The organism is Vibrio sp. G-C-1 (genome assembly GCF_021728015.1).
Classification (GTDB): domain Bacteria; phylum Pseudomonadota; class Gammaproteobacteria; order Enterobacterales; family Vibrionaceae; genus Vibrio; species Vibrio splendidus.
In genome coordinates this window covers 1-46,049 of the sequence record NZ_JAKKCR010000022.1, presented here as the reverse complement: position 1 = coordinate 46,049, position 46,049 = coordinate 1, and the positions used below count along the sequence as shown (strand labels likewise).

Annotated in this window: 47 protein-coding genes, 1 tRNA gene and 1 riboswitch; of the genes, 23 read left to right on the top strand and 25 right to left on the bottom strand. The window is 43.9% G+C overall.

Annotated features, from left to right (window positions below; genetic code table 11):
* Window positions 1-180: 180 nt before the first annotated feature.
* Window positions 181-1,191 (bottom strand): class 1 fructose-bisphosphatase, encoded by a 1,011-nt coding sequence (fbp, locus tag L3V36_RS22695; protein ID WP_004735289.1) that lies wholly within the window; start codon window positions 1,189-1,191, stop codon window positions 181-183.
* Window positions 1,192-1,461: 270 nt separating this feature from the next.
* On the opposite strand from fbp, the gene mpl reads away from it, so the two are divergent.
* The 5 genes from mpl to thiQ all read left to right on the top strand — a co-directional run bounded on the left by mpl (window position 1,462) and on the right by thiQ (window position 7,133).
* On the top strand, window positions 1,462-2,820 hold the full coding sequence (gene mpl, locus L3V36_RS22690; RefSeq protein ID WP_004735290.1) for a UDP-N-acetylmuramate:L-alanyl-gamma-D-glutamyl-meso-diaminopimelate ligase: 1,359 nt from the start codon (window positions 1,462-1,464) through the stop codon (window positions 2,818-2,820).
* A gap of 38 nt (window positions 2,821-2,858) precedes the next feature.
* Window positions 2,859-3,482, top strand: coding sequence for a flavin prenyltransferase UbiX (locus tag L3V36_RS22685; protein WP_004735291.1), 624 nt, complete (start codon window positions 2,859-2,861; stop codon window positions 3,480-3,482).
* Between the two features lie 43 nt (window positions 3,483-3,525).
* Window positions 3,526-3,645, top strand: a riboswitch (TPP riboswitch).
* Between the two features lie 53 nt (window positions 3,646-3,698).
* Window positions 3,699-4,691 (top strand): thiamine ABC transporter substrate binding subunit, encoded by a 993-nt coding sequence (gene thiB / locus L3V36_RS22680; protein ID WP_102447247.1) that lies wholly within the window; start codon window positions 3,699-3,701, stop codon window positions 4,689-4,691.
* 124 nt (window positions 4,692-4,815) lie between these two features.
* Window positions 4,816-6,429 carry a thiamine/thiamine pyrophosphate ABC transporter permease ThiP gene (thiP, locus tag L3V36_RS22675; RefSeq protein ID WP_181360104.1) on the top strand — a complete coding sequence of 538 codons (1,614 nt, stop codon included), beginning with the start codon at window positions 4,816-4,818 and terminating at the stop codon, window positions 6,427-6,429.
* On the top strand, window positions 6,429-7,133 hold the full coding sequence (gene thiQ / locus L3V36_RS22670; protein ID WP_020477151.1) for a thiamine ABC transporter ATP-binding protein: 705 nt from the start codon (window positions 6,429-6,431) through the stop codon (window positions 7,131-7,133). The genes thiP and thiQ overlap by 1 nt, the downstream gene beginning before the upstream one ends.
* A 108-nt stretch (window positions 7,134-7,241) precedes the next feature.
* Here the strand turns inward: thiQ and yjgA are convergent, their stop codons facing one another.
* Window positions 7,242-7,766 (bottom strand): ribosome biogenesis factor YjgA, encoded by a 525-nt coding sequence (gene yjgA, locus L3V36_RS22665; RefSeq protein ID WP_017083748.1) that lies wholly within the window; start codon window positions 7,764-7,766, stop codon window positions 7,242-7,244.
* A gap of 118 nt (window positions 7,767-7,884) precedes the next feature.
* Between yjgA and pmbA the strand changes: the two genes are divergently transcribed.
* On the top strand, window positions 7,885-9,228 hold the full coding sequence (pmbA, locus tag L3V36_RS22660; protein WP_102447246.1) for a metalloprotease PmbA: 1,344 nt from the start codon (window positions 7,885-7,887) through the stop codon (window positions 9,226-9,228).
* A 148-nt stretch (window positions 9,229-9,376) separates the two neighbouring features.
* On the opposite strand, the gene mgtE is transcribed toward pmbA, so the two are convergent.
* The 12 genes from mgtE to L3V36_RS22600 all read right to left on the bottom strand — a co-directional run bounded on the left by mgtE (window position 9,377) and on the right by L3V36_RS22600 (window position 18,660).
* On the bottom strand, window positions 9,377-10,732 hold the full coding sequence (gene mgtE, locus L3V36_RS22655; protein ID WP_004735298.1) for a magnesium transporter: 1,356 nt from the start codon (window positions 10,730-10,732) through the stop codon (window positions 9,377-9,379).
* 149 nt (window positions 10,733-10,881) lie between these two features.
* The gene (locus tag L3V36_RS22650) at window positions 10,882-11,157 is read right to left on the bottom strand and encodes an HPr family phosphocarrier protein (protein WP_004735299.1); all 276 of its coding nucleotides are present in this window, start codon (window positions 11,155-11,157) and stop codon (window positions 10,882-10,884) included.
* 2 nt (window positions 11,158-11,159) lie between these two features.
* Complete coding sequence (gene rapZ / locus L3V36_RS22645; protein ID WP_004735300.1) at window positions 11,160-12,029, bottom strand: RNase adapter RapZ; 870 nt, start codon at window positions 12,027-12,029, stop codon at window positions 11,160-11,162.
* A 1-nt stretch (window position 12,030) separates the two neighbouring features.
* Window positions 12,031-12,492: a PTS IIA-like nitrogen regulatory protein PtsN gene (gene ptsN, locus L3V36_RS22640; RefSeq protein WP_004735301.1), complete on the bottom strand. Its 462-nt coding sequence runs from the start codon at window positions 12,490-12,492 to the stop codon at window positions 12,031-12,033.
* Between the two features lies 1 nt (window position 12,493).
* Window positions 12,494-12,781, bottom strand: a complete 288-nt coding sequence (hpf, locus tag L3V36_RS22635) for a ribosome hibernation promoting factor (RefSeq protein ID WP_004735302.1) — start codon at window positions 12,779-12,781, stop codon at window positions 12,494-12,496.
* Between the two features lie 72 nt (window positions 12,782-12,853).
* Window positions 12,854-14,314, bottom strand: a complete 1,461-nt coding sequence (locus L3V36_RS22630) for an RNA polymerase factor sigma-54 (protein WP_004735303.1) — start codon at window positions 14,312-14,314, stop codon at window positions 12,854-12,856.
* A gap of 54 nt (window positions 14,315-14,368) precedes the next feature.
* Window positions 14,369-15,094, bottom strand: a complete 726-nt coding sequence (lptB, locus tag L3V36_RS22625; RefSeq protein WP_004735304.1) for an LPS export ABC transporter ATP-binding protein — start codon at window positions 15,092-15,094, stop codon at window positions 14,369-14,371.
* Between the two features lie 2 nt (window positions 15,095-15,096).
* The gene (gene lptA / locus L3V36_RS22620) at window positions 15,097-15,591 is read right to left on the bottom strand and encodes a lipopolysaccharide transport periplasmic protein LptA (RefSeq protein WP_076646300.1); all 495 of its coding nucleotides are present in this window, start codon (window positions 15,589-15,591) and stop codon (window positions 15,097-15,099) included.
* Window positions 15,572-16,135 (bottom strand): LPS export ABC transporter periplasmic protein LptC, encoded by a 564-nt coding sequence (gene lptC / locus L3V36_RS22615; protein WP_004735306.1) that lies wholly within the window; start codon window positions 16,133-16,135, stop codon window positions 15,572-15,574. Before lptC ends, lptA begins: the two co-directional genes overlap by 20 nt.
* Complete coding sequence (gene kdsC / locus L3V36_RS22610; protein WP_004735307.1) at window positions 16,132-16,689, bottom strand: 3-deoxy-manno-octulosonate-8-phosphatase KdsC; 558 nt, start codon at window positions 16,687-16,689, stop codon at window positions 16,132-16,134. Before kdsC ends, lptC begins: the two co-directional genes overlap by 4 nt.
* On the bottom strand, window positions 16,689-17,660 hold the full coding sequence (locus L3V36_RS22605) for a KpsF/GutQ family sugar-phosphate isomerase (protein ID WP_102572726.1): 972 nt from the start codon (window positions 17,658-17,660) through the stop codon (window positions 16,689-16,691). Before L3V36_RS22605 ends, kdsC begins: the two co-directional genes overlap by 1 nt.
* A gap of 34 nt (window positions 17,661-17,694) precedes the next feature.
* Window positions 17,695-18,660 carry a calcium/sodium antiporter gene (locus L3V36_RS22600; RefSeq protein ID WP_004735309.1) on the bottom strand — a complete coding sequence of 322 codons (966 nt, stop codon included), beginning with the start codon at window positions 18,658-18,660 and terminating at the stop codon, window positions 17,695-17,697.
* A gap of 264 nt (window positions 18,661-18,924) precedes the next feature.
* Between L3V36_RS22600 and mlaF the strand changes: the two genes are divergently transcribed.
* The 8 genes from mlaF (at window position 18,925) to L3V36_RS22560 (ending at window position 24,420) form a co-directional block, all read left to right on the top strand.
* Entirely contained in the window at window positions 18,925-19,719 is a 795-nt protein-coding gene (gene mlaF / locus L3V36_RS22595; RefSeq protein WP_004735311.1) for a phospholipid ABC transporter ATP-binding protein MlaF, read from the top strand.
* Between the two features lies 1 nt (window position 19,720).
* Window positions 19,721-20,500: a lipid asymmetry maintenance ABC transporter permease subunit MlaE gene (gene mlaE / locus L3V36_RS22590; protein ID WP_017089960.1), complete on the top strand. Its 780-nt coding sequence runs from the start codon at window positions 19,721-19,723 to the stop codon at window positions 20,498-20,500.
* A 2-nt stretch (window positions 20,501-20,502) separates the two neighbouring features.
* Window positions 20,503-20,994 carry an outer membrane lipid asymmetry maintenance protein MlaD gene (gene mlaD / locus L3V36_RS22585; protein ID WP_017078788.1) on the top strand — a complete coding sequence of 164 codons (492 nt, stop codon included), beginning with the start codon at window positions 20,503-20,505 and terminating at the stop codon, window positions 20,992-20,994.
* 70 nt (window positions 20,995-21,064) lie between these two features.
* Window positions 21,065-21,694 (top strand): phospholipid-binding protein MlaC, encoded by a 630-nt coding sequence (locus tag L3V36_RS22580; protein WP_133149479.1) that lies wholly within the window; start codon window positions 21,065-21,067, stop codon window positions 21,692-21,694.
* Window positions 21,694-22,002: a lipid asymmetry maintenance protein MlaB gene (locus tag L3V36_RS22575; protein WP_004735315.1), complete on the top strand. Its 309-nt coding sequence runs from the start codon at window positions 21,694-21,696 to the stop codon at window positions 22,000-22,002. Before L3V36_RS22580 ends, L3V36_RS22575 begins: the two co-directional genes overlap by 1 nt.
* Before the next feature lie 13 nt (window positions 22,003-22,015).
* Entirely contained in the window at window positions 22,016-22,270 is a 255-nt protein-coding gene (ibaG, locus tag L3V36_RS22570; RefSeq protein WP_004735316.1) for a BolA family iron metabolism protein IbaG, read from the top strand.
* 8 nt (window positions 22,271-22,278) lie between these two features.
* Entirely contained in the window at window positions 22,279-23,544 is a 1,266-nt protein-coding gene (murA, locus tag L3V36_RS22565) for a UDP-N-acetylglucosamine 1-carboxyvinyltransferase (RefSeq protein WP_004735317.1), read from the top strand.
* A 150-nt stretch (window positions 23,545-23,694) separates the two neighbouring features.
* Window positions 23,695-24,420, top strand: coding sequence for a 1-acylglycerol-3-phosphate O-acyltransferase (locus L3V36_RS22560; RefSeq protein WP_029222177.1), 726 nt, complete (start codon window positions 23,695-23,697; stop codon window positions 24,418-24,420).
* A 123-nt stretch (window positions 24,421-24,543) separates the two neighbouring features.
* On the opposite strand, the gene L3V36_RS22555 is transcribed toward L3V36_RS22560, so the two are convergent.
* The 5 genes from L3V36_RS22555 to arcA form a co-directional block, all read right to left on the bottom strand.
* Window positions 24,544-24,933 carry a RidA family protein gene (locus tag L3V36_RS22555; RefSeq protein WP_102447245.1) on the bottom strand — a complete coding sequence of 130 codons (390 nt, stop codon included), beginning with the start codon at window positions 24,931-24,933 and terminating at the stop codon, window positions 24,544-24,546.
* A 135-nt stretch (window positions 24,934-25,068) separates the two neighbouring features.
* Window positions 25,069-25,530, bottom strand: coding sequence for an aspartate carbamoyltransferase regulatory subunit (gene pyrI / locus L3V36_RS22550; protein WP_004735320.1), 462 nt, complete (start codon window positions 25,528-25,530; stop codon window positions 25,069-25,071).
* Between the two features lie 12 nt (window positions 25,531-25,542).
* Complete coding sequence (pyrB, locus tag L3V36_RS22545; protein ID WP_004735321.1) at window positions 25,543-26,472, bottom strand: aspartate carbamoyltransferase; 930 nt, start codon at window positions 26,470-26,472, stop codon at window positions 25,543-25,545.
* Window positions 26,473-26,759: 287 nt separating this feature from the next.
* The gene (locus tag L3V36_RS22540; protein WP_102495608.1) at window positions 26,760-27,764 is read right to left on the bottom strand and encodes an ornithine carbamoyltransferase; all 1,005 of its coding nucleotides are present in this window, start codon (window positions 27,762-27,764) and stop codon (window positions 26,760-26,762) included.
* 156 nt (window positions 27,765-27,920) lie between these two features.
* Window positions 27,921-29,141 (bottom strand): arginine deiminase, encoded by a 1,221-nt coding sequence (arcA, locus tag L3V36_RS22535; RefSeq protein ID WP_102512204.1) that lies wholly within the window; start codon window positions 29,139-29,141, stop codon window positions 27,921-27,923.
* A gap of 577 nt (window positions 29,142-29,718) precedes the next feature.
* Here arcA and rraB point away from each other — a divergent pair.
* Window positions 29,719-30,135 (top strand): ribonuclease E inhibitor RraB, encoded by a 417-nt coding sequence (gene rraB, locus L3V36_RS22530; RefSeq protein ID WP_004735324.1) that lies wholly within the window; start codon window positions 29,719-29,721, stop codon window positions 30,133-30,135.
* Between the two features lie 125 nt (window positions 30,136-30,260).
* Window positions 30,261-31,058 carry a hypothetical protein gene (locus L3V36_RS22525; RefSeq protein ID WP_017083744.1) on the top strand — a complete coding sequence of 266 codons (798 nt, stop codon included), beginning with the start codon at window positions 30,261-30,263 and terminating at the stop codon, window positions 31,056-31,058.
* 94 nt (window positions 31,059-31,152) lie between these two features.
* On the opposite strand, the gene L3V36_RS22520 is transcribed toward L3V36_RS22525, so the two are convergent.
* Both L3V36_RS22520 and L3V36_RS22515 read right to left on the bottom strand, forming a co-directional pair.
* Window positions 31,153-32,058, bottom strand: a complete 906-nt coding sequence (locus tag L3V36_RS22520) for a helix-turn-helix domain-containing GNAT family N-acetyltransferase (RefSeq protein ID WP_017078781.1) — start codon at window positions 32,056-32,058, stop codon at window positions 31,153-31,155.
* 79 nt (window positions 32,059-32,137) lie between these two features.
* Window positions 32,138-32,542, bottom strand: coding sequence for a DUF2061 domain-containing protein (locus L3V36_RS22515; RefSeq protein ID WP_102447242.1), 405 nt, complete (start codon window positions 32,540-32,542; stop codon window positions 32,138-32,140).
* A 331-nt stretch (window positions 32,543-32,873) separates the two neighbouring features.
* On the opposite strand from L3V36_RS22515, the gene L3V36_RS22510 reads away from it, so the two are divergent.
* Together L3V36_RS22510 and L3V36_RS22505 are read left to right on the top strand one after the other, a co-directional pair.
* Entirely contained in the window at window positions 32,874-34,046 is a 1,173-nt protein-coding gene (locus L3V36_RS22510; protein WP_017096066.1) for a YjgN family protein, read from the top strand.
* Window positions 34,047-35,048, top strand: coding sequence for a M48 family metallopeptidase (locus L3V36_RS22505; protein ID WP_102447241.1), 1,002 nt, complete (start codon window positions 34,047-34,049; stop codon window positions 35,046-35,048).
* A 147-nt stretch (window positions 35,049-35,195) separates the two neighbouring features.
* Here the strand turns inward: L3V36_RS22505 and L3V36_RS22500 are convergent, their stop codons facing one another.
* From L3V36_RS22500 to pepA, 3 genes are all read right to left on the bottom strand, one after another.
* The gene (locus L3V36_RS22500) at window positions 35,196-38,069 is read right to left on the bottom strand and encodes a valine--tRNA ligase (RefSeq protein WP_102540118.1); all 2,874 of its coding nucleotides are present in this window, start codon (window positions 38,067-38,069) and stop codon (window positions 35,196-35,198) included.
* 103 nt (window positions 38,070-38,172) lie between these two features.
* On the bottom strand, window positions 38,173-38,622 hold the full coding sequence (locus L3V36_RS22495; protein WP_102462662.1) for a DNA polymerase III subunit chi: 450 nt from the start codon (window positions 38,620-38,622) through the stop codon (window positions 38,173-38,175).
* 106 nt (window positions 38,623-38,728) lie between these two features.
* A complete protein-coding gene (gene pepA / locus L3V36_RS22490) occupies window positions 38,729-40,249 on the bottom strand; it encodes a leucyl aminopeptidase (RefSeq protein ID WP_004735335.1) in 1,521 nt (506 codons plus the stop codon).
* A 192-nt stretch (window positions 40,250-40,441) separates the two neighbouring features.
* On the opposite strand from pepA, the gene lptF reads away from it, so the two are divergent.
* On the top strand, window positions 40,442-41,542 hold the full coding sequence (gene lptF / locus L3V36_RS22485) for an LPS export ABC transporter permease LptF (protein WP_102482757.1): 1,101 nt from the start codon (window positions 40,442-40,444) through the stop codon (window positions 41,540-41,542).
* Window positions 41,543-41,545: 3 nt separating this feature from the next.
* Window positions 41,546-42,616: an LPS export ABC transporter permease LptG gene (lptG, locus tag L3V36_RS22480; protein WP_017096070.1), complete on the top strand. Its 1,071-nt coding sequence runs from the start codon at window positions 41,546-41,548 to the stop codon at window positions 42,614-42,616.
* A gap of 63 nt (window positions 42,617-42,679) precedes the next feature.
* On the opposite strand, the gene L3V36_RS22475 is transcribed toward lptG, so the two are convergent.
* Window positions 42,680-43,156, bottom strand: coding sequence for an RDD family protein (locus L3V36_RS22475; protein ID WP_017083738.1), 477 nt, complete (start codon window positions 43,154-43,156; stop codon window positions 42,680-42,682).
* Window positions 43,157-43,351: 195 nt separating this feature from the next.
* Here L3V36_RS22475 and L3V36_RS22470 point away from each other — a divergent pair.
* The 3 genes from L3V36_RS22470 to L3V36_RS22460 all read left to right on the top strand — a co-directional run bounded on the left by L3V36_RS22470 (window position 43,352) and on the right by L3V36_RS22460 (window position 45,426).
* Window positions 43,352-43,436: transfer RNA gene (locus L3V36_RS22470), tRNA-Leu, on the top strand.
* Between the two features lie 245 nt (window positions 43,437-43,681).
* Entirely contained in the window at window positions 43,682-44,089 is a 408-nt protein-coding gene (locus L3V36_RS22465) for a VOC family protein (protein WP_004735357.1), read from the top strand.
* 83 nt (window positions 44,090-44,172) lie between these two features.
* Entirely contained in the window at window positions 44,173-45,426 is a 1,254-nt protein-coding gene (locus L3V36_RS22460; RefSeq protein ID WP_065682696.1) for an HD-GYP domain-containing protein, read from the top strand.
* Window positions 45,427-46,049: the final 623 nt, after the last annotated feature.

The following is a 46,049-nucleotide window of genomic DNA, read 5'->3' as shown; positions in this document are numbered from 1 at the left end:
AGACAGTTTGAGTCACTTCATTCTTCCAGATAAAAGAAAGGACCGAACGTTTCCACGTTCAGTCCTCTTTGTCCCAGCCAAATATCCGTTCAGGTTCAAGCAATAATGCTTATCCGAACGGCATTAGCATATAAATGCTGGCTTTTTTAATGACGTTATTTTGAGAAATAAACGAGAGAATTAGTCTCGGTTAAGCTCAAGAAACTCTTCTACTTTGCGAACCATGTCTGTTGAGCCAACAAAGAAAGGTACACGTTGGTGTAACTCAGTTGGTTTGATGTCCATGATACGTTGAGCACCGTCTGAAGCGATACCACCCGCTTGTTCCATAAGGAAAGCAATTGGGTTGCACTCGTAAAGCAAACGCAGTTTACCTTGAGGGTGGCTTTGTGTGCTTGGGTATAAGTAGATGCCGCCTTTCAGCAGGTTACGGTGGAAATCTGATACTAGAGAACCAATGTAACGAGAAGTGTAAGGGCGGTTATCACTTGGCTCATCTTCTTGGCAGTACTTGATGTACTTTTTAACACCGGTAGGGAAGCGGAAGTAGTTACCTTCGTTGATCGAGTAGATCTTACCTTCATCAGGGATCATCATGTTTTCATGAGATAGACAGAAGGTACCCAGTGATGGGTCGTAGGTGAAACCATTGACGCCAGCGCCTGTTGTGTAAACAAGCATGGTTGAAGAACCGTAAATTACGTAACCAGCTGCGACTTGTTTGTGTCCAGGTTGTAGGAAATCTTCTTGTGTTGGTGGGGTACCAATCGGTGACACTCGGCGGTAGATAGAGAAAATCGTACCAACCGATACATTCACATCGATGTTTGAAGAACCATCAAGTGGATCCATCAGAACAACGTATTTTGCGTTTTTGTTGAGCTCTTTATTGAAGGCAACAGCTTCGTCTTCTTCTTCACTTGCAACGCCACAAACTTGGTCACGAGCTTCTAGAGCCGCTTTAAATTTGTCGTTCGCGTAAAGGTCTAGCTTTTGTTGCTCTTCACCTTGAACGTTGTCTGTACCAACAGCGCCAGTAATGTCGACAAGACCTGCTTTGTTGATTTCACGGTTAACAATTTTCGCAGCAAGACGAATTGATGACAAAAGGGATGATAGATCACCACTTGCATGGGGAAAGTCACTTTGTTTTGCAACAATGAACTCACCAAGGGTGCGCATCTCAGACATGTTATTTCCTTAAACTTCTCTCAATATTAGGGGGGATTTGAGCACTGTAGATTAGGCCTCTTGAGTGGGCTTTATTCATCTAGACGCTTACCTAAATTCTAAAGGTTAGATCTTTTTAATGGTAATGAACTAAGCGACACAGATCTCACTTACTATGTCGACTAAATTTGTTTTGCATTGCTGCTCGCTTTTAATCGCCATTTAATGATAATGAGTGCAAGTAGTTTGATTTAGACATGGCTCATTTAGCCAAGCGTTTGGAAGCAATATATGCATATTCACATCTTAGGAATTTGTGGCACCTTCATGGGTGGTGCCGCGGTATTGGCTCGTCAATTAGGTCACAAGGTTACGGGTAGTGACGCGAATGTTTACCCTCCAATGAGCACTTTGTTGGAATCGCAAGGGATTGAAATTATTGAAGGGTTCGACCCTAGTCAATTAGAGCCAAGGCCTGATCTCGTGGTTATCGGTAATGCGATGAGTCGTGGTAACCCGTGTGTTGAGTATGTATTGGATAATAACCTTAGATACACATCAGGCCCGCAATGGTTGCAAGAATTTCTGCTGCATGACCGTTGGGTTCTAGCGGTCTCGGGAACGCATGGCAAGACCACTACATCAAGCATGTTGGCTTGGATCTTGGAAGACTGTGGCTATGCACCGGGCTTCTTAGTTGGCGGTGTGTTGGGTAACTTTGGTATCTCTGCTCGCCTTGGTGAAAGCATGTTCTTCGTGGTTGAAGCCGACGAATACGATAGTGCCTTTTTCGATAAACGATCTAAGTTCGTTCATTACCACCCAAGAACCTTGGTGATGAATAACCTAGAGTTCGATCATGCGGACATCTTTGACGATCTTGAAGCGATCAAGCGACAGTTCCATCATTTGGTTCGCACTGTGCCAAGTAATGGTCGTATTTTCTCACCGAAGCAAGATACGGCTATTGAAGATGTTCTATCTCGTGGGTGTTGGAGTGAGACTGAATCGAGCGGCGAACTTGGTGATTGGGATGCCAAGAAACTGGTTAAAGATGGCTCCAAATTTGAGGTCTATTTCCAAGACGAATGTGTTGGAACCGTAGACTGGGATTTGGTTGGCGATCATAACGTAAGTAATGCCTTGATGGCGATTGCGGCGGCAAGACATGTCGGTGTGACACCCGACTTAGGATGTGAATCACTGGCGACTTTCATTAATACCAAGCGTCGCTTAGAGTTTAAAGGCGAAGTGGCAGGTGTTTCTGTCTATGACGATTTTGCTCATCATCCTACAGCGATTGAACTTACTCTGGGTGGCTTACGTAATAAGGTCGATACGAAAAAAATCATTGCTGTTTTAGAGCCTCGTTCTGCCACCATGAAGCGTGGTGTGCATAAAGAAACCTTGGCTGATTCGCTCAAACAGGCGGATTCTACCTACTTATTCCAACCGGATAATATTGATTGGTCTGTACAAGATGTTGCCGATGCGTGCCATCAACCCGCACATGTAAGTGATGACATGGATGCATTCGTTGCTAGAATTGTCTCAGAGGCACAAGCGGGCGACCAAATCTTAGTAATGAGTAATGGTGGCTTTGGTGGTATTCACCAGAAATTGTTGGATGCGTTGGCACTCAAAGGCTAACGGCATCCACGACCTTATATTTTGAAGTAATTGAGAACATGACAAAACACGATAAAGCTATAACCCTCGCTTTCACTGGCGCATCAGGTGCGCCTTATGGCCTGCGTTTACTTGAATGCCTTTTGGCGGCGGATTATCAGGTCTATTTACTGATATCGTCGGCTGCGCGAGTGGTGTTGGCGACCGAGCATGAACTTAAGTTACCTGCAGGGCCCGATGCCGCGAAACAAGCTTTGGTTAAGCATTTAGGCTGCGACCCAGAAAAGCTAGTGGTGTGTGGCAAAGATGATTGGTTCTCACCGGTTGCCTCTGGTTCTGCAGCGCCGAAGCAGATGGTCGTTTGCCCATGTTCAGCGGGAAGCTTGGCTTCAATTGCTCATGGCCTGTCAGATAATCTGATTGAGCGTGCTGCAGATGTGGTCATGAAAGAACGAGGCCAACTGTTGTTGGTGGTTCGTGAGACGCCATTCTCGACGCTGCACTTAGAGAACATGCATAAGCTATCGACTATGGGCGTGACGATCATGCCTGCCGCTCCGGGTTTTTATCATCAACCTCAGTCGATTGAAGATCTGGTCGATTTTATGGTGGCGCGCATTTTGGATCATCTTGGCATCGAGCAAGGTTTAGTGCCACGTTGGGGGTACGATCAACGTAATTGATCCAAACTTGATAGCTTATTGTTAAAATTCGAATTACAATTCTGAACACTCATCGGGGAGCGAACCATTCAAATAATGAATGCGAGCTGAGATCAAGCGAGTGCTTGGGACCCGTAAACCTGAACCAGATAATGCTGGCGTAGGAATTGAGTTAGGAACAACTTCTACCGTTCTCCTCCCTCAAACCTGTGCCGCTCAGACCATGGAGAGCGTCCAGTGAAATTCACATTAACAACTCTTGCTGTTACTACAGCCATCTCTTTTTCTGCCTTTGCTGCAGACAATACCCTAACGGTTTATACCTATGACTCTTTTGCTGCGGATTGGGGACCTCGTCCTGCCGTTGAAAAAGCATTTGAAGAAAAGTGTGGCTGCGATGTGAACTTTGTCGCGCTAGAAGATGGCGTATCTATTCTGAACCGCTTGCGTCTTGAAGGTGGGAACAGCAAAGCTGATATCGTGTTAGGCCTAGATAACAATCTGATGGCTGAAGCGAAAGCGACGGGCTTATTAGCTAAGCACAGTGTTGATACGTCATCAGTAACGCTTCCTAATGGTTGGAGTGACAGTACTTTTGTCCCTTATGACTTTGGCTACTTTGCGTTTATCTATAACAAAGAGAAACTAGCAAACCCACCTAAGAGCTTGAAAGAACTGGTTGAGCAGCGTGACGACCTTAAGGTTATCTACCAAGACCCACGTACATCAACGCCGGGTCAAGGCATGATGCTATGGATGAAGTCAGTATACGGTGATGAAGCGACAGACGCGTGGAAGAAGCTCGCTCAGAAAACGGTTACTGTGACTAAAGGTTGGTCTGAGGCTTACTCTATGTTCCTAGAAGGCGAGTCGGACTTAGTCTTGTCTTACACGACTTCTCCGGCTTACCACATCATTGCAGAAAGTGATTCTAAGTACGCAGCTGCAAGCTTCGAAGAAGGTCATTACACTCAAGTGGAAGTAGCCGCTAAAGTTAAAGGCAGCAAAAATGAAAAGCTTGCCGATGAGTTTATGGCGTTTATCTTAAGTGATGAATTCCAATCGGCGATGCCAACGGGCAACTGGATGTACCCAGTGACGGATATCGAGCTACCAAAAGGGTTTGAGCAGTTAACAGTACCGCAGAAAGCTCTGAGCTTTACGCCTGAAGAAATCGCTGCTAAGCGTAAGCCTTGGATTCGTGAATGGCAGAGTGCACTTACTTTTTAAAAGATTAGCTCTCTAGCTTAACTTTCTAAAGATGAGTTTCCTAAAATTCAGCTTTCTAACTTTCTGTATTTAAAGTTTCGTTCGATATTAACTGAGTGAACCACTTACGGTAAAAAATCAATTTATGATAAAGAAAACACCTAAGGTCGGGATCTGGGTTGCGATACTCATTACCGCCTTTGTGGTTTCAGCAGTTGGGGCATTGCTTAGCAATGCCCCTTCTCTTGATATCAGCCAAGTATGGTCCGACCCGTACTATTGGCATGTAACGAAATTCAGTTTTTATCAAGCGACACTCTCAACTGTGCTGAGTGTTGGCTTTGCTATACCTATTGCTCATGCTTTGTGTCGCAGGCAATTTTTTGGGCGAGCTCTGTTGTTGAGGCTGTTCGCGTCGACCTTGGTTCTGCCTGTGTTAGTCGGTGTGTTTGGTTTACTTGCAATTTATGGCAACAGTGGTTGGTTAGCTAAATTTCTGGCGAACTTCGATATTGAATTACCATTCTCCATCTATGGATTGAATGGCATTTTGCTCGCACATGTCTTCTTTAATCTGCCCTATGCCAGTCGTTTACTTTTACAAGCTTTAGATACCGTGCCTGCCGAACAACATAAGCTGTGTGCTCATTTGGGTATGAGTCATTGGAATAAATTTAAATGGGTTGAATGGCCTCGTTTAAGACAGCAACTGCCTCATGTATGTGGCTTAGTCTTCATGCTGTGCTTCACCAGCTTTGCTACCGTGATGGCGCTAGGTGGAGGCCCGAAGTCGACCACTATCGAACTGGCTATTTATCAAGCGATTAAATTCGACTTTGACTTACAGGCTGGTGCCTTGCTCGCGATATGGCAAATGTTGCTGTGTGGTGTGCTCGCGGTGAGTATTCAGCGCCTGTCGAAACCTATTTCAGTGACGGCCAGTCAGTTGTCGGAAGAGAAATATTTGGTTAAGGACTGCTGGTGGTCAAAAGCTTGGGATAGCTTTTGGATCATAGTAGTCTCAATGCTGGTATTGCCGCCATTAGCCATGGTTATCGTCAGTGGTATTAACTCACAAGCACTGATTGTGCTCAGCAGCGAACCGTTTTGGGCTGCGTTAATGACCTCAGTTAAAGTTGCGTCCTTAGCAAGTGTTATTGCTGTCGGTATTGGTATTGCGATACTGCTGACCAGTCGTGCATGGCGTTTGCAGAATAAGAACTTTAGAGCCGATAAAATCGAGCTGATTGGTACCATTATCTTAGTGACACCAGGGTTAGTGATCAGTACGGGACTCTTCTTATTACTGCGTTCATTTACCGATGTATTTAGCTTAGCTTTCTTTATTGTGATTGCCGTGAATAGCTTAATGGCACTGCCTTATGTGATTAAAACCTTAGCCCAACCTATGTTGCATTTATCTCAACAGTATCAATACGTGTGTGCAAGCTTGGGAATGACAGGTTTCACACGTTTTAGGCTGGTGGAGTGGCGCGCACTACGTAAACCAATGGCGCAAGCCTTCTCTATTAGCTTTATGCTGGCGATGGGGGACTTGAGTGCCATTGCCTTGTTTGGTAGCCAAGATTTTAGAACGCTGCCTTTGTATCTATTCCAATTGTTAGGCAGCTATCAAATGGAAGCTGCCGCGGTGGTTTCTGTGAGTTTACTGCTGCTGAGTGTGGGCAGTTTTAGCTTAATAGAATTTTTATTTACTCGAAGTTCAAACCCTAATGCTAAAGAGTTAAGGAACCGATGATGTTAGTGATGAAAGAGGTGGACTACCACTATCACCGAGAGTTGTTTCGCTTTGATTTCCAAGCTGAGCAGGGCGACATTGTCGCGTTGATGGGGCCGAGTGGCGCTGGTAAATCAACGTTGTTGGCGCTAGTCGCGGGATTCATAGAGCCTACATCGGGTGAGATCTCAGTGGCAGGACAATCGCTTATTGGTAAAGAAGCGCACCAACGCCCATTGGCGATGTTGTTCCAAGAACACAATCTTTTTGCCCATCTCACCGTACGTGAAAATATTGGTTTAGGGCTGCATCCAGGATTAAAGCTTACGGCAACCCAAAAGCTCAAAGTTGAGCAAGCAGCCGCACAAGTAGGTGTTGCAGAGTATTTAGATAGATTGCCTGAGCATTTATCGGGTGGCCAGCGCCAGCGTGTCGCGTTAGCCCGCTGTTTTGTTCAGCCTCATGATATCTGGTTGCTTGATGAACCTTTCTCTGCGCTTGATCCTTTGCTGCGCGAGGAGATGCTTAGCTTAGTGAAGCGATTAGCGGCAGAACGAAATATTACGGTATTGATGGTGACTCACCATTTAGGTGATGCACGCAGTATCGCGAATAAGTTTATTTTTGTGGCGCTAGGTAAGGTGTTGGTTGAAGACTCGATAGAGGTACTGACCGCTACTCATCCACAGCAAGAATTAAGCTCGTTTGTTAAAGCGGGTGAGTGACGACTGAGTATTGGTCTTGATGGCTTTTGATATTGAGTAAGTCGAAAACAAAAAGACCTAGCATGTGCTAGGTCTTTTATTATCTTTCTGAGTAAAGGGAGACGAAGATTAGTCGCCTTGCTTTAGCTCTTTTAAGATTTGGAAGATCTCGCGAGAAGACTTCGCTGGTTTGTTCGCTGATTTCTCTTTGTTAGCTTGGCGAGCTAGCTGACGAAGACGTTGACGGTCTGCTTCAGGGTACATTTCCATAACGTCAGAAATGGCAGCATCGCCTTCTGCAACAACGCGGTCACGCAGTTGTTCTAGTTTGTGTAGTTCAACTGTTGCTTGAGAGTGTTTGTTGCGAATTTTATCTAAAGCCGCTTGAATTGGCTCTGGATCTACATTGCGCATTACTTTACCAATGTATTGAAGCTGACGGCGCTTTGCTTCATTTTTAAAGCGTTGTGCATCTTTAATCGCTTGTGCCAGGTCTTCAGACAAAGGGAACTTATCAAGAATAGAAGGCTTAAGTTCAACAAGCTCTTCTCCCAGCTTTTGCAGGGCATCCATGTCCGTTTTCATTTCTGTCTTACTTACCCAGATGATTTCTTCTTCTGGTTCCCATGGGGCTTTTTGGTTTTTGCGAGCCATCTTTTCTGCCTATGTCACTATCTCAAACGAATATATTGCCTATTTTAGCAAGAATCTTGGGGAGAAAGCGAAATTCTTGTTATCCTACGTAATATTGACCTAAAAAATTAGAATAGATATGGATGTAAAACAGCAAGTCGCCCAGCAAAGAGTTGAGCTAGAAGCCGCAGTAGCTAAAGCGTTGGATATGGCATCAGTGAGTGCAGACGCAGCTGAGGTCGCTATTACTAAGTCAACGGGTTTAAGTGTTTCAACACGTATGTGTGAAGTGGAAAACGTTGAATTTAATAGTGATGGTGCTCTAGGTATTACTGTTTACCGCGGCCAGAAAAAAGGCAGCGCATCTACATCTGATCTGAGTGAAAAGGCAATTGCTCAAACAGTCGCAGCTGCGCTTGATATCGCTCAGTACACTTCTGAAGACCCATTTGCAGGTCCTGCCGCAAAAGAATACATGGTAAAAGAAATTCCAGATTTGGATCTTTTCCACCCTGATGAACCAAACCCTGACTATGCCGCTGAGATTGCGATTGCTGCTGAGAAGCAAGCGCTAGCTTATAGCGACAAGATCAAACAAAGTGATGGTGCAAGCTACGACAGTCACTATGGTGTTAAGGTTTATGGTAACAGCCATGGCTTACTAGCAAGCTACGCCTCAAGCCGCCATAGCACGAGCTGCTGTGTGATTGGACAAGGCTCTAATGGTGAAATGGAACGTGACTACAGCTATACCGTTGCACGTCATCGTGATGAGCTATGGGCGCCTGAGCGTGTTGGTCAAGAAGCGGCAGAAAAAACCATCAGCCGTTTGGATGCTAAAAAGCTACCAACAGGCCAATATCCAATTATGTTCGCGAACGATGTCGCTACAGGTCTAATTGGCCACCTTGTGATGGCAATTAGCGGTGGTAATCTTTACCGTAAGTCTTCGTTCTTACTGGATCATCTAGGTCAGAAAATCTTGCCAGATTGGTTCAATATCTCTGAGCGTCCGCATATCTTACGTGGTTTGGCTTCAAGCCCATTCGATAGCGAAGGTGTTTACACTCAAGATCGTGAAATCATCACCGATGGTGTGTTAGCAACTTACCTGCTAACGAGCTACGCCGCACGTAAAATGGATATGACACCAACAGGTCATGCGGGTGGTATTCATAACTGGTTCGTTAAATCGACCGGTCAAAACTTTGAGCAGATGCTAAAAGAGTTAGGCACAGGCTTCCTTGTGACTGAAGTGATGGGTCAAGGCGTTAATACCGTGACAGGTGATTATTCTCGTGGTGCTGCAGGTTTCTGGGTTGAGAATGGAGAGATCCAATACCCAGTATCGGAAGTGACGATCGCGGGCAATCTAAAAGATATGTTCACTCAGATTGTAGCGGTAGGTAACGACGTTGAAACTCGTTCACAAATTCAAACCGGTTCTATCTTGCTTGAATCGATGAAAGTCGCGGGTGAGTAATTTGCTTAATTTGCTTTAGTTTAAACCTGAAGCTCAAACCTGAAGCGTAAATCTGACCTATTAAAAAGGGAGCCTCTGGCTCCCTTTTTGTATTCAGCATCTCGTCTTAGAATAGGCTATCTGTTTATTCACACTAGATAAGCATGAGTTAGATAAGAATGGTGGCTAAGCCTAAGAATACCGATAGGCCAATCACATCGGTTACTGTGGTCAGAGCCATACCGCCTGCAAGGGCAGGGTCGATATTCATCTTCTTCAGCATCACAGGAATGGTTACACCGGCGATACCCGCGACAATCAAGTTTGTCATCATCGCTGCTGAGATGATGCCTCCCAAGATCCAATTGCCTTTCCAAGCAACCACTATGCCGCCAATGATAACGGCCCATAGAATGCCGTTAAGGAAGCCGATAGAGGCTTCTTTGAGTAGCAGTTCGCGTTTGTTACTATCACCAATGTGACCAAGCGCTAAACCACGAATCACTAGAGCGACGGTTTGGTTACCTGCAACACCACCCATGGACGGTACGATAGTCATCAAAACAGCAATCGCGGCCATCTCATTCAGTGTGGCCTCAAACATATTCGACACAGACGCTGCCGCGAGTGCTGCCAAAACGTTTGCGCCTAACCATACACTACGACGACGAGCGGATTTTACGACCGGTGCGAAGGTATCTTCGTCATCGTCCATACCCGCCATACTCATCATTGAGTGCTCGGCATCTTCACGGATAACATCAACCACGTCATCGATCGTGATACGACCTACAAGATGTTGATTTACATCGACAACAGGAGCTGACACCCAGTTACGACGTTCGAACAGGCTGGCGATATCAGAGGCACTGGTTTCAACGGCGATCGCTTCGTCGGCATCTTCCATCACTTCTGAAACAGACACATCAGGTTGAGTCGTAATCAGTGTGCTGAGCGATAGGTTACCAATGAGGCGTTCGTCGTCATCGATAACATATAATGCATCGGTAGCGTCAGGTAATTCACCACGCATACGTAAATAACGCAGTACGACCTCAACATCGACATCACCACGGATCGTGATTACGTCGGTGTTCATTAACGCACCCGCTGAATCTTCAGGGTACGAAAGGGCGGTTTCTACTAATGCACGATCAACGGAGTCCATTTGGGAAAGGACTTCTCGAGAAACATCGTCAGGTAGGCTTCGAAGTACGTACGCGACGTCATCGGTTTCCATGCCTTCTGTTGCTTCTGCCAAGGTCTCTGGTGCCATTTTCGACACAAGAGCATCTTTGACGTCTTCGTTTAGTTCATCAAGAATTTCACCGTAGTCTTCAGGATCGGTGAGTTGCCAGAGTACGTCACGACTTTTGCGAGGGGAGGCTTCTAAAAGGTGTGCAATATCCTCAGGTTCCATATCCTGAAGTTGTCGGCGTACGTGAACAAATCGGCCGTTTTCTAGGGCTTCGCTGACTTCTTGGAGGGTTTGGTGAGCTTGGTCGAATTCTAATTGCTCTGCCATATTTTCCTCCTATCTCATTATTCTAACAATGCTTGGAATAGTAACTTAATTCTGGGGCTTATTTAAATCATTAACTTAGGTAGAACTAAGAATTAATATTGGTTGATGCGTGGTTTGAGTTTTAGATGTTGTGAGTGAAGCGTTTTTTGCTACTCGCCCTCATCAAACCGGTCTTCAATTAGGTGACAAACGGCATCAAGCGCTTGCTGTGAATCGGTGCCTGCGGCTTGGATGGTGATGTGTTGCCCTTGCGCCGACTCCAGCATAAGTAGCCCCATTACACTGTCTGCTGTTGCTGTTTTATCTTCTTCACTATGGATGGTGATGGTTGCATCAAAGCTTTGTGCAAGCTCAACCAATTTTACGGCTGCTCTAGCGTGAAGACCCAAGCGATTTTGGATCAGTACAGTTCGAGTTAATTCCATGGTTAGCCCTGTTGGTGCTTCTCTAGGGAGGCGTGTCTGATTTGAACTTGATGGCCAAGTTGTTCGAAGTATTCACCAATTTTCTGAGTTAGGTAAACCGAGCGGTGTTTACCGCCGGTACAACCAATCGCGACCGTTAGATAGCTGCGATTATTCTTCTCTAACATTGGCAACCACTGCTCAACAAAGCCTTGAATTTGCTGCTTGAGTTCAAGAACTTCTGAGTGTTTTTCAAGAAAAGAGTGAATGGGTGCATCAAGACCCGTTAATGGTCGTAGTGCGGGTTCCCAGTGAGGATTCGGCAAAAAGCGAACATCAAACACATAGTCGGCATCACTTGGTAGGCCGTATTTGAAACCGAAAGATTGAAAGACAATGATCAGCTCTTGCTTCTCTTTGCCTTCAACTTTAAATCGAACCTTTTCGCTCAATTCGTAGAGGTTGCAATCACTGCTGTCAATCACAATGCTGGCTTGCTCTGCGAGAGGTGTTAGGAGTGTCTTTTCTAAATCAATCGCTTGCTCAAGAGATAACTTTTCCTGACCGATCGATAAAGGGTGGATTCTGCGTGTTTCGCTGTAGCGTTTGAGTAGCGTTTGCTTACTTGCGTCTAGGAACAAAACGTTCACATCAATATCAGTGGCGGCTTCTAGTTGTTCTAGTGTCTCTGTAACTAACTGCGGTTCTTTCGGTAGATTGCGAATATCAATGCTAACAGCGACGTTTTGATTGATCTCGCGTACCGATTCGACGAAGTCGCTTAGCAGGTTTACTGGAAGATTATCCACACAGTAATACCCCAAGTCTTCAAGGACTCGTAACGCAACACTTTTACCGGCCCCAGATTGGCCACTCACAACGATTAATCGCATGTTATTGCTCGCAAGTTGGCACTTGGATCATGATGTCGTAAAGCTCTTGATCGCTTTGAGCATTACGCAACTTTTTAAGAGTCTGCTTGTCGTTAAGTCGTTCTGCCATACATGAAAGGGTTTTTAGATGTTCTTTACATTGTTCACTAGGAACAAGCAGAGCAAATAGTAGGTCGACAGGACGATTATCAATCGCATCAAATTCGATTGGGTCTTGGCATTGTAGTAATACAGCTATCGCTTTATCACTGACATTCATACGAGCATGAGGAATAGCGATGCCATTACCAATACCAGTACTGCCCATTTTTTCACGGCTCAACATGCACTCAAACAGTTCTGTTGAATCTTGACCACAGCTTTCTGCAGCGATCTGACTGATGAGCTCAAGGGCTCTTTTTTTGCTTGTGCATTGGACTGCACTTTTGGTGCAGTCCAATGAAAGTACTTCGCTTAATTGCATGTTAGTGACTACTTAGCTTTTCTTTGTGCTTGTTGAGTTGGCGGACGAGTTTATCAACCAATGAATCAATCGCGGCATACATGCTTTCATCAGTTGCTGTCGCATGGATTTCCCCCTGATTTATATGCAGGGTAGCTTCCGCGATTTGATTGATTTTCTCAACTTTTAAAACAACCTGAACGCTATTGATATGATCAAAGAAGCGCTCAAGTTTGTCGAATTTAGTGCGAACATAGTCTTGCATTGAATCGGTAAGATCAACGTGATGGCCTTGAATATTGATTTGCATAGACTTTCCTTTTCAGTTGGTTGCCCGGTTATAACTAAATTAATAGTTAACTAAATAGCTAACTAAATTAGCCTATAACAGGCGTTTACGCTGACTCGATGGGGCAATGCCCAGAGACTCACGGTATTTCGCTATGGTACGTCTAGCTACCTGAATTCCTTGGTCAGCCAGTAAAGCAGCAATTTTACTATCACTGAGAGGCTTCGCGGTATTTTCCGCTGCGACAAGCTTCTTAATCAGTGCGCGAATTGCTGTAGATGAACATTCACCGCCATTGTCAGTGCTGACATGGCTTGAGAAAAAGTATTTGAGTTCGAAGATGCCACGTGGCGTGTGCATGAATTTTTGAGTCGTCACACGAGAGATCGTGGATTCGTGCATATCAACGGCTAACGCAACATCATTCAGAACCATTGGCTTCATCGCTTCTTCGCCATGTTCGAAGAAATCACGCTGATGTTCAACAATGCATCGCGCAACTTTGAGTAGCGTCTCATTTCGGCTTTCTAAGCTTTTGATTAGCCATTTTGCTTCTTGCAAATTTGAGCGAATGAATTGGTTGTCTGCGCTGCTGCCCTTGCTACCAAGAGCGGCATATTGCTGATTTACTTTCAGCTTAGGGACACTATCAGGGTTAATGGTGACTAACCACTTTCCAAGATCTTTGAACACCGTTACGTCTGGAACCACATATTCAGTTTCGTCCGGTGTAATCTTACTGCCAGGTCGAGGATCCAGTTGCTGAATCAGCTGCAGAACCTCACGTAGTTCCGCTTCTTTCAGCTTGGTTTCTTTGATGACTAATTTGTAATCGCGGTTACCGAGTTGGTCGATGTGGCTAGTAAGTACTAACTTAGCTTCGTTAAGCCAAGGGGTATCCTGGGGAAAGGTTGCCAGTTGCAGTAACAAGCAATCTTGTAGGTTTACTGAACCGACACCCAGCGGGTCAAACTGCTGAACTCGTTTGCGGACGGCTTCAATCTCATCAAGCTCTACTTCTTCGCTATCGAAGTTTTCAAGGATATCTTCACAAGATACGGTGAGGTAGCCATAGTCATCAATGGCATCAATCAGCGCGAAAGCAATGCTTCGGTCAGTTTCAGAGAATGGTGTTAGGTCGAGTTGCCAAAGTAGGTAATCGTGTAGGCTTTGAGTCGTTTCGCCTTGATAAACAGGCATGTCGTCATCAATCGCAATACCAGTGTTACCTGTGTTTGCGCTGTAGACGTCTTCCCAAGTTGTGTCGATTTCTAGTTCGTTGCCAATTTCTGATTTTTCGATTAAGTCTGAACTATCAGGTAAATCTTGCTCTGTGGCTTCAACTGTTTCTTTCTCGTCACTGCTAGGTTTCTCTTCCGATGTAGGCGTATCTTCATTGCCTTCTTCGACATCGAGTAGTGGATTAGATTCAAGTGCTTCTTGAATCTCTTGCTGCAAATCTAAAGTAGACAATTGCAACAAACGAATCGCTTGCTGCAATTGAGGAGTCATTGCTAACTGTTGGCCTAGCTTAAGTTGTAATGAGGGTTTCATTCAGTGTGACTTACCTAGTTATTATTCTTAGAACTCTCGATACTCTCTATATAATCATAGACGGAATTGTTCGCCTAGATAAACTTGTTTAACTTGTTCGTTATTGAGAACATCTTCAGGAGTACCTTCAGCGATCAGGTGTCCTTGGCTTACGATGTAAGCTTTTTCACACACATCTAATGTTTCACGAACGTTGTGATCGGTAATCAAAACGCCCAAGCCGCGATCGCGTAGGTGAACAATGATTTTCTTGATATCGATAACTGAGATCGGGTCAACACCGGCAAACGGTTCATCCAGCAGAATGAATTGCGGGTTTGCTGCTAGAGCTCGAGCAATCTCCACACGACGACGCTCACCACCTGACAGAGCCATACCATTACTGGTGCGGATATGTTGGATGTGAAACTCTTCTAGAAGGTCTTCCAGCTTATCTTGGCGCTGTTCGTTAGTCATCTCATCACGGGTTTGTAAAACGGCCATGATGTTGTTCTCAACAGACAATTTACGGAAAATCGATGCTTCTTGCGGTAGGTAACCGATACCAAGACGAGAACGACTGTGCATTGGCAAGATACTGATGTCACGGTCGTCAATGCTGATAGTACCTTCATCACGCGCAACCAGACCAACTATCATATAGAAAGACGTGGTTTTACCGGCACCGTTAGGGCCAAGCAGACCAACGATCTGGCCTGACTCTACCTGCAAGCTTACATCGGTAACAACTTTGCGCTTGCTGTAGGTTTTCGCTAGGTTTTTTGCTTTAAGAACAGCCATCGTTACTTATTCACTTCCGTTGGTTGTAAAACCGTTGACACTCGTTTGTTTTCACCACTGTCGGCGACTAATTTTTGAGAGCCGATCTGGTAGGTGATCCTAGAGCCACGAATGATGCTGCCATCTTGAGATAGCATTGCATTCTTAGTCATGATCAATTTGTCGGCAACAAGCTGGTAATGTAAGTCATCAGCTTCACCGTAGAGTGTCTTCCCGTCGTCAGTCAGTTGAGAGAAGGTCGCTGGCTTACCGAAGCCTTGAATTTCTTCAATCTCACCGTTTACGGCGTTGCGGGTAACAATAACCTTATCGGCATTGATATTGATGCTGCCTTGCTTAAGGTTTACATCACCAAGGAAAGTCACTTGGTTACTTTTCATATCCAATTGCTGGCTGTCTGAGTCAATGTAGACAGGTTGCTCGCTATCCGAAGAAAGGGCATAGACATTAGGCGCCGCAAGGGTCAAAGCGAATAAACTAAGGTGTAAGAGTTTCATATCTACCTTGAACAGAATTAAAGAGGGTTGCATTGTTGGTACCGAAGTTACCTTTCATTGCTTGTCCCTCAGTTTCAAAAAATGTACCGATCATATGGACCGGAGTCTCTGAATAAAAATCTCGGCTAGGCAGCTCAACAACCATTTTATCTGTGGTCATTGTATCGAAGCTGGCTTCTGGCAACAGGTTCTTTGCCACGACGTTGTCATAAAACGTGACAACTTGATTCTCATCCATAATCGCGCGATCAGCGGTGACTTGCCATTCAATCGTGTGCCCTTCTCGGAATACCGAAAGAACCGGGTTTTGAAAGTGCGTATCGCCAACCACTGAGTAGTGCTCTAAATACGTCGATTCAACCTGATAGCTACGAATACCGCTTTCGTCATAGCTAATGTTGTTTAGACTTTTGCCACTAAACGCGGGCAGCTCCAAATTTGGAGCCACTTGTATCGTTGATGTTTGCTCTTTGTCGTACAAGTAATAGGTCGACCAAGAGGCAATAAATATTAGTATTAAATAGATAATACGAGTAAAACTCATATGCTTAAACCTTTATGCACGTCGAGTTCATTTCTTGCTTGTAAAATAAGGTCGCAAACTTCACGTACCGCACCGTGACCACCGTTAATGGTTGTCACGTAATTTGCACGCTTTGCAAGTAGTGGATGACCATCTGCAACACATACTTTCAAGCCAACTTTTTCCATCACAGGCCAGTCGATCAGATCGTCTCCGATGTAGCCCGTATTTTCAGGATTTACAGAAAGCTTATCGCAAATATCTTGGTATGCCTTAACTTTATCATCCTGACCTTGATAAATAAGCTTAATACCGAGAGCGGTCATTCGATTCTCAACAATTTGAGATTTACGGCCAGTGATGATCGCGATTTCGATACCGGCGTTCATCAGTGACTTAATGCCATAGCCATCACGAGTGTGGAAGGTTTTCAGTTCTTCACCGTTGTTGCCCATGTAGATGCGACCATCTGAGAATACGCCATCGACATCGCAAATAAGCAATTTAATCTCTTTCGCTACGGCAAACACTTCTGAATCTACCGTGCCGTATAGAGTTTCGACTGTCTGTGTCATTACATTACTCCTGCTTTCAGTAAGTCATGCATGTTTAACGCTCCGACTAGTTTGCCTTCATGGCACAGCATTAGGCCATTGATGCTCTTAGCTTGCATCAAGTTCAAACCCTCAACCGCGAGCATGTTTGGTTCTGCTACCGTCGGATTTAGCGTCATCACGTCGCCGATCTGCGTATCATGGATATCGATGCGCTTGTCTAGGATACGGCGCAAATCACCATCAGTAAAAATACCGGCCATTAGACCGTCTTCACCTACGACTGCCGTCATCCCCAAGCCTTTTTGAGATATCTCCAAAAGAGCGTCTCGTACCAATGCTTCCGGTGCTACCACTGGGAGTGCATCGCCCGTATGCATGATATCTTCAAGCTTCAATAATAGTTGTCGACCCAAAGCGCCGCCAGGGTGGGACAAAGCAAAATCTTGCGCAGTAAAGCCTCTGGCTTGTAAAAGTGCGACGGCTAATGCATCACCCATCACCAAGGTTGCCGTGGTGCTGGTTGTTGGTGCAAGCCCTAATGGGCACGCTTCTTCTGGCACTGATATTTGTAAATGAATATCAGACAAAGTCGCCATGTTTGATGCTGGCTTACCTGTCATGCTGATAATCTTGATGTTCAAACGCTTCAATACCGGGAACAAGCTTAGGATTTCACCTGATTCGCCAGAGTTGGATATTGCTATCACAACATCGCCAGCCCCGATCATACCTAGGTCGCCATGCGCTGCTTCACCTGGGTGCACAAAGAAAGCGGATGTCCCGGTACTTGCCAATGTGGCTGCGATTTTGTTGCCAATGTGGCCTGATTTACCCATGCCCATCACAACCACTTTTCCTTTGTTGTTCAGGATAAGGTCGCAAGCTTTGCAAAAGTCATCATTAAAATATTGGTCCAATTGAGTAAGACCTGCAACTTCGGTTTCCAAAACTTGCTTTGCAACACTACGGTAATCGAATGACTGAGACATTAAATACTCCAAGTACGGGAAGTTAAATCAATAATTAAGCTGACATGTTCATAAGTAGGTAAGCTTGGTAGGCCACGAATGTCACTATTAACACACCGCCTTCAATACGATTCACACTACGTGATTTACCTAGTGCCATTACAACAAGAAGTAGCGATACACCTAGCATTACCCAGAAATCACGACCCATCGCAAACTCGCTCAAGACTGAAGGGTTGAGGATGCCAGGGATACCCATAACAGCAAGGATGTTGAATACGTTCGAGCCAATGATATTACCCACGGCCATATCATCCTCACCCTTCATTACGCCAGCAAGTGATGCTGCTAGCTCAGGCAGACTTGTACCAACGGCAATAATGGTTAAACCAATCACAAGGTCGCTCATGCCAAAGAACTTCGCGATAACAACCGCGTTATCAACCAACATGTTGGCAGCTAGAGGCAGAATTATCAGACCAACTACCACCCACATTGCGGCTTTAGGGTTGCTCACGCCTTCAGGAACTTCAGATTCTTGTTCTTCAAGGAAGGCATCGCCGTTCTTTTTCTCACTGCGGCTGATTTGCAGCATCGCGAATAAGAATGCGGCAAAAAGAACAAACAACAATACGCCTTCGTAGAACCCTAAATGGTTGTCCCACAGCAAAGCGCCCGCTAGTAGAGTCACACCAATCATCAATGGTAGTTCACGGCGAATCACACCAGAGCTAATTGATAGCGGTTTGATAAGCGCTGTAATACCCAAAATCAGTGCGATGTTGGCGATGTTAGAACCGAGAACGTTACCTACAGCTGTATCTGTTTTTCCATCAAGAGCAGCTGTTGCTGAAACCATCATTTCAGGAGCTGAAGACCCCATTGCTAGAATCGTCATACCGATAACTAATGGTGAGATACCAAAGTTGCGAGCAAGAGCAGCGGCTCCATAAACCAGTTTATCTGCGCTCCACACCAAAAAACCTAGACCGATAATAAGAAACGCAATCGCTTCAAGCATGATGATTCCTAAAAATTAATAAAAAACGGAGAATTAACCGCTAATTTTGACTTGTTGCTAGATAAAAGGGAAGTCACTCGGCAAATTAATTACCAGTTAGCAGGCAAGAAAGAGAGCTCAATAGATAATTTTCTAATGCTTTCAAATTCCTGCATAGATTTCTGTTTAATATGAATTAATTGAACAGTGCTTTTAATTCTAAAGTAGACTCATTATTATTGCAGCCATAATTGGCGTATTTTAAAGCAAGGAAACAACAAAAATATGTTGAACACTGAGCTTGTGAAAGTTAAGAACCTCAGCTTCTCACGCGGTGAGCGCGTTATCTTTGATGACATCAGTTTAGAGGTGCCTCAAGGCAAAATAACCGCAATCATGGGCCCGTCAGGGATCGGTAAAACGACCTTGCTGCGTTTGATTGGCGGACAATTACCGCCAGATGAGGGCGAAATTTGGTTTGATGGCGACAATATCCCTGCATTATCACGTCGTAAGCTATATCAAGCCCGCAAGAAAATGAGCATGCTTTTCCAATCGGGTGCACTTTTTACTGATCTTAATGTCTTTGATAATGTGGCGTTTCCGCTGCGAGAGCATACTGAACTTAACGAAAAATTCATTCGTACCATCGTATTACTTAAGCTTGAAGCAGTAGGGTTACGAGGTGCTGCGCAATTGATGCCGAGTGAATTGTCTGGTGGGATGGCGAGACGTGCTGCGTTGGCCCGTGCGATCGCACTGGATCCTGAACTCATCATGTACGATGAACCATTTGTTGGCCAAGACCCGATCACTATGGGCGTCTTGGTTGAGCTGATCCGCAATCTCAATCAAGCTTTGGGCTTAACCTCTATTGTCGTTTCTCACGATGTGCCTGAGGTGATGAGTATTGCCGATTGGGTTTATCTGATGGCTGATGGAAAAATCATTGCTGCTGGTGCGCCTGATGAGTTGTACAACAACAGCGATCCGAGAGTGCAGCAATTTTTGCAAGGTGACGCGGATGGCCCTGTGCCGTTTAGATTTCCTGCGAAGAGCTTAAAAGAGGATTTGTTTTAATATGATTGTTAAAGCTATTGCGGGTGTCGGTAAGCGAACACTTGCGATCTGTGAGTCATTTGGTCGAGCAAGCCTGATGTTATTTGGGGCTTTGCTTGGAATCCCGAGACTAAAGAATTTCCCTTTATTCGTTAAACAACTTTATAGCGTTGGTGTTCAGTCATTAGCTATCATTTTAGTTTCGGGTTTGTTTATTGGCATGGTGCTCAGCCTGCAAGGCTATGTCGTGTTAATCGACTACGGTGCTGAGGGTAATCTTGGTCAAATGGTCGCGCTTTCATTGTTACGTGAGTTGGGCCCAGTGGTGACTGCGTTATTGTTTGCAGGCCGCGCAGGTTCAGCGTTAACGGCTGAGATCGGCTTAATGAAAGCAACCGAACAGATCTCTAGCCTTGAAATGATGGCCGTCGATCCTCTCAAACGCATTATTGCGCCACGCCTTTGGGCCGGGCTTATCTCAATGCCACTGCTCGCCATGATCTTTATGGCGGTCGGGATTTGGGGGGCTCAGTTAGTTGGTGTTGATTGGAAGGGCATTGACCACGGCAGTTTCTGGTCTGCGATGCAGTCTTCCGTTGAGCTAGGTCGAGATATTGGTAACAGCACGATCAAATGTATGGTCTTTGCTATCACAGTAACTTGGATCGCACTTTTTAATGGTTATGATGCGGTACCGACCTCAGAAGGTATTAGTCAGGCAACCACACGCACTGTAGTGCACTCTTCTCTAGCGGTATTAGGGCTAGATTTTGTTCTTACCGCATTGATGTTTGGGAATTAATCATGCAACAAACTCGAAAATTAGAATTATGGGTCGGCACCTTTGTTATTGTCGGAATTTGCGCAATCTTAATCATGATCTTTCAAGTCGCTGACGTAAAAGGCTTAGGTTCGAACCATACTTACAATCTAAAAGCGACTTTTGACAACATTGGTAGCCTAAAAGTTCGCTCTCCAGTGAAGGTGGGTGGCGTCGTTGTCGGTCGAGTTAAAAGTATTGAGCTTGATACCGAGAGTTACCTTCCTGTCGTTGAATTATCTATTGATGCGAAGTACTCACAATTTCCAGATACCTCTAGTGCTCAAATCTTAACGTCTGGCTTAATCGGTGAGCAGTACATCAGTCTGGTTCCTGGCTTCATTTTCGATGATGAAGAGATGTTGGTTGATGGTGATTCTATTGAAGACACCAAGTCAGCATTAGTACTAGAAGATTTGATTGGCCAAGTGCTGTATAGCGTTGGTGGCTCTGATGACAGCGAAGCTAAGGAGTAAGATGATGTTGAAAACTATTAGTCATTTAAAAGATATTAGTCATTTAAAAGCTATCGGTTACTTGAAATCAATGTTTATGGCGGCAATGGCGTTGCTTATTTCTACTCCAGCATTTGCTGCAGAATCGATTGATCGCACTCAGCCTTATCAGATGATGACGCAAGTTGCAGAAGTGGCATTTGATCGTTTGAAGAGTGAGCAAGAGAATATCCAGCAAGATCCTGAGTTATTGAAGGTCATTGTGGAAGAAGAGTTGATGCCCTATGTTAATGCTCAATATGCGGCTCTTAAACTGCTAGGTCCAAACTTGAAAGGCGCGGATAGAAAAGACGTAGGTGTGTTTATCGATGCGTTCCGTAAATACCTTGTATCTTCTTATGCTCAAGTACTGACTCAGTACTCGGATCAGACGATTGAATTTGGTCCTGAGCCAAAAATCAAAGCAGATAGCCGTATTACCAGTATTAAGGTTAGTATCATAGATACGCCGCGACCAAACATTAAGCTTGAATTTAAGTTACGCAAAGACAAGAAGTCGGGCGAGTGGAAGGCGTTTGATATGGTTGCTGAAGGTATTAGCCTATTATCGAGCAAGCAATCAGAGTGGAATACTAAAATTCGTCAAGAAGGCATCTTACAAGTTGCCGATGAATTAGAGAAACTTGCAGCACAACCGATTCGTTTTGAGAGTAATAAATAATGAGCCACTCTCAATGGCAAGCACTAAGCTCTAAAGAGTATCAGCTGCTCGGTGACATAGACCGAGACAGTGTCCCTGCAATCTGGCGTATATTGGAAAAGTGGCAAACGACGGAATCGAGCGTTGAAATTGACCTTAGCCATATAAATCGAGTCGATTCAGCAGGAATGGTGATGCTAATTCACTTATTAGAGCATGCAAAAAATCAAAACTGTCATATAATGCTCAGTTTCGTGCCAGAACAATTACGAACGTTGTTCCAATTGAGCAATATCCAGCCAATGATGGCAGAACACATAAAAAATTAGGCAGGAGCTATTTGTGGACAGCACAAAAGTACAAGAATTATTAGCAGCGGCACTGAACCTTCAGGAGATTTTCGTGAAGGGTGAAGGCAGTCATTACGAAGTTGTTGCGGTTGATGCATGTTTTGACGGCATGAATCGAGTTAAGAAGCAGCAACTAATCTACGGCCCACTAATGGAATACATTCAACGCAATGACATCCATGCTCTTTCTATTAAGGCTTTCACGCCAGAAGAGTGGGAACGTGATAAGAAACTGATGTCACTTTAAGGTTTATGATGGAAAAGTTTCGAGTTATTGGATCGGATAAGCCGTTAAGCGGTGAAGTGACGATCTCAGGCGCAAAAAATGCAGCGCTACCTATTTTATTCGCCTCAATCCTTGCTGAAGAGCCGGTTGAAGTGAGTAATGTTCCTCACCTACGTGACATCGATACTACGATGGAACTACTTAAGCGTTTAGGCGCAAAAGTATCACGTAACGGTAGTGTTCATGTTGATGGCAGCGAGATTAATGAATTTTGTGCGCCTTATGATTTAGTAAAAACAATGCGTGCTTCTATTTGGGCTTTAGGTCCTCTAGTCGCTCGTTTTGGTGAAGGCCAAGTGTCACTTCCTGGTGGTTGTGCAATTGGCGCTCGACCTGTTGATTTACATATCCATGGCCTAGAGCAACTAGGTGCGACCATTAAGTTGGAAGATGGTTATGTAAAAGCAAGTGTTGACGGCCGTTTGAAAGGCGCGCACATCGTGATGGATAAAGTAAGTGTGGGTGCCACCATTACTATCATGTGTGCAGCAACGCTAGCGGAAGGTACAACTGTATTAGATAACTCAGCGCGTGAGCCTGAGATTGTTGATACGGCTGATTTCCTAAACAAACTAGGTGCTAAGATTTCTGGCGCAGGTACAGATACGATTACTATCGAAGGCGTTGAGCGTCTTGGTGGTGGTCATCACTCTGTGGTTGCTGACCGTATCGAAACGGGTACGTTCCTTGTTGCTGCTGCTGTTTCTGGCGGTAAAGTGGTTTGTCGCAACACCAACGCTCATCTTCTTGAAGCTGCATTAGCGAAGCTTGAAGAAGCGGGTGCGAAGGTTGAAACGGGCGAAGACTGGATCAGCCTTGATATGACAGATCGTGAGCTGAAAGCGGTGAAAATCGTAACAGCACCTCACCCAGGTTTCCCAACCGACATGCAAGCACAGTTTACTCTGCTCAACATGATGGCGAAGGGCAGTGGTGTTATCACTGAGACTATCTTTGAAAACCGCTTTATGCACATTCCTGAGTTACAGCGAATGGGTGCAAAAGCAGAAATCGAAGGCAACACGGCTATCTGTGGTGAAACTGAGAAGTTAAGCGGTGCTCAAGTAATGGCAACGGATCTTCGTGCATCTGCGAGTCTAGTTATTGCTGGCTGTATTGCCCAAGGCGAAACTATCGTTGACCGTATTTATCACATCGATCGTGGCTACGATAAGATTGAAGATAAGCTTTCAGCTTTAGGCGCAAACATTACACGATTTAGCGAGTCGAACTAACTTAGGTTAGTGGATTCATGAATCAGTAAGATGAAAACATAAAAGTCGGAACCTTGGTTTCGGCTTTTTTATAGTTGTATTTACCGCAAGTGAATCTATTGCCTATTTTGTGTGAATAGATGAATCAACTTGGCGGTTGTGAGGAACAAAATGATAGCAATATTACGTATTTTCGCAGTAGCGATATTTGCGATTCTTATGTTTGTATTTGGTTGTGGCTATTGTCTATTAAGCCCACGTAACCCGAAACACGTATTTACCTTTGGTCGTTATTTCGGTCGCATGTCGAAAATCTTTGGCATGAAGTTAGAGCTTCGCATCCCGGAAGATGCTTACTCTCGTGGCCAACATGTTTACGTTGCAAACCACCAAAACAGCTGGGATCTATTCACGATTTCATCAGCGGTAACACCTAAAGTTGTGACAGTAGGCAAGAAAAGCCTAGCGTGGATGCCTCTTTTTGGTCAGCTATACTGGTTGACGGGTAATATCCTAATTGATCGAGCTAACCGCAGCAAAGCGGTAGGTACGATTGACCAAGTGGTTACTAGCCTTAAAGAGAGTGATGTTTCAGTATGGATGTTCCCTGAGGGGACTCGTTCTCGTGGTCGTGGTTTGTTGCCATTCAAAACGGGTGCTTTCCATGCTGCGATTGGCGCTGGCTTACCTATTATCCCTATCGTGTGTAGCTCAACTGGTGGCGTGAAGCTGAACCGTTGGAACAATGGTCATGTGATTGTTGAAATGCTGCCACCAATCAGCACTGAAGATTACGATAAGTCTAATGTTCGTCAACTGGCTAACTTAGCCCGTGAGCAGATGGCTGCTAAGCTTGAAGAGTTAGACAAAGAAGTGATTGAGCTTAATAAGAAGTAATCATCTAAGTGAAACGATGAACAATAAAAAAGGTTGCCAATTGGGCAACCTTTTTTGTATCTGATAAACGCTCAGCTTCATGCCAACTTGTTTACTAGAAACCGTTTATTCTAGAGGAAGAACCTATTTGCGAACCGCAATAGCTTCGATCTCGATACCTACATCTTTTGGTAGACGAGCTACTTCAACACATGAACGTGCAGGGTAGTTTGCAACACCGTGCTCATCAAAGAACTTACCGTAAACTTCGTTTACTGTGCCGAAGTCGTTTAGGTCTTTAACGAATACCGTTAGTTTTACGATGTCTTTTACAGTCAGGCCAGAAGCTTCAACAACCGCTTGAACGTTGTCTAGAGATTGGCGAGCTTGCTCTGCGATATTAGCAGATACTTCACCAGTTGCTGGGTTTACTGGGATTTGACCAGAAGTCAGAACCATATTGCCAAGGTCAACACCTTGTACGTATGGGCCGATTGCAGCTGGAGCAGATTCTGTGTGAAGTACTTTAGTCATTGGTTATTCCGTCAGTTATTGGATAAAAAGCAATTTTTAGTGTGCCTTCAAACTCAGGATAGGTAAAGAGCAAAATACCCCGCACAGGCGAGGTATTGAATAGTTTTTGCGTTCGATCGGCGTTGCCGTATGACGTTATCTTTCTGTCACGATCTCACGAGAGAATACTTTTTCGCAGTACTTACACTTCAATCGAATATCTTCTTTCTTTTCAAAGATCTTAAAGCTGCTTTCTACGGGCTCATTGTGAGTAATACAGTTGGTGTTTGGACACTCAAACACATCGTTGATTTGCTCAGGAAGTTCTAGTGGTAGCTTCTTAACCACTTCGTAATCTTCGATTTGGTTTACCGTTGCGTGAGGTGCGTAAAGTGCTAACTTGCTCGCCTGTTCTTCAGTGATAAAAACATTCTCTATCTTGAGTAAGTCTTTGCCGCCTAGAGCAGAAGATGGCAGGTTTAGGCCAATCGTTACTCGCTGATTTGAGTTATGCATGTCGAACAGTTTGAGTACCTTGATCCCGATGTTGGCTGGGATATGGTCGATAACCGTTCCGTTCTTGATTGCTTCAACTTTTAATTGAGTCTCTTTAGACATGATATCTCTCCTCTACAGCGTTTCGTTAAGAACAAGGGCTAGCAGTGCTTCACGTGCGTAAACACCGTTCTCTGCTTGCTGGAAGTAGTAAGCGTAAGGTGTTTTATCGACATCGACAGTAATTTCATCAACACGAGGAAGAGGGTGAAGAACCTTTAGGTTATCACGTGCATTTTCCAGCATCGGAGCAGTCAGGATGTACGCTGATTTGATGTGCGCGTATTCCGATTCATCGAAGCGCTCTTTTTGAACTCGAGTCATGTACAAGACATCAAGTTCTGGAATGACATCTTCCATGTCTGTCAGCAGTTGATACTTGATACCCGCTTCATCAAGTTCTTCGCAAATGTAGTCTGGCATCGCCAGTGCTTCAGGTGCTACGAAGTAGAAACAGATGTTATCGAACTTCGCTAGCGCTTGAGTCAACGAGTGAACCGTACGGCCGTATTTAAGGTCACCAACGAATGCAACGTTGAGGTTGTCTAGGCGACCTTGTGTCTCAGCGATAGAGAATAGGTCTAATAGCGTTTGTGTTGGGTGTTGGTTTGCGCCGTCACCTGCGTTAATAACCGGTACACCGTTAGAAAACTCAGAAGCCAGACGCGCAGCACCTTCTTGAGGATGACGCATTACGTAAGCATCAACGTATGAAGAGATAACCTGTACCGAGTCCGCTAGCGTTTCGCCTTTCTTCGCCAGTGAGGTGTTACCACCACTGTCGAAACCAATCACATCACCACCGATGCGTTGAATAGCCGTTTCAAAAGAGAGACGAGTTCGCGTTGAAGGTTCGAAGAAGCAGCTGGCAACAACTTTGTTCTTGATGAGTTCTGGGTTTGGTTCAGCCTTTAGCTGACCTGCCGTTTGAACAATTAATTCTAGCTCTTCACGAGAAAGCTCTGGAATTGAGATGATGTGCTTTTGATAGAGCGAATTCGCCATGATCTTCTTCCCCACAATAATGTATTGGCCATAAAAAAGCCCCCCATAATGGGAGGCTTTAAAAAAGTGCTGAAAAGCAGAATAGACGGCCTGGCAAGCATGCTAGCTTGCGAGCAATATTTGGTGTTTTCACAATTTTATTATGTGTTTTCACAATATCATTATGTTTTATCACAACATTGCTTGGCGTCATTTTCACTACTCTCAGACAAATTGCCGAGAATTATACGCTTTCAATTTGTGAGCGCAAGCGATTACATCAAGCTTTTGTTTACTTTCAGTGTTCGCTATTGGCCCAGAGTCGCAACCATTACCGCTTTGATGGTATGCATGCGATTCTCTGCTTCATCAAATACAATTGAGTAATCCGATTCAAAGACTTCGTCAGTGACTTCTAAGCCGTTCATTCCATATTTGTCTGCAACTTGCTGGCCGATCACGGTTTCATTGTTGTGGAAAGCGGGCAGGCAATGCATGAATTTCACTTGAGGGTTACCTGTGAGCTTAATGACATCCATATTCACTTGGTAAGGTGTCATTACAGCAACACGTTCGTCCCAAGCTTCTGGCGCTTCACCCATAGAAACCCAAACATCGGTATAAAGGAAATCACAGCCTTCCACACCTTCAGCAACGTCTTCTGTCAGCGTGATTTTTGCACCTGTACTTTGTGCGATAGCTTGGCACTCTTCGACAAGGTGCTCTTCTGGCCAGAATGCTTTAGGTGCGACAAGGCGAATATCCATACCCATTTTAGCTGCACCCACTAACAGAGAATTACCCATGTTGTTACGTGCATCACCTAGGTAAGCAAAACTGATTTGATGTAGATGTTTACCACGACCATGCTCAAGCATAGTGAGGAAATCAGCCAAGATCTGAGTAGGGTGGAATTCATCGGTTAAGCCATTCCAAACCGGTACACCGGCATAAGCGCCTAGGTCTTCGACAATGCTTTGGCCAAACCCTCGGTATTCAATGCCATCGTACATGCGACCTAATACACGCGCCGTATCTTTCATTGATTCTTTCTGACCAATCTGAGAACCAGAAGGGCCTAAATAAGAGACTTGAGCACCTTGATCAAAAGCAGCTACCTCAAAAGCACATCGAGTTCGAGTGGATGCTTTTTCAAAGATCAAAGCGATGTTTTTACCGTTAAGCTTTTTCTGCTCTGTACCTGCATACTTAGCTTTTTTAAGGTCGGCAGACAGGTCGAGTAAAAACTGAATCTCTTTAGGAGTAAAGTCGAGAAGTTTTAGAAAGTTACGATTGCGAAGATTAAAGGCCATCTCTCGCTCCTTGCGTATATAGGATCAATGAAGAACTCAGTTAAACATAAAAATGCTATATTTGTGAATATTTATTTTATTAATTTGATAAAAAAGGCCAGTACAATGGTACTGGCCTAGATAAGTTAGTGTGTTTGCTTTATTGAGTTTTGTGGCTTAGATACCGTCTCTTTCGATAGGACAACTCATACAGCGAGCGCCACCTCGGCCACGACCTAGCTCATTGCCCGGAATCGTCAGAACTTCGATGCCTGCTTTGTCGTATTTTTCATTGGTGTAAACATTACGCTCATAGCCGATAACCGTACCCGGTTTCACCGTCAGTACGTTGTTAGCGTCATTCCACTGCTCACGTTCAGCTTCGTAGTTATCACCACCGGTTGTGATGATCTTCAGTTGATCGAGGTCCAGTGCGCCCTCAATCGCTGTTAGGTAGTTTTCAGCTTTCTCTACTCGCATTTCGCCATTTTCTTTCGGCGTTAAGCGCCAAGTATCTAGGTCTTTACGAACGATCTCTGGATAGACTGAGAATGTATCGATATCCATGTGCGTCATGACCGTATCAAGGTGCATACAAGAGCGGTGCTTCGGTAAATCAATCGCAATCACTTCTTTAGCTTGACCGGACTTGAATAAACTCGCGGCTAGGTTTTCGACACCTTGTGGTTTAGTACGCTCTGAAATACCGATAAGCACGGCACCTTTACCGATAACCAGTACATCTCCACCTTCAATATTGGCGTTGTCGTAATGAAGATCTTCATCACCGAAGTGCTTAATGAAATCTTGACCTGCAAATACAGGGTGCCAGCGATATATTGCTCGCAAGTGATTCGTTTCTCGTTGGCGAGCAGGCATCATCATAGGGTTAAGAGAGACGCCTCCATAAACCCAGCAAGAAGTATCGCGGGTAAATAGATGGTTAGGCAGCGGCTCAATAACGAAATCAAGTGGGCGATGCATCTTCGGTAGCATTGAAGAAGATTTAATAGGAAGTTCAGAGTAGGCTAAACCACCCAGTAGGATCGTGGCTAAGTGCTCGTTGTCCATTTGAGCAAGGTATTCTCTTAAATCACGTGCGAATGTAGGGCCGTAACGGAAATCAGAGATTTGAGTATTAAGCAGCCACTCACGAGCTTGAGCTACAGCGAGTGTCTCAACCAGTAGGTCATGCAGTAATAACACTTCAACGTCTTGGTTACGAAGTGTTGTCGCAAAGGCATCGTGTTCTTCACCTGCGGCTTCTACTGCAAGTACATCATCAAAGAGTAACTCATGACAGTTAGAAGGGGTGAGGTGGGTGAGTGCCCTTTCAGGTCGATTTAGGAGAACTCGTCTTAATTGACCGACTTCGGAGCCAACGTACAGCTTACTCATTTTGCATCCTTACTATTAATCCAGCGTCTATTTATGACAAGCTTGTTCGTAATATGCAAGTTTTGAAAATTGTGTAAAGGTTGTGTTATTTCTCAATTATTGGTTTTTAATGCTAATTAATTAAAAATTAGTGATATTAAAATCCAATTGAAAGACTCAATGCTAGAACAAACTTTTTGCGGTTCTATGCTCAAATTTCAGTAACTCGAGAATCCATTTTGCTTGGTGAACATGATTTTTCATTCAAAATTTATGCAATTATCCATTCTAAAATGAGATCTTATGCACCAATGAAGTGATCGTCAGTATGCATTTGATATGACTAACCACTCAGTTTTAGAGAAGTAAGGCGAAAAGTAACAATAAAAATGAAATGCTAAAACACACGTTAGTTAATAATATGTTGAAAATTTGTTTCTGTGATTTTGATTTCACTTTTTAATTGATATCCCCTCTGTTATCTAGCGATAAACTTACTCTTCTATACCTGATCTAGGTGGCTTTTCTAGGCGATCCATGCCATATTTCGTGGCAATCAAATTTGATCTTTTCATAGTCAACACTCTGGAGCAGACACATGTCTCACGAAGATGAATATCTATCAGTAGCGGAATTAATTGAATTTCAAAAAGGAGAGACTCGCGACATCATTGAAGCACTAATCGAAGATGGTAGCGATCCTGAAGCTCTATACGATATCGAGCATCACCTTTTTGCTGAAGATTTCGCAGTACTTGAGAAAGCCGTTGTTGAAGCATTCAAAATGGGCTTTGAAGTGCTTGAAGCTGAAGAGACAGAAGACGAAGATGGCAATAAGCTACTTTGTTGTGATGCAACGATGCAGTGTACTCTGAATGCAGAAGCGATTGATGAGCAAGTTGAGAAGCTTGTAAATCTTGCAGAGAAGTTTGACATTATCTACGACGGTTGGGGCACTTACTACGAAGGTGAAGATGCTATCTACCCTGACGAAGATGATGAAGACGAAGAGTAATTTCTTCCCAGTTTTAAAGAATGCCAGCCTTGAGCTGGCATTTTTTTATCCTCAGAAAAATAAATGTCTTTATATGCATTCATTCATTATAATGCGGTCAAAATTGATCTAGCTCAAGGAATGCTATGCGATTACCTCTCGATGGTCTTTGGCAAATATCGCCACTAACGGATCTCTCTATTCCACAAGATGACATTACCTTTCCGGCTCCGTTAAGTTCAAAGCTTCCTGATAGCTTGAGTGAAAGTGAAATCGCAGAGCAAGAGTGGCACCTGATGCATGACATCGAAGTGGATGATGCGATGTTGGCGTGCCCGTTTGTTGAGTTAGTAATGGCAGGTGTTGATTACTTTGCGGAAGTGCGACTCAATGGCGTTGCCGTGTTTGATTGTGATGGTAGCCAAGTCGAATATCGTAAAGATATTCGACCTTACATGCAGTCTGGTCGCAACCGTTTTGAGATTCTTTTCCTTGAAGAAGAGGAGAGCCTGTTGCTTGAAGAGGATATGGATGAGTCAGTCTCTTCACCGGCTGTCTCTAAATCGGATTCTCGTATCGGAATCTGGCAAGCGCCATATCTGCAGTTCGTTCGTCACGTCAAGCTTGAGCAAGTGGTGACAGAGCAGATCTGGCATTACGGTGGTGGTTGTGAGTTCAAAGTGGATGTTATCTATCAAACGCTAAAGCCGGGGCTAATATCGGCATCAATCAAGTTTAATGGTATGACATTGGTGATGCCGATAGATGTGCGAGCAGAACATACGGGTGTTGTTTTCCAGGTTGAGGCGCCGATCATTTTTGATATTGAGAATCCTAACCCTAAACATTTATACTCGTTAGAAGTGGTACTTGATGGGCAGGAAGAGAGCTCTTTTGTCGCCTTGAATCCAGCTTCTTGCGTCAGTAATTTTTTGCGTAGTTAGCGGTTATTTAATTGGCCCGTTACGTAAGGAATCAATTCGCTCACTTGCTTATCATCTGATGAACTGCCGACGCTAACCCTATTTCAAAAACACATTATAGCGTTTTGGCCATGACAACCTCACAAGCGTCATGGCCTGTTTCTCCCCAAGCTGAATCAAGGTGTTCAAAGCCCAATTTTTCGTAAAGTTTTACGGCGGCATTAAGGCATTCGGTCGTTTCTAGATACATATGTTGATAACCCAGTTCCTTAGCTTTCTCCATCGACATATTAACCAACCTCTTCGCTAAGCCTTTGCCTCTTGTTTCTGGCAAGAAGTACATCTTTTGCAGTTCACAGACTTCTGGCATACCTGCTAATGGTGCAAATCCACCACCACCGACAACCTTTCCATCAAGTTCAATTACCCAATACTGAGATCTTTCATTGTTATAAACACTGAACATGTCTTCTAAGGTGGGATCTGCCACACCATAACCTTTATCTTCGGTTAGCCCGTTCTCATAAGAGACTTGGCGAATCACATTGGCCACTACGGTGTTGTCTTGCTGTTGTAGGGGACGAACCACCACATCACTTGAAGCGTGGCTTTGTTGCAGTGCTTTAAGGTAGTGCTCGATTCCCCCCGAAACTTGTTGAGTTTCCGCTTCCGTTAAACGCTCAAGTACCGAGTCATAAAATTGATTTTGTTGATTGTGAAGTTTGGCAAGAGTGTTTATCCCTTGCTCTGTTACTGAAGCAACAACACTGCGCTTATCGTTAGGGTGTGGCGAGGTTTGGATTAACGAGTTCTTCGCTAGATTATTGACTGCTCTACTGGCGTTGGACTTATCAATATTGAGCTTATCCGCTAATTGATTCACGGTTAATGGCTGCTGCTCTAGTTCGATAAGCGTATGCGCTTGAATCGGAGGTAGGGCAATATCACCACAATCTTTGTCGAGCATTCCAAGCTGTCGAACGAGCTGACGTGATAATTCTCTAAGTTGTGCTGAAGTCATGTTGCCTCTCAATATGGTTGCGATGTACAACTATAATTTAATTGCGCGTCGCAACTATGTCAACAATAAACTCTCTAGGTTAAGCGTGTTGGTGCAAACAAAACTGTGGCTGTGTTGTTTGGCTTTCTGCTTTTCGTAGCCAAACTTTCTCATGGAAGTAGTAAGCCACGGAATTCAAAGCGGGTTCTAACGTTGCCATCACACCACCAACAAAGGCATCGCCAGTCAATAAGTAGACAACGGTAAAGGCAACACTAAAGTGGATAGTAGCGAAGCTTGCTGTTTTTAATTTAGTCATCCACTGACGAGCTTTAAGCGCTAGAACTTGAGCCCAAGCCTTTTCATGAAAATAGAAGGCCACAGTATTCACAGAGGGCTCAATCATGGCAATTAAGCTGCCAATTAAGATGTCGCCTGTTAGTACGTAAGCGACACTAAATGCGATAGTAAAATGTAATGCGGCAAAGGTTAGTGTCTTTTTCATGATAATTACTCAATCGTTGTGTTGTTTCGATAGGTCTATTATTGAGAATTATTATCATTAGTTAAAATGGGTTGTAGAAATTAATTCGATAGATGAAACCTATCAAAGGATTCTAGGGGTAAAATAATCTCTGGTTGAATGTAACTGTATAGTGATAAATATCTTAGTAAGGCTTATTCAACTCCTTGTTATCATTTGCAAAAACTATGATAACTCCCTTTGATTTATCCATTCAGGTTATTGATTAGCACGGCGTGTTTCTATAGCGTGCAACCTCTCAATGCGCACCAAGATGCGCATGGTTTAATGATAAACGTCAGATGGAGTTAAAATGGAAAACAAAGCGTTGGAAACTAAGGTTCTCTTTAGTGGAAAAGGGAAAGAGTATTTTGGAATATGGATTGTTAACATTCTACTATCCGTGATCACGCTCGGTATTTATTCGGCTTGGGCGAAAGTTCGAAATAAACGTTACTTTTATGGGAATACATTTATTGGTAGTGATAGCTTTGAATATCATGGTAAGCCCATGCAAATATTGAAAGGGCGAATCATTGCGTTGATTTGTGTAGTCGCTTGGGGAATCAGTAATCAATTTGCTCCTCAGGTTGCATTGGTTTTATTACTGGTATTTTTTGCATTGTTACCATTGTTATCTCGCAGTAATGCTCGTTTTGATTCTGCAATGACAAGCTTTCGAAATGTTCACTTCTCTTTCCATGGTACTGTTTCCGGAGCCTACTGGGCAATTCTTGGGCGTGGTCTTGTTGTGGGTGTCGGCGTATTTACGGCAATCATGGCAATAATATTTACGATGCAAATGAACATGATTGCTGGTGGCATCGCCATTTTAATATCCATACCTTCTTATGTTTATTTACAATCCTGGCTACTTGCCGGTATCGCCAATTATTTTTCTAATGGCTATCGCTATGGCGATCGTCAGTTTAAAGCTGATTACCAAGATGGCTTTTATTTCAAAGTATACTTAACCAGTATGATTGCATGGCTGGTTGTCTCTATTGTTGCCGTCTTGGCTCTCTTCAGTGCCGTTGGCTTCAACATGATCAGCAACCCTGAGTCGTTATCCGAAATCGCTAACAACGGAAGTTTGACTTCAATGATGGTTGCTTATTACTTTGCTTTCATTGTTATGAGTATTGCGATTGCTGCTTACATTCAAGTAAAAATTAGAAATTACACCTTTTCTGAATTAGTGCTTGAAGGAAAAGAAAATGAGGCCGATTCAACGTTAAGTTTCGCTTCGACATTAACGATAAAAAGCTACATGTTTTTAGTATTAACTAACTTCTTACTTCAAGTGATTACCCTCGGGTTAGCTAGACCATGGGTGATGGTAAGAACGATGAACTACTTGTCGGAGAATACGTATGTTCAAGGTAACTTAGATTTACTAGTAGCAAACGACCAACCGTCTGATGTGGAATCGGCTATTTCTGATGAAATAGCTCAAGCGTTTAATGTTGATCTTGGTATTGGCTAAATGATCTCTGGTGTTGCACACCCGCCTCGTAGTTCTGAACGCTGCGAGGCCATTTTAGATATCTCTCACCCTGATAAACTACTCCTGAGTGTGGATGGCTCTATTGTTTCTGCATATTTTGAACGTGTTGAAATTATGCGAGGCGTTGGATCCGCTCCAACAAAGCTCAAATTCCCAGATGGATGGCAATTTATCTCGGAGGAAAGTGATGAGCTGGACGCCTATTTGAGAGACAGAGGTAAACATAATTTCTTAGGTAAATTAGAGAAGAACATCACGGCTATCTTAGTTAGTAGTGTTGTTCTCGTGTTACTTACTATTTCTATGTTCACTCATGGGATCCCGTGGTTAACTCATCAAATAGTCACTTATCTACCTGATTCGGTGCCTAGGCTGGTTGAAAGTCAGGTTTTAGAGTCTTTAGATGAACAGTTCTTTGAGAGCTCCACTCTGTCGGAAGAACGACAGCGCCACATTCGACAGCGCTTTGAAAGGCAGCTGCAAAAAATGAGTATTGAAGGCGATGTACAGTTGGTTTTTCGTTCTTCAGAGCTTGGCGCCAATGCTTTTGCGCTGAGTGCTGGGACAATCATCGTATTAGATGATCTCGTTAGATTGACTACAACGGAAGAGCAACTAGACAGTATCTTGTTACATGAATTAGGACATGTTCAGCACCAGCATGTAATGAAGGTATTGGTTCGATCAAGTTTGTTATCAGTAACTGTGGCGGCTTTGACTGGTGAAAGCTCTGGGATCATTGATAACCTTACTGGTCTTGGTGTGTTTGTTGCAAATAATGGTCAATCACAAGATGCAGAGCGAGAAGCGGATTCATTTGCTTCCTATTTGATGATCGAGCTGCATGGTTCTAATCAAGCTATGATTGAGATGTTTGAATTGTTAGGAAAAGGTTCTGATGGACATGCTGAACTACCCACATGGCTCAGTTCTCATCCTGAATTGGGTGAACGGATTGAATCATTGAGGGACGTACATTAGTTGTTTGCTGGTGAAGGCTAGTGTTAATGTGTAAGTCATTGTTATCTAATGTGAATGTATTAATCAAACAATTGAAGCCGAATTTTAAACAATAAAAAGGGCAGATTATTATCTGCCCTTTTTCTTACTTAAAAACTATCGCATGGATTATAAAGCTGCGATTGTCGCTTTTTGCTCTTCTAGCTTAACAAGAGTCTCTTGGTAGCCTTCAAGCTTTTCACGCTCTTTCGCGATAACCGCTTCTGGTGCTTTAGCAACAAAACCTTCGTTACCTAGCTTACCTTCGATACGCTTAATCTCACCGTGAGTCTTCGCTACTTCTTTATCTAGACGAGCAAGCTCAGCATCTTTGTCGATAAGACCCGCCATTGGGATCATCAGCTCAGATTTGCCAACAAGCTTAGTTGCGCAAGCTGGAGTCGCTTCGCCGTCTGCTAGAACTTTAATATCGTCTAGCTTAGCTAGAGAAGTAAGAACGATCTTATTTGCTTCGATACGAGTTGCATCTTTCTCATCAGCGACTTTGATCATTACCTCTAAGCCTTGGCTTGGTGCAATGTCGTATTCCGCACGTAGGTTACGGATAGCTGTGATGAAAGTTTTAACCCATTCGATGTCGTCAACGATCTCAGCATTGAAGTTAGCTTCATTAAACTGAGGAAGCGCTTGAGTCATGATGGTCTCGCCTTCAACGCCGTCTACTAGCGGCTTAACGCTCTGCCAGATAGATTCAGTGATGTAAGGAAGAACAGGGTGAGCAAGACGTAGAGTCTTCTCTAGAACCGTGATAAGCGTGTAACGAGTCGCTTGTTGTTGAGCTTCAGTACCCTTCCAAAGAACAGGTTTCGTTAGCTCTAGGTACCAGTCACAGAATTGGTTCCAGATGAATTCGTAAAGCGTGTTTGCCGCCATGTCTAGACGGTAGTTGTCTAGGTGAGCGTTAAACTCTTTCGCTGCAACTTCAAACTGAGATTCAATCCACTTGTCTGCTAGAGAGAATTCCATGTTTGCACGGTCTTCAACAGACAGTGACATGCCACAATCGTGCTCTTCTGTATTCATCAGTACGTAACGGCTTGCGTTCCATAGCTTGTTACAGAAGTTACGGTAACCTTCAAGACGCTTCATGTCCCAGTTGATGTCACGGCCAGTTGAAGCCATAGCTGCAAGAGTGAAACGCAGTGCATCAGTACCGTACGGTTCGATACCATCTTCGAAAGTTTTACGCGTCGCTTTTTCGATCTTAGCAGCCAGTTTAGGTTGCATCATGTTGCCACAACGCTTTTCTACTAGCTCTTCAAGGCCGATGCCGTCAATCATATCGATTGGGTCAAGTACGTTACCTTTCGACTTAGACATCTTGTCGCCGTTTTCATCACGGATAAGGCCCGTCATGTAAACTGTTTTGAAAGGTACTTGAGCCTTGCCATCTTCGTCTTTCACGAAGTGCATGGTCATCATGATCATACGAGCAACCCAGAAGAAGATAATATCAAAACCAGATACTAGTACTTCTGATGGGTGGAATGTTTTCATTGCTTCAGTATCTTCAGGCCAGCCTTGTGTGCCGAACGTCCAAAGTGCAGAAGAGAACCAGGTATCAAGAACGTCGTTGTCTTGCTTAAGAACAATTACCGGTGAAAGGTTGTTCTTTTCACGAACTTCTTCTTCAGTACGACCTACGTAAACTTTACCATCGTTGTCGTACCATGCTGGGATACGGTGACCCCACCAAAGTTGACGAGAGATACACCAGTCTTGCACGTCACGCATCCACGCGAAGTACATGTTTTCATATTGCTTAGGTACGAATTGGATCTCACCATCTTCAACGGCTTTAACAGCAGGAGCAGCAAGAGGTGCTGTACGCACGTACCATTGGTCAGTCAGCATTGGTTCGATAACAACGCCACCACGGTCGCCATAAGGAACGGTTAGATCGTGATCTTTGATTTCTTCAAGTAGGCCTAGCTCTTCAAATTCAGCAACCGTTGCACGACGAGCTGCAAAGCGTTCCATACCTTGGTATTTAGCTGGAAGCTCTGTTGAGTATACATCGCTCTCTTCACCGTTAGTTGTGAAGATTTCAGCCGCATCACGGATATCACCGTTGAACGTTAGGATGTTGATCATTGGTAGGCTATGGCGCTTGCCCACTTCGTAATCGTTAAAGTCATGAGCTGGCGTAATTTTTACACAGCCTGTGCCTTTATCCATGTCAGCGTGCTCATCACCTACGATAGGGATAAGACGATTTACGATCGGAAGCAGGATTTCTTTACCGATAAGATCTTTGTAGCGAGGATCTTCAGGGTTAACTGCAACGCCTGTATCACCAAGCATGGTTTCAGGACGCGTAGTCGCAACGACAATGTAGTCTTTGCCGTCAGCGGTTTTAACACCATTCGCTAGCGGGTAGCGGAAGTGCCACATGAAACCTTTTTTGTCTTTGTTTTCAACTTCAAGATCAGAAATAGCAGTGTGCAGTTTAGGATCCCAGTTTACTAGGCGCTTACCACGGTAGATTAGGTCTTCTTCGTATAGACGAACAAACACTTCTTGAGTCGCAGCCGATAGGCCGTCATCCATAGTGAATCGCTCACGATCCCAATCTACAGAAGCACCAAGACGACGAAGTTGTTGAGTGATCGTGCCACCTGATTCGCCTTTCCATTCCCAGATCTTGTCGATGAAAGCTTCACGGCCGTAGTCGTGTTTTGTTTTGCCTTCTTCAGCGGCGATCTTACGCTCAACAACCATTTGAGTGGCGATACCAGCGTGGTCAGTACCCACTTGCCAAAGAGTATTTTTGCCTTTCATACGTTGAGCACGGATAAGCGTATCCATGATCGTATCTTGGAACGCGTGACCCATGTGTAGGCTGCCAGTGACGTTAGGTGGCGGGATCATGATGCTGTAAGCTTCTTTTGATGTGTCACCGTGTGGCTTGAAGTAGCCTTTCTCTTCCCAAGTCTTATACAGAGCTTGTTCGATTGATGTTGGGTTGTATGTCTTTTCCATAGTGCTCTTATAACGGATACTGTGAATGGTTAATCGTGGTCAAACTTCATAAGTGAAGCTTCTTGAATCTAAATCCAAAGATAGCTTTAACTATGAGGTTTGACTATGGATGTTGAATCTCGATAGTTTGTAGCTGATATCCAGCCTGACGGTAAATTTTATACCTTTCTCGAGCGAGTTGCTTAGCTTTTTCTTCGCAAGGAACGAAGTCTATCACCTGAGCAAAGGCGTTCGCAAAGGTTGTATTATTATCGGCCAGATTTATTACCAGTTGGCGATTCCAATTATGTTTTACGCCTTGATAGCCAATTTCGATGTTGGTTGAATACTTTGGGCCTTCGCCAACTAAGTTATGTGCAATAAATTCATTGGGTTCGACCTGCCAGAAAACCTCAGCGATACGTTCGGCATGTTCTTTGTCATTGCAGTTGAGATAAAGTTTAGCGCCTTGTTTAGCAAAGTGCTGAGTAAGAAACAGCACATAGTGAGCAAAACCATCTTCGCTGGCTTGCGGGCTGTCTGAGGGCACAATGTAAAACGTGGCAGTCTGCATACTTAACACTCGAAACTTGAACTGAAAATCGTGGATATCAATATTACTTGGTTAACAGGGTCTAACAAATAGCGCTTATTAAAAAAGGGCCCGTAGGCCCTTTTCATTATTTTGAAGATTGCTCTTCAGTCTCTTGGCCGCTGCGGTTCAATAAGAATTGGACTAGCATTGAGACAGGACGACCTGTCGAGCCTTTCGCTGCACCTGACTTCCACGCAGTACCTGCACTGTCGATGTGAGCCCAGTGGTACTTCTTAGTGAATTTAGACAGGAAACAACCTGCGGTAATAGTACCGCCAGGGCGGCCACCGATGTTTGCCATATCAGCAAACGGACTGTTCAGCTGCTCATGGTACTCGTCTGCCATAGGTAGACGCCATGCGCGATCACTTGCTTGCTCTGAAGCATTAACAAGTTCATGAGACAGTGGGTTGTGGTTAGATAGAACGCCACTGATGTGGTGACCTAGAGCGATAACACATGCACCAGTTAGCGTAGCAACATCGACAACACAATCTGGTTCAAAGCGCTCAACGTAAGTTAGGGCATCACATAGAACCAAGCGACCTTCTGCATCAGTATTTAATACTTCAACGGTTTGGCCTGACATGGTTGTTAGAATGTCACCTGGGCGGTAAGCATTGCTACCTGGCATGTTTTCACAGCCTGCAAGGATACCTACAACGTTGATTGGCAAGTTAAGTTTCGCCAGTGCTTTCATTGTGCCGAATACAGATGCAGCACCACACATGTCGTACTTCATTTCATCCATGCCTTCACCAGGCTTAAGCGAGATACCGCCTGAATCGAAAGTAAGACCTTTACCGACTAGAACGATAGGTTTTGCATTTGGGTCAGCAGCACCTTTGTATTCCATGATAGACATCATAGATTCGTTCTTAGAGCCACGGCCTACAGCTAAGTATGAAGTCATACCCAGCTTTTCCATCTCTTCTTCACCTATGATCTTAGTCTTTACTGTCTCATAATCGTCAGCTAAACGACGAGCTTGAGAAGCTAGGTAAGCCGGGTTTGCGATGTTCGGTGGCATGTTGCCAAGATCTTTAGATGCTTTCACACCTGAAGCAATAGCAAGACCATGAGAGATCGCTTTTTCGCCAAGGCTTAGCTCGCGGCGAGTTGGTACGTTGAATACCAATTTACGCAATGGACGACGAGTCTCTGGTTTGTTGCTCTTAAATTGGTCGAATGTGTAAAGACCATCTTTAGTCGCTTCTACCGCTTGACGAACTTTCCAGTAAGTGTCGCGACCTTTAACGTGAAGTTCTGTAAGGAAACATACTGCTTCCATAGAACCTGTTTCGTTTAGTGTGCTGATGGTTTTTTGGATAATTTCTTTGTATTGACGCTCGCCTAGCTCACGTTCTTTACCACAGCCTACCAGTAGAACACGTTCTGAAAGTACACCAGGTACTTGATGCAGTAGCAGCATCTGGCCAGGTTTACCCTCTAGATCACCGCGACGAAGCAGTGAACTAATGTAGCCATCGCTAATCTTATCTAATTGCTCGGCTACTGGAGAAAGGCGGCGCGGTTCGAATACACCGACAACGATACATGCGCTGCGCTGTTTCTCTGGGCTGCCACTTTTTACACTGAACTCCATGCGTACTCCTACATCCTGAAGACAAATCGAACTAAATGTTAGATAATGGGTTCTTACTTGTTGGATCCTATAATGGAACTAACCTTAAAGAAGAACGCTAACACTTAGCTAAAAATTTAAAAAAATAAAAGGTTCAACGGGAAATTATAGTGATTCAATCAAAAAAACAAGTTTTGTATAGGTAATTTGAGCGTGATTATTGTTAGATATTTGATCCGCGAGACAATCAAGAGCCAATTTGCGATCTTTTTTGTTCTCTTTCTCGTGTTTCTCAGCCAAAAATTCATCAGTGTTTTAGCGGACGCCTCTGATGGTGATATTCCTGCGAGCCTCATATTGTCGATTGTTGGTCTAAATATGCCAGCGATGGGTTTGTTGATGCTTCCACTCAGTATCTATATTGGTCTTTTGCTTACTTTTGGCCGTCTTTACGCTGAAAGTGAAATAGTCGTAATGAATGCTACTGGGATTGGTAATAAATTCCTTATCCAATCGGCGCTTTATTTGGCTTTGATTACTGCATCTGTTGCTGCCTTCAACTCATTTTGGTTGTCTCCTTGGTCGCAAGATAAAGTTGAACAAATGTATGAAGAGATGGCTGCAGAAAATAGTGTTGATTTGCTGCCAAAAGGTAAGTTTGAAGGCACGCCGGATGGTTCCTCTGTCGTGTTTATCGATGATATTAACGGCAATAAGTTAGAAAATGTGTTCGTTGCTCAGATGCGTCCACGTGATTCAGTATTACCCAGTGTGATGTTCTCCAAGTCGGGAGACATAAAAGAGCTCAGTGATGGTCGCCAAGTGATTGTGATGTATGACGGTACTCGTCATGAAGGTGTGCCAACTCGTCTTGATTATATGGTGACGCACTTTGAAGAGTACGAAGGCTTAATCGGTCAGCGTGAAGTCAAGAAAAAAGGTCGAGATTGGGAAGCTATTCCTACACTCGAACTGATTGGTAATCCAGAAAACAGTGCGAAAGCGGAATTACAATGGCGAATTTCATTGGTACTTTGTATTCCATTGTTGACCATGCTTGTTGTGCCACTGTCTGCGGTGAACCCTCGACAAGGTCGTTTCGCTAAAATTGGGCCTGCTATTCTAATTTACCTAACCTATTTCTTAGCAATCAGTGCAACCAAATCTTCGATTGAAGAGGGGAGTATCCCTGCGGTAGTCGGCATGTGGCCAATTAATGCGTTATTGTTATTTGTCGCAATTGGTGCAAACTTTATGGATAGCGTGCCAGTAAGGCGTTTGAAAGAAAAATTCAAGAATAAAAGGTTAGCTTAAGCCGTGTTTAAGATTCTCGATTTATATATAGGCAGAACCATCATCGCAACGACGTCACTGGTATTGGTGACGTTTGTTGGTCTCTCTGGGATCATCAAGTACGTAGAGCAGCTGAGAAAGGTTGGTCGTGGTACCTATGATCTATTACAAGCGCTGTATTTCGTTCTATTAAGTGTTCCTCGTGATATCGAGATGTTCTTTCCAATGGCCGCATTACTTGGTGCATTGATTGGATTGGGTATGCTTGCTGCGAGTTCTGAGCTGGTGGTGATGCAGGCGGCGGGTTTCTCTAAGTTAGATATTGGCCTATCGGTGCTCAAAACCGCAATTCCATTAATGATCGTGGTGACTCTTCTTGGTCAATGGGGTGCGCCTCAAGCACAGAAGATGGCTCGTGACTTAAGAACTATATCGATTGCTGGTGGTAATATTATCTCTACCCAAAGTGGGGTATGGGCACGTGATGCCAATGACTTCATTTTCATTGTCAAAATCGATGATCAGAAGTTATATGGTATGAACATGTGGCGCTTTGATGAGAATAAGGCACTTAAGACGGCGATATACTCTGAAGAGGTCGATTACGTTGGAGACAACGTTTGGACAATGAATGATGTCGAGATCACGTCTTTCGAAAATGAGCTTCAAATTACTAAAGAAAGCCTACCGACATACTCATGGAAGACATCACTCGCTCCGGATAAGCTTGCGATCGTAACGGTTAAACCAGAAGAACTGTCTTTAAGTGGGTTGTACGATTATGTTTCCTACCTTAAAGCCTCGGAGCAAGATGCATCACGCTATGAACTCGCTTTATGGAGAAAGATAACTCAGCCGATTTCGATAGCGGTCATGATGTTGATGGCATTGTCGTTTATCTTTGGTCCACTACGAAGTGTGACTATGGGAGCTAGGATTCTTTCGGGGGTTATTGCAGGTTTTACCTTCTATATATCCAGTGAGTTCTTTGGTCCGGTCAGTTTGGTTTATCAAATACCACCGGCCTTTGGTGCGCTAGCCCCTAGCGTGGTATTCCTCGGAATAGCCATAATGCTCTTGAGGCGTAAACTGTAAATAGAAAAAAGGAAGGCATAACGCCTTCCTTTTTTGATCTTGACTGTAGCAAGTTTAATCGCGTTATCGTGCTTGTGGTAGCACTACTACTTCGGTCTTCGCCCAGATGTCGTGAAAACCACGTTTCTGAGGATCGAATGGAACACATAAGTTTGCTAATCCAAATCCTGAAGTTCCTAAGCGAATCAGAGCTTGGGTTACAGTAATAGCGGAGCCATCTTTGTTTTGAATGCGCAGTTTCCAAGCTCGCATTCCTAGCGTTTGACCTGCTCTTGTCCAAAAGAATACAAAGAAGTACACCCAAACTACGACTAAGTAAAAGGTATATGCAGGGCTCCAAATCGGATGGTTGCTCAAGAAGTCACTAACATCGGCATAACCGCTATGGTTAAAAACGCCAAGTGCCATGAGCGCATGCAGCAGAGCGACAATGACGCCAGCTGCCAGCATCTCAATAGCGATTACGATAAGGGCGTCATAGAACAAGGCACCAAATCGGCGCATTACTCCTGCTGGTGGCATTGTGTTTGTTGATGTCATGGTGTTATTACTTCTTCAAAAATTTAGGCGTCAGAATATAGTCTAAGGCTTGGCGTGAAAAGAGACATGACGCACAGCTTATGACTTAGTGGCGAAATTATCGGCAAACACACATGAATTCAAGTTTTTATACTTGCCACATCAGTTCGCATACGTATAATGCCAGACATCGAAAGGGCAACGCCCCAAGATAACGCCGGTATGGTGAAATTGGTATACACGACGGATTCAAAATCCGTTGCCTTCGGGCGTGGCGGTTCAAGTCCGCCTACCGGTACCATATTTAAATAACAAAGCCTCGACTCAAGTCGGGGCTTTGTTGTATCTGGATAATAGAAAAGCTGACTTTTGTTTTAACGGCAGGAACGCTTTTTCAATCAGTCAGATCTTGGTGTTTCATTCCTAAACCACACCGTTTCCCTTCGCAATTCTATTCCTTAATAAATTAATCATCTTAAATCATGATGTTACCTACCATTCTCTCTTCTATTGTCTATGTTTAAAGGAATAATAGAGGAGAGATATATGCTGACAGTAACGCCTTACTTGTTTTTTGATGGCCGTTGTAACGAAGCGTTGGATTTTTATCATAAATGTTTTGGCGGTGTAGTTTTATCGAAACAACTTTTTAGTGATGCGCCACAAGTAATAGAGGGAGCTCAACCTGATTGGATTATGCATGCAGAGTTTGAAGCGTTTGGTATGAAGCTGATGATGTCTGATGGTGTTAAAGCGAAAGAGCTCGAAGGTAACAACCTTGCACTCTCGCTTGTTACTGAGGATACCGCGACTCAAGAGCAAATCTTTGAAAATCTGAAGCAAGGTGGGCGAATAATGACACCTTTGGCGGATACGTTTTGGGGAGCTCGGTTTGGTAAAGTGGAAGATAAGTTCGGCATACGTTGGATGGTGCACTGTGATTCTTTAAGTTGAACCTGTGAAATTGGATAGTGAAATTGCTGCTCGGTTTTATTAGAATTATAAATAGAGATTATTGATCAATATTATATATAAAAATGGGCAGCATAAAGATTACCGTAGATCGCATTCAGCCCGGTCTACATGTACGACTCCCAGTAAAATGGAATGAACACCCATTTCTACTTAACAGCTTTAAAATCAAAGATGACGCTCAAGTACAAGTAATTCGACATCTTGGGATTAAGCACGTCTATATAAATCCGAACCAAAGCGATACATCACCTTTACCCGCAAACCATGTGAGTGAACAAGACCTTGATACTGATTTACAAGTAAGTCTTAAAGCAGAAAGAATGTGGAAAGATAAGCATGAGCGTATCGAAACTCTAAGCTCCTACCGTCGTAGGGTGAGTCATTGCGAGAAAGAGTTCGAACGTTCGCTTGCCCGAATGCGTTCTGTGATGACCAAAATCCGTAATCGCCCATTAGATGCGGTAGGGGAGGTTAAAGCTCTTGTTGATGATATTGTTGAAACGCTAGTGAGTGACGACAACGTAACCTTGCATCTCATGAATGCAAAAGCTGACTTTGAAGACATTTACTTCCATACATTAAATGTCTCTGTTGTTGCATTAATGATTGGTAAAGCAAAAGGCTACAATACGCAACAGTTGAAAGACCTTTCATTTGCCGCGTTGTTTCACGATATAGGTAAAATAAAGATACCCGTAGCGATACTAAGAAAGCAGGCTGCTTTGACTGTGCCAGAGGCGAATTATCTCAAACTTCATACTAAGTATGGGGTAGATATAGTCACGGCTATTGAGGGTTTTCCTGACAGTGCGAAGAGAGTGATTGGTCAGCATCACGAAATGAATGACGGCTCAGGTTATCCAGAAGGCTTAACTGAAGATGGTATAGATGAGTTTGCAAAAATAGTCGCGGTAGCAAATGCATTTGATAACCTTTGCCACAGTAAAGCGCAATCCCAGCAAAAGATCCCTTACTTAGCACTCTCTCATTTATATAAGAACTGCAAACACCTATATAGTCAGGATAACTTGAGTCTGTTAGTCAAGTTTATGGGAGTGTACCCACCGGGCACTGTTGTGCAGCTTTCAAATGAATCAATTGGAATAGTGATTTCAGTTAATGCCAAACACATGCTTTACCCGAATGTACTGATCTATGATCCTAGCGTGCCAAGAACCCAAGCCCCGATCATTGACCTCTTTACTAAAGAGATAAAAATTGTCAATGCAGTTCATCCGAGTAAGTTACCGGAACAAGTTAGAGAATATCTAAACCCTAGGGCTCGTTTATCTTACTTTTTTGATAATGGCGAGTAGTTATCCACAGGGTGTTGTGAGTAATTTGTTCGAAACTTGGGTTAAAAGTGGTATAAACAAGCCCTTGGTTGAAATGTCTTCGCTTAACCTCTTTTTTCAATAAAAAACGCATTTAATGCTTGCCAATAAGAGCTGCATCTCTATAATGCCGCCTCACTGACACGGCAGACGCCACAAGGCTTCAGCGCAGAATGTTGGTAAGGCAACTAGCTTAAAGCGTTTAATCGCTCCTACTTTTAAAAAGTAGAAATTAATTCCCAATAAGTGTTTGACACTGAGAATTAAAACGCTAGAATGGCCGTCCACTTCGAGAGGCTCCTTACTTAAAAGGAACGCTCAACAAGTGAAGCTCTTTAACAATTTAAACCTATCAATCTGTGTGGGCACTCGTTGATGAATATCAAAACGTTATTACTTAGGTAGTAACAGTTACTTCGGTAACAAACTTGATTTCAATGAACTGAGTGACCAATACGTTTAACTACTTGTAGTTATTCGGCACAGTCAATTCATTACCATTCTGTTGGAATGGTAATAGCTTTAGAATTACATGTTCATGTTTACATGAATATTAGTTTTGAAGTCAGTATTCGTTGAGTCACAAAATCTTAAATTGAAGAGTT

Bases quoted from the DNA above. Each gene is read 5' to 3' on its own strand.
- fbp (WP_004735289.1), bottom strand. From the start codon at position 1,191: ATGTCTGAGATGCGCACCCTTGGTGAGTTCATTGTTGCAAAACAAAGT.
- mpl (WP_004735290.1), top strand. From the start codon at position 1,462: ATGCATATTCACATCTTAGGAATTTGTGGCACCTTCATGGGTGGTGCC.
- L3V36_RS22685 (WP_004735291.1), top strand. From the start codon at position 2,859: ATGACAAAACACGATAAAGCTATAACCCTCGCTTTCACTGGCGCATCA.
- thiP (WP_181360104.1), top strand. From the start codon at position 4,816: ATGATAAAGAAAACACCTAAGGTCGGGATCTGGGTTGCGATACTCATT.
- thiQ (WP_020477151.1), top strand. From the start codon at position 6,429: ATGTTAGTGATGAAAGAGGTGGACTACCACTATCACCGAGAGTTGTTT.
- yjgA (WP_017083748.1), bottom strand. From the start codon at position 7,766: ATGGCTCGCAAAAACCAAAAAGCCCCATGGGAACCAGAAGAAGAAATC.
- pmbA (WP_102447246.1), top strand. From the start codon at position 7,885: ATGGATGTAAAACAGCAAGTCGCCCAGCAAAGAGTTGAGCTAGAAGCC.
- mgtE (WP_004735298.1), bottom strand. From the start codon at position 10,732: ATGGCAGAGCAATTAGAATTCGACCAAGCTCACCAAACCCTCCAAGAA.
- L3V36_RS22650 (WP_004735299.1), bottom strand. From the start codon at position 11,157: ATGGAATTAACTCGAACTGTACTGATCCAAAATCGCTTGGGTCTTCAC.
- rapZ (WP_004735300.1), bottom strand. From the start codon at position 12,029: ATGCGATTAATCGTTGTGAGTGGCCAATCTGGGGCCGGTAAAAGTGTT.
- ptsN (WP_004735301.1), bottom strand. From the start codon at position 12,492: ATGCAATTAAGCGAAGTACTTTCATTGGACTGCACCAAAAGTGCAGTC.
- hpf (WP_004735302.1), bottom strand. From the start codon at position 12,781: ATGCAAATCAATATTCAAGGCCATCACGTTGATCTTACCGATTCAATG.
- L3V36_RS22630 (WP_004735303.1), bottom strand. From the start codon at position 14,314: ATGAAACCCTCATTACAACTTAAGCTAGGCCAACAGTTAGCAATGACT.
- lptB (WP_004735304.1), bottom strand. From the start codon at position 15,094: ATGGCTGTTCTTAAAGCAAAAAACCTAGCGAAAACCTACAGCAAGCGC.
- lptA (WP_076646300.1), bottom strand. From the start codon at position 15,591: ATGAAACTCTTACACCTTAGTTTATTCGCTTTGACCCTTGCGGCGCCT.
- lptC (WP_004735306.1), bottom strand. From the start codon at position 16,135: ATGAGTTTTACTCGTATTATCTATTTAATACTAATATTTATTGCCTCT.
- kdsC (WP_004735307.1), bottom strand. From the start codon at position 16,689: ATGACACAGACAGTCGAAACTCTATACGGCACGGTAGATTCAGAAGTG.
- L3V36_RS22605 (WP_102572726.1), bottom strand. From the start codon at position 17,660: ATGTCTCAGTCATTCGATTACCGTAGTGTTGCAAAGCAAGTTTTGGAA.
- L3V36_RS22600 (WP_004735309.1), bottom strand. From the start codon at position 18,660: ATGCTTGAAGCGATTGCGTTTCTTATTATCGGTCTAGGTTTTTTGGTG.
- mlaF (WP_004735311.1), top strand. From the start codon at position 18,925: ATGTTGAACACTGAGCTTGTGAAAGTTAAGAACCTCAGCTTCTCACGC.
- mlaE (WP_017089960.1), top strand. From the start codon at position 19,721: ATGATTGTTAAAGCTATTGCGGGTGTCGGTAAGCGAACACTTGCGATC.
- mlaD (WP_017078788.1), top strand. From the start codon at position 20,503: ATGCAACAAACTCGAAAATTAGAATTATGGGTCGGCACCTTTGTTATT.
- L3V36_RS22580 (WP_133149479.1), top strand. From the start codon at position 21,065: ATGTTTATGGCGGCAATGGCGTTGCTTATTTCTACTCCAGCATTTGCT.
- L3V36_RS22575 (WP_004735315.1), top strand. From the start codon at position 21,694: ATGAGCCACTCTCAATGGCAAGCACTAAGCTCTAAAGAGTATCAGCTG.
- murA (WP_004735317.1), top strand. From the start codon at position 22,279: ATGGAAAAGTTTCGAGTTATTGGATCGGATAAGCCGTTAAGCGGTGAA.
- L3V36_RS22560 (WP_029222177.1), top strand. From the start codon at position 23,695: ATGATAGCAATATTACGTATTTTCGCAGTAGCGATATTTGCGATTCTT.
- L3V36_RS22555 (WP_102447245.1), bottom strand. From the start codon at position 24,933: ATGACTAAAGTACTTCACACAGAATCTGCTCCAGCTGCAATCGGCCCA.
- pyrI (WP_004735320.1), bottom strand. From the start codon at position 25,530: ATGTCTAAAGAGACTCAATTAAAAGTTGAAGCAATCAAGAACGGAACG.
- pyrB (WP_004735321.1), bottom strand. From the start codon at position 26,472: ATGGCGAATTCGCTCTATCAAAAGCACATCATCTCAATTCCAGAGCTT.
- L3V36_RS22540 (WP_102495608.1), bottom strand. From the start codon at position 27,764: ATGGCCTTTAATCTTCGCAATCGTAACTTTCTAAAACTTCTCGACTTT.
- arcA (WP_102512204.1), bottom strand. From the start codon at position 29,141: ATGAGTAAGCTGTACGTTGGCTCCGAAGTCGGTCAATTAAGACGAGTT.
- rraB (WP_004735324.1), top strand. From the start codon at position 29,719: ATGTCTCACGAAGATGAATATCTATCAGTAGCGGAATTAATTGAATTT.
- L3V36_RS22525 (WP_017083744.1), top strand. From the start codon at position 30,261: ATGCGATTACCTCTCGATGGTCTTTGGCAAATATCGCCACTAACGGAT.
- L3V36_RS22520 (WP_017078781.1), bottom strand. From the start codon at position 32,058: ATGACTTCAGCACAACTTAGAGAATTATCACGTCAGCTCGTTCGACAG.
- L3V36_RS22515 (WP_102447242.1), bottom strand. From the start codon at position 32,542: ATGAAAAAGACACTAACCTTTGCCGCATTACATTTTACTATCGCATTT.
- L3V36_RS22510 (WP_017096066.1), top strand. From the start codon at position 32,874: ATGGAAAACAAAGCGTTGGAAACTAAGGTTCTCTTTAGTGGAAAAGGG.
- L3V36_RS22505 (WP_102447241.1), top strand. From the start codon at position 34,047: ATGATCTCTGGTGTTGCACACCCGCCTCGTAGTTCTGAACGCTGCGAG.
- L3V36_RS22500 (WP_102540118.1), bottom strand. From the start codon at position 38,069: ATGGAAAAGACATACAACCCAACATCAATCGAACAAGCTCTGTATAAG.
- L3V36_RS22495 (WP_102462662.1), bottom strand. From the start codon at position 38,622: ATGCAGACTGCCACGTTTTACATTGTGCCCTCAGACAGCCCGCAAGCC.
- pepA (WP_004735335.1), bottom strand. From the start codon at position 40,249: ATGGAGTTCAGTGTAAAAAGTGGCAGCCCAGAGAAACAGCGCAGCGCA.
- L3V36_RS22475 (WP_017083738.1), bottom strand. From the start codon at position 43,156: ATGACATCAACAAACACAATGCCACCAGCAGGAGTAATGCGCCGATTT.
- L3V36_RS22465 (WP_004735357.1), top strand. From the start codon at position 43,682: ATGCTGACAGTAACGCCTTACTTGTTTTTTGATGGCCGTTGTAACGAA.
- L3V36_RS22460 (WP_065682696.1), top strand. From the start codon at position 44,173: ATGGGCAGCATAAAGATTACCGTAGATCGCATTCAGCCCGGTCTACAT.